Annotated in this window: 58 protein-coding genes (2 of these 58 cut by a window edge); 35 read left to right on the top strand and 23 right to left on the bottom strand. The window is 57.9% G+C overall.

Annotated elements, in window-relative coordinates:
• On the top strand, nt 1-854 hold the 3' portion of the coding sequence (locus ADG881_RS09805) for an AraC family transcriptional regulator (RefSeq protein WP_007149412.1). The gene continues 223 nt to the left of window position 1, outside the view; 854 of the gene's 1,077 nt are visible here — the last part of the coding sequence; its start codon lies beyond the left edge, outside the window; its stop codon occupies nt 852-854.
• 48 nt (nt 855-902) lie between these two features.
• Here the strand turns inward: ADG881_RS09805 and ADG881_RS09800 are convergent, their stop codons facing one another.
• Nucleotides 903-2,123, bottom strand: a complete 1,221-nt coding sequence (locus tag ADG881_RS09800) for an NAD(P)/FAD-dependent oxidoreductase (protein ID WP_007149955.1) — start codon at nt 2,121-2,123, stop codon at nt 903-905.
• A 134-nt stretch (nt 2,124-2,257) separates the two neighbouring features.
• Complete coding sequence (locus ADG881_RS09795; RefSeq protein WP_007149840.1) at nt 2,258-3,034, bottom strand: ferredoxin--NADP reductase; 777 nt, start codon at nt 3,032-3,034, stop codon at nt 2,258-2,260.
• A 160-nt stretch (nt 3,035-3,194) separates the two neighbouring features.
• On the opposite strand from ADG881_RS09795, the gene ADG881_RS09790 reads away from it, so the two are divergent.
• Both ADG881_RS09790 and ADG881_RS09785 read left to right on the top strand, forming a co-directional pair.
• Nucleotides 3,195-4,079: a LysR family transcriptional regulator gene (locus ADG881_RS09790; protein ID WP_007149136.1), complete on the top strand. Its 885-nt coding sequence runs from the start codon at nt 3,195-3,197 to the stop codon at nt 4,077-4,079.
• Nucleotides 4,058-4,591 (top strand): M23 family metallopeptidase, encoded by a 534-nt coding sequence (locus tag ADG881_RS09785; RefSeq protein WP_007151405.1) that lies wholly within the window; start codon nt 4,058-4,060, stop codon nt 4,589-4,591. Before ADG881_RS09790 ends, ADG881_RS09785 begins: the two co-directional genes overlap by 22 nt.
• A gap of 1 nt (nt 4,592) precedes the next feature.
• Here ADG881_RS09785 and ADG881_RS09780 read toward each other — a convergent pair whose 3' ends face one another.
• Nucleotides 4,593-6,296, bottom strand: coding sequence for an alkyl sulfatase dimerization domain-containing protein (locus tag ADG881_RS09780; RefSeq protein ID WP_007148996.1), 1,704 nt, complete (start codon nt 6,294-6,296; stop codon nt 4,593-4,595).
• A gap of 89 nt (nt 6,297-6,385) precedes the next feature.
• Between ADG881_RS09780 and ADG881_RS09775 the strand changes: the two genes are divergently transcribed.
• Together ADG881_RS09775 and cobS are read left to right on the top strand one after the other, a co-directional pair.
• Nucleotides 6,386-7,396, top strand: a complete 1,011-nt coding sequence (locus ADG881_RS09775; RefSeq protein ID WP_007150943.1) for an AraC family transcriptional regulator — start codon at nt 6,386-6,388, stop codon at nt 7,394-7,396.
• Nucleotides 7,397-8,176, top strand: coding sequence for an adenosylcobinamide-GDP ribazoletransferase (gene cobS / locus ADG881_RS09770; protein WP_039926548.1), 780 nt, complete (start codon nt 7,397-7,399; stop codon nt 8,174-8,176).
• A 110-nt stretch (nt 8,177-8,286) separates the two neighbouring features.
• On the opposite strand, the gene ADG881_RS09765 is transcribed toward cobS, so the two are convergent.
• Entirely contained in the window at nt 8,287-9,099 is an 813-nt protein-coding gene (locus ADG881_RS09765) for a DUF3298 and DUF4163 domain-containing protein (protein ID WP_007149894.1), read from the bottom strand.
• A 236-nt stretch (nt 9,100-9,335) separates the two neighbouring features.
• Between ADG881_RS09765 and ADG881_RS09760 the strand changes: the two genes are divergently transcribed.
• The 3 genes from ADG881_RS09760 to ADG881_RS09750 all read left to right on the top strand — a co-directional run bounded on the left by ADG881_RS09760 (nt 9,336) and on the right by ADG881_RS09750 (nt 10,870).
• The gene (locus ADG881_RS09760; protein ID WP_007148427.1) at nt 9,336-9,782 is read left to right on the top strand and encodes a YtoQ family protein; all 447 of its coding nucleotides are present in this window, start codon (nt 9,336-9,338) and stop codon (nt 9,780-9,782) included.
• A 141-nt stretch (nt 9,783-9,923) separates the two neighbouring features.
• Complete coding sequence (locus ADG881_RS09755) at nt 9,924-10,388, top strand: hypothetical protein (protein WP_039926546.1); 465 nt, start codon at nt 9,924-9,926, stop codon at nt 10,386-10,388.
• A gap of 119 nt (nt 10,389-10,507) precedes the next feature.
• On the top strand, nt 10,508-10,870 hold the full coding sequence (locus tag ADG881_RS09750) for an STAS/SEC14 domain-containing protein (protein ID WP_007148733.1): 363 nt from the start codon (nt 10,508-10,510) through the stop codon (nt 10,868-10,870).
• 85 nt (nt 10,871-10,955) lie between these two features.
• Here ADG881_RS09750 and ADG881_RS09745 read toward each other — a convergent pair whose 3' ends face one another.
• On the bottom strand, nt 10,956-11,204 hold the full coding sequence (locus ADG881_RS09745; RefSeq protein ID WP_039926544.1) for a hypothetical protein: 249 nt from the start codon (nt 11,202-11,204) through the stop codon (nt 10,956-10,958).
• A gap of 119 nt (nt 11,205-11,323) precedes the next feature.
• Entirely contained in the window at nt 11,324-12,196 is an 873-nt protein-coding gene (locus ADG881_RS09740; protein ID WP_039926542.1) for a hypothetical protein, read from the bottom strand.
• A gap of 332 nt (nt 12,197-12,528) precedes the next feature.
• On the opposite strand from ADG881_RS09740, the gene ADG881_RS09735 reads away from it, so the two are divergent.
• On the top strand, nt 12,529-13,581 hold the full coding sequence (locus tag ADG881_RS09735) for a hypothetical protein (RefSeq protein WP_007151019.1): 1,053 nt from the start codon (nt 12,529-12,531) through the stop codon (nt 13,579-13,581).
• A 63-nt stretch (nt 13,582-13,644) separates the two neighbouring features.
• Nucleotides 13,645-14,427 (top strand): ABC transporter substrate-binding protein, encoded by a 783-nt coding sequence (locus tag ADG881_RS09730; RefSeq protein WP_007151061.1) that lies wholly within the window; start codon nt 13,645-13,647, stop codon nt 14,425-14,427.
• Nucleotides 14,428-14,481: 54 nt separating this feature from the next.
• Here ADG881_RS09730 and recG read toward each other — a convergent pair whose 3' ends face one another.
• Entirely contained in the window at nt 14,482-16,593 is a 2,112-nt protein-coding gene (recG, locus tag ADG881_RS09725; RefSeq protein WP_007148934.1) for an ATP-dependent DNA helicase RecG, read from the bottom strand.
• 97 nt (nt 16,594-16,690) lie between these two features.
• The gene (locus ADG881_RS09720) at nt 16,691-17,593 is read right to left on the bottom strand and encodes a hydrogen peroxide-inducible genes activator (RefSeq protein ID WP_007151432.1); all 903 of its coding nucleotides are present in this window, start codon (nt 17,591-17,593) and stop codon (nt 16,691-16,693) included.
• A 173-nt stretch (nt 17,594-17,766) separates the two neighbouring features.
• Between ADG881_RS09720 and ADG881_RS09715 the strand changes: the two genes are divergently transcribed.
• The 4 genes from ADG881_RS09715 to ADG881_RS09700 all read left to right on the top strand — a co-directional run bounded on the left by ADG881_RS09715 (nt 17,767) and on the right by ADG881_RS09700 (nt 21,453).
• A complete protein-coding gene (locus tag ADG881_RS09715; RefSeq protein WP_007150471.1) occupies nt 17,767-18,594 on the top strand; it encodes an NAD-dependent epimerase/dehydratase family protein in 828 nt (275 codons plus the stop codon).
• Nucleotides 18,595-18,950: 356 nt separating this feature from the next.
• On the top strand, nt 18,951-19,442 hold the full coding sequence (gene purE / locus ADG881_RS09710; protein ID WP_007150426.1) for a 5-(carboxyamino)imidazole ribonucleotide mutase: 492 nt from the start codon (nt 18,951-18,953) through the stop codon (nt 19,440-19,442).
• A gap of 45 nt (nt 19,443-19,487) precedes the next feature.
• Nucleotides 19,488-20,594, top strand: a complete 1,107-nt coding sequence (locus ADG881_RS09705; protein ID WP_007151533.1) for a 5-(carboxyamino)imidazole ribonucleotide synthase — start codon at nt 19,488-19,490, stop codon at nt 20,592-20,594.
• A gap of 283 nt (nt 20,595-20,877) precedes the next feature.
• Complete coding sequence (locus ADG881_RS09700) at nt 20,878-21,453, top strand: TVP38/TMEM64 family protein (RefSeq protein ID WP_007150950.1); 576 nt, start codon at nt 20,878-20,880, stop codon at nt 21,451-21,453.
• Between the two features lie 132 nt (nt 21,454-21,585).
• Here the strand turns inward: ADG881_RS09700 and ADG881_RS09695 are convergent, their stop codons facing one another.
• Both ADG881_RS09695 and ADG881_RS09690 read right to left on the bottom strand, forming a co-directional pair.
• Nucleotides 21,586-21,822 (bottom strand): DUF2789 domain-containing protein, encoded by a 237-nt coding sequence (locus ADG881_RS09695; protein WP_007151378.1) that lies wholly within the window; start codon nt 21,820-21,822, stop codon nt 21,586-21,588.
• A gap of 188 nt (nt 21,823-22,010) precedes the next feature.
• On the bottom strand, nt 22,011-22,397 hold the full coding sequence (locus tag ADG881_RS09690) for a RidA family protein (protein ID WP_007149408.1): 387 nt from the start codon (nt 22,395-22,397) through the stop codon (nt 22,011-22,013).
• A 258-nt stretch (nt 22,398-22,655) separates the two neighbouring features.
• On the opposite strand from ADG881_RS09690, the gene ADG881_RS09685 reads away from it, so the two are divergent.
• The gene (locus tag ADG881_RS09685) at nt 22,656-25,130 is read left to right on the top strand and encodes a hypothetical protein (RefSeq protein WP_007151446.1); all 2,475 of its coding nucleotides are present in this window, start codon (nt 22,656-22,658) and stop codon (nt 25,128-25,130) included.
• 10 nt (nt 25,131-25,140) lie between these two features.
• Nucleotides 25,141-27,717 (top strand): hypothetical protein, encoded by a 2,577-nt coding sequence (locus ADG881_RS09680; protein ID WP_007149444.1) that lies wholly within the window; start codon nt 25,141-25,143, stop codon nt 27,715-27,717.
• Between the two features lie 83 nt (nt 27,718-27,800).
• Here ADG881_RS09680 and spoT read toward each other — a convergent pair whose 3' ends face one another.
• The 3 genes from spoT to gmk all read right to left on the bottom strand — a co-directional run bounded on the left by spoT (nt 27,801) and on the right by gmk (nt 31,295).
• Nucleotides 27,801-29,912, bottom strand: coding sequence for a bifunctional GTP diphosphokinase/guanosine-3',5'-bis pyrophosphate 3'-pyrophosphohydrolase (spoT, locus tag ADG881_RS09675; RefSeq protein ID WP_007151387.1), 2,112 nt, complete (start codon nt 29,910-29,912; stop codon nt 27,801-27,803).
• Nucleotides 29,913-30,257: 345 nt separating this feature from the next.
• Nucleotides 30,258-30,521 carry a DNA-directed RNA polymerase subunit omega gene (gene rpoZ / locus ADG881_RS09670; RefSeq protein WP_007149241.1) on the bottom strand — a complete coding sequence of 88 codons (264 nt, stop codon included), beginning with the start codon at nt 30,519-30,521 and terminating at the stop codon, nt 30,258-30,260.
• Nucleotides 30,522-30,671: 150 nt separating this feature from the next.
• Nucleotides 30,672-31,295, bottom strand: a complete 624-nt coding sequence (gene gmk / locus ADG881_RS09665) for a guanylate kinase (RefSeq protein ID WP_007150023.1) — start codon at nt 31,293-31,295, stop codon at nt 30,672-30,674.
• A 100-nt stretch (nt 31,296-31,395) separates the two neighbouring features.
• Between gmk and doeB the strand changes: the two genes are divergently transcribed.
• The 7 genes from doeB to ADG881_RS09630 all read left to right on the top strand — a co-directional run bounded on the left by doeB (nt 31,396) and on the right by ADG881_RS09630 (nt 39,725).
• On the top strand, nt 31,396-32,385 hold the full coding sequence (gene doeB / locus ADG881_RS09660; RefSeq protein WP_007148679.1) for a N(2)-acetyl-L-2,4-diaminobutanoate deacetylase DoeB: 990 nt from the start codon (nt 31,396-31,398) through the stop codon (nt 32,383-32,385).
• Between the two features lie 43 nt (nt 32,386-32,428).
• Entirely contained in the window at nt 32,429-34,114 is a 1,686-nt protein-coding gene (ilvD, locus tag ADG881_RS09655) for a dihydroxy-acid dehydratase (protein ID WP_007151516.1), read from the top strand.
• Between the two features lie 666 nt (nt 34,115-34,780).
• A complete protein-coding gene (locus ADG881_RS09650; RefSeq protein WP_039926539.1) occupies nt 34,781-36,001 on the top strand; it encodes a branched-chain amino acid ABC transporter substrate-binding protein in 1,221 nt (406 codons plus the stop codon).
• An 82-nt stretch (nt 36,002-36,083) separates the two neighbouring features.
• Nucleotides 36,084-37,025 (top strand): branched-chain amino acid ABC transporter permease, encoded by a 942-nt coding sequence (locus tag ADG881_RS09645; RefSeq protein WP_007150349.1) that lies wholly within the window; start codon nt 36,084-36,086, stop codon nt 37,023-37,025.
• Nucleotides 37,022-38,284 (top strand): branched-chain amino acid ABC transporter permease, encoded by a 1,263-nt coding sequence (locus tag ADG881_RS09640; protein WP_039926537.1) that lies wholly within the window; start codon nt 37,022-37,024, stop codon nt 38,282-38,284. Before ADG881_RS09645 ends, ADG881_RS09640 begins: the two co-directional genes overlap by 4 nt.
• Complete coding sequence (locus tag ADG881_RS09635) at nt 38,284-39,030, top strand: ABC transporter ATP-binding protein (RefSeq protein WP_007150040.1); 747 nt, start codon at nt 38,284-38,286, stop codon at nt 39,028-39,030. The genes ADG881_RS09640 and ADG881_RS09635 overlap by 1 nt, the downstream gene beginning before the upstream one ends.
• Nucleotides 39,030-39,725 carry an ABC transporter ATP-binding protein gene (locus ADG881_RS09630; protein ID WP_007150817.1) on the top strand — a complete coding sequence of 232 codons (696 nt, stop codon included), beginning with the start codon at nt 39,030-39,032 and terminating at the stop codon, nt 39,723-39,725. Before ADG881_RS09635 ends, ADG881_RS09630 begins: the two co-directional genes overlap by 1 nt.
• Nucleotides 39,726-39,759: 34 nt before the next feature.
• Here ADG881_RS09630 and ADG881_RS17555 read toward each other — a convergent pair whose 3' ends face one another.
• Nucleotides 39,760-39,915, bottom strand: a complete 156-nt coding sequence (locus ADG881_RS17555) for a hypothetical protein (RefSeq protein WP_156790382.1) — start codon at nt 39,913-39,915, stop codon at nt 39,760-39,762.
• A 206-nt stretch (nt 39,916-40,121) separates the two neighbouring features.
• Here ADG881_RS17555 and ADG881_RS09625 point away from each other — a divergent pair, with 206 nt between their 5' ends.
• From ADG881_RS09625 to ADG881_RS09610, 5 genes are all read left to right on the top strand, one after another.
• The gene (locus tag ADG881_RS09625; RefSeq protein ID WP_255343010.1) at nt 40,122-40,331 is read left to right on the top strand and encodes a type II toxin-antitoxin system RelE/ParE family toxin; all 210 of its coding nucleotides are present in this window, start codon (nt 40,122-40,124) and stop codon (nt 40,329-40,331) included.
• Nucleotides 40,306-40,434, top strand: a complete 129-nt coding sequence (locus ADG881_RS17875) for a type II toxin-antitoxin system RelE/ParE family toxin (protein WP_369699530.1) — start codon at nt 40,306-40,308, stop codon at nt 40,432-40,434. The genes ADG881_RS09625 and ADG881_RS17875 overlap by 26 nt, the downstream gene beginning before the upstream one ends.
• Before the next feature lie 56 nt (nt 40,435-40,490).
• Nucleotides 40,491-40,796 (top strand): DNA-binding transcriptional regulator, encoded by a 306-nt coding sequence (locus ADG881_RS09620; RefSeq protein ID WP_039926534.1) that lies wholly within the window; start codon nt 40,491-40,493, stop codon nt 40,794-40,796.
• Nucleotides 40,797-41,051: 255 nt separating this feature from the next.
• Nucleotides 41,052-41,342: a helix-turn-helix domain-containing protein gene (locus ADG881_RS09615; RefSeq protein WP_007148800.1), complete on the top strand. Its 291-nt coding sequence runs from the start codon at nt 41,052-41,054 to the stop codon at nt 41,340-41,342.
• Complete coding sequence (locus ADG881_RS09610; RefSeq protein ID WP_007149450.1) at nt 41,332-42,615, top strand: type II toxin-antitoxin system HipA family toxin; 1,284 nt, start codon at nt 41,332-41,334, stop codon at nt 42,613-42,615. Before ADG881_RS09615 ends, ADG881_RS09610 begins: the two co-directional genes overlap by 11 nt.
• Nucleotides 42,616-42,622: 7 nt before the next feature.
• Here the strand turns inward: ADG881_RS09610 and ADG881_RS09605 are convergent, their stop codons facing one another.
• Entirely contained in the window at nt 42,623-43,321 is a 699-nt protein-coding gene (locus ADG881_RS09605; protein ID WP_039926532.1) for a hypothetical protein, read from the bottom strand.
• Nucleotides 43,322-43,471: 150 nt separating this feature from the next.
• Between ADG881_RS09605 and ADG881_RS09600 the strand changes: the two genes are divergently transcribed.
• From ADG881_RS09600 to ADG881_RS09570, 6 genes are all read left to right on the top strand, one after another.
• Complete coding sequence (locus ADG881_RS09600) at nt 43,472-44,857, top strand: hypothetical protein (protein WP_007150050.1); 1,386 nt, start codon at nt 43,472-43,474, stop codon at nt 44,855-44,857.
• A gap of 310 nt (nt 44,858-45,167) precedes the next feature.
• A complete protein-coding gene (locus ADG881_RS09595; RefSeq protein WP_039926530.1) occupies nt 45,168-45,854 on the top strand; it encodes an inovirus Gp2 family protein in 687 nt (228 codons plus the stop codon).
• A 73-nt stretch (nt 45,855-45,927) separates the two neighbouring features.
• Nucleotides 45,928-47,075 (top strand): IS3 family transposase gene (locus ADG881_RS09585; protein ID WP_156790381.1). Its coding sequence is split into 2 segments (ribosomal slippage): nt 45,928-46,165 and nt 46,165-47,075, totalling 1,149 coding nucleotides; the frame shifts between segments, so codons are not numbered across the junction.
• A 71-nt stretch (nt 47,076-47,146) separates the two neighbouring features.
• Nucleotides 47,147-47,335 (top strand): AlpA family transcriptional regulator, encoded by a 189-nt coding sequence (locus tag ADG881_RS09580; protein ID WP_035249891.1) that lies wholly within the window; start codon nt 47,147-47,149, stop codon nt 47,333-47,335.
• Between the two features lie 63 nt (nt 47,336-47,398).
• Nucleotides 47,399-47,725, top strand: coding sequence for a type II toxin-antitoxin system PrlF family antitoxin (locus ADG881_RS09575; protein ID WP_039926526.1), 327 nt, complete (start codon nt 47,399-47,401; stop codon nt 47,723-47,725).
• Nucleotides 47,722-48,252 carry a type II toxin-antitoxin system YhaV family toxin gene (locus tag ADG881_RS09570; RefSeq protein ID WP_050760138.1) on the top strand — a complete coding sequence of 177 codons (531 nt, stop codon included), beginning with the start codon at nt 47,722-47,724 and terminating at the stop codon, nt 48,250-48,252. The genes ADG881_RS09575 and ADG881_RS09570 overlap by 4 nt, the downstream gene beginning before the upstream one ends.
• Before the next feature lie 130 nt (nt 48,253-48,382).
• On the opposite strand, the gene ADG881_RS09565 is transcribed toward ADG881_RS09570, so the two are convergent.
• The 3 genes from ADG881_RS09565 to ADG881_RS09555 form a co-directional block, all read right to left on the bottom strand.
• Nucleotides 48,383-48,739, bottom strand: coding sequence for a hypothetical protein (locus ADG881_RS09565; RefSeq protein ID WP_007149370.1), 357 nt, complete (start codon nt 48,737-48,739; stop codon nt 48,383-48,385).
• Nucleotides 48,740-48,823: 84 nt separating this feature from the next.
• A complete protein-coding gene (locus ADG881_RS09560; protein ID WP_007151302.1) occupies nt 48,824-49,612 on the bottom strand; it encodes a hypothetical protein in 789 nt (262 codons plus the stop codon).
• Nucleotides 49,613-49,651: 39 nt separating this feature from the next.
• Nucleotides 49,652-50,212 carry a DUF4339 domain-containing protein gene (locus ADG881_RS09555; RefSeq protein WP_007149964.1) on the bottom strand — a complete coding sequence of 187 codons (561 nt, stop codon included), beginning with the start codon at nt 50,210-50,212 and terminating at the stop codon, nt 49,652-49,654.
• 172 nt (nt 50,213-50,384) lie between these two features.
• Here ADG881_RS09555 and ADG881_RS09550 point away from each other — a divergent pair, with 172 nt between their 5' ends.
• Nucleotides 50,385-50,792, top strand: a complete 408-nt coding sequence (locus ADG881_RS09550; protein ID WP_232211716.1) for a helix-turn-helix domain-containing protein — start codon at nt 50,385-50,387, stop codon at nt 50,790-50,792.
• Here the strand turns inward: ADG881_RS09550 and ADG881_RS09545 are convergent.
• The 5 genes from ADG881_RS09545 to radC all read right to left on the bottom strand — a co-directional run.
• The gene (locus ADG881_RS09545) at nt 50,789-51,670 is read right to left on the bottom strand and encodes a hypothetical protein (protein ID WP_007149093.1); all 882 of its coding nucleotides are present in this window, start codon (nt 51,668-51,670) and stop codon (nt 50,789-50,791) included. The genes ADG881_RS09550 and ADG881_RS09545 overlap by 4 nt on opposite strands.
• 97 nt (nt 51,671-51,767) lie before the next feature.
• Nucleotides 51,768-52,775 carry a YqaJ viral recombinase family protein gene (locus tag ADG881_RS09540; protein ID WP_007150566.1) on the bottom strand — a complete coding sequence of 336 codons (1,008 nt, stop codon included), beginning with the start codon at nt 52,773-52,775 and terminating at the stop codon, nt 51,768-51,770.
• Nucleotides 52,772-53,272, bottom strand: coding sequence for a hypothetical protein (locus tag ADG881_RS09535; protein ID WP_232211715.1), 501 nt, complete (start codon nt 53,270-53,272; stop codon nt 52,772-52,774). The genes ADG881_RS09540 and ADG881_RS09535 overlap by 4 nt, the downstream gene beginning before the upstream one ends.
• 84 nt (nt 53,273-53,356) lie before the next feature.
• Nucleotides 53,357-54,325 carry a DUF932 domain-containing protein gene (locus ADG881_RS09530; protein WP_039926522.1) on the bottom strand — a complete coding sequence of 323 codons (969 nt, stop codon included), beginning with the start codon at nt 54,323-54,325 and terminating at the stop codon, nt 53,357-53,359.
• 101 nt (nt 54,326-54,426) lie between these two features.
• Nucleotides 54,427-54,671 carry the 3' end of a DNA repair protein RadC gene (radC, locus tag ADG881_RS09525; protein WP_007150554.1) on the bottom strand. 250 nt of this gene lie beyond the right edge of the window, so 245 of the gene's 495 nt are visible here — the last part of the coding sequence; its start codon lies beyond the right edge, outside the window; the stop codon is at nt 54,427-54,429.

Below are 54,671 nucleotides of genomic sequence, written 5' to 3'. Positions count from 1 at the left end.
CGGCCGCTGCCGCGCTGACCGGTGACGCGGCCATTGGCCTGGAGGTGGGGCAGCGGATGCCGCTCACGGCCCATGGCAGCCTGGGCTATGTGCTCATGTGTGCGGGCAGTGCCCGCGAGGCCATTGGGCTGCTGGAGCGGTTCTGGCACCTGCGGGGCCGCAGTGTCGTTCTCAGCGTAAAGGAGGAGCGCGGCGGGCTGTTCTTCGAGTTGGTGCCGGAAGTGGTGTTGCCCGCTGCGGTACGCGATGTGCTGCTCAGTTCCATGCTGGGCAGCATGGCCAGTGGCATGCAGTTTATTCTCCCTGACCTGTCCCTGGTGCCGGAAATCTGGCTGCAGGGCGAGCCGCCAGCCGCTGGCCGGGCCATGGATGACGGGGCGGTGCCTGTGCGTTATCGCCAGGCACGTGCAGGTATCTGGGCGCCGGAGGCGGTGCAGTGGCTGGATAGCCCGCTGCCTACCGCCAATCCGGAAGCGTTGAGTCAGGCCCTGGCCCAGTGTGAGCGGGAAAGTGCCTTGATGGCCCCCGGTGATACCTTGCTGCGTCAGGTGCGTGAGCTGCTGGTGCTGGGTGCGCACGGCTATCCGGCACCGGAGCAGCTGGCTGAGCGCCTGCATCTGACGCCCCGCACGTTGCGGCGCCGCTTGCAGGAGCGGGGGCAGGGGTTCCAGTCGTTGCTGGAAGAAGCCCGCCACCGGGACAGTCGCCACCTGCTGGCCAGTTCCGATATGGAAATTCAGCGTATCAGCGAGCTGCTGGGGTTTGCTGACCCGGCCAATTTTACCCGCGCGTTCAAGGGCTGGATGGGCATGACGCCCAGCCAGTGGCGTCATCAGCAGGCGGGCCAGGATTGAGTCGGCCCCCGCCATTGCCGGGCGTTTCGGGAAAGCGGTGAGGGGACGTTAACGCAGCAGCCCGGTTTTCAGGCCGGCGATGGTTCTTGCCATTTGCAGCCGCATCCAGGGCAGGTGGTTCAGCAGTGGAAACAGCAGGTCGCGGCCGGTCGCGACGACACGACTGTGCGACTGAAAGGCCGGTGTCAGCCAGCGACTCATGCGTTGGTAAAAGCGAATCTGCGGGCCGCGATGCTGGTGATAATGCGCCCAGACCTGATGCCAGTTATCCGATTGCTGCATGGCGTCGCCCAGAGCCCAGGCGTCCAGCAAGGCCATGTTCGCGCCCTGGCCCAGTTGTGGGCTCATGGCATGGGCGGCGTCGCCAATAACGCCCAGTCGGTTGTCTCCCCATTTCGACATGATCACATCGCGGTAGGTGGCGGGGGTTAGCTGCTGCGCCTGGGTCAGCGGTGTCAGCACCTCGTCCAGTTGCGGCCAGAAGGTATGCAGTGCGCCGCGCCATTTTTCAAAAGGCGAGGCGGCAAAGTCCGGTTGTTGCCAATGGGCGATCTCGGTGACCGGCAGGCTCCAGAAAAAGCTGGCTAGCGGTGTCTCCGGCTGGTCGGGCCGGCTGCCGGTGGGAAGAATGCCGGCCATGGCGCTGGCCCGGTGATAGCGCTGTTGCAGCAGAGGCACATCAAACGGGGCGGTCATGGGCAGCATGGCCCACATGGCGCCCCAGGGGTACAGGCGATCGTAGCGCGTCCAGGCCGCCGGTCGCAGCTGGCTGTGGCTGCCATTGGCAATCAGCACGGCATCGAAGGTGAGGGTTTGTGTGCCTGTTCGGTTTTCATGTTTTTGTTCGAGCGTGACCGTTGCCTGCTGGGGCTGGCTGTCCACGGCGATGACTGTACTGGCCATGCGCCGTTGATGCGGCAGGGTCTGCAGGTGGCTATCCAGCACGTGGCACAGGCTGGCGCGGTGGATGCCCAGGCCGTGGGCCTGTTCGCCAAGGGGGCGATAGTGGCTGTTCATGATGGCGCGACCGGAATAGGTATGTCCCACCAGGGCATCGATATGCGCGCCGTAACGGTACATGGCCTGATAGAGGCCCATGCGGTGGAGGACGCTGAGTCCGGCGGGCTGTAACAGCAACCCGGCACCCACCGGTTCCAGGGCGGGGGCGCGTTCTATCAGCGTGATGGCGTGGCCCTGTTGGGCCAACAACGCGGCAGTGGCGAGCCCGGCGGTCCCGGCCCCGATGATGGCAATGGATTGTGGTTGCACGGCTGGAACATTCCCTTCCACGAAAAGGCTAGTGGAGAGTAGCAGACTGGGGCGTAGAGAGCTGGCCGGAGATAAAAAACGGGCCGCGAAAGCGGCCCGTAACGTGTTGCATCTGGCGTGAAGCCTGTTGGCGTCTACTTTTCCACAAACGCCCGCTCAATCACGTACTCACCGAGTACCCCGCCGCGGGTTTCCTTGAAACCCCAGTTGTCGAGGATCTCGGTGGTGTCCTTGAGCATGGCCGGGCTGCCGCAGAGCATGAAGCGGTCGTTTTCCAGGCTCGGGGTGGGCAAGCCCAGGTCCGAGAAGATCTTGCCGCTGGTCATCAGGTCGGTGAGGCGTCCTTCGTTGCGGAACGGCTCACGGGTCACCGTGGGATAGTAGAGCAGTTTGCCACTGACGAACTCACCGAAGAACTCGTTGTTGGGCAGCTCATTCTCGATAGTGTCCTGGTAGGCCAGCTCGGACACATGACGGACCCCGTGGGTGAGAATGACGCGGTCGTACTGTTCGTACACTTCCGGGTCCTTGATGATGCTCATGAACGGGGCCAGGCCAGTGCCGGTGGACAGCAGCCACAGGTTCTTGCCCGGCAGCAGGTGGTCGGCCACCAGGGTGCCGGTGGGCTTGCGGCTCACGTAGATCTTGTCGCCCGGCTGGATGTTCTGCAGCTGGGAGGTCAGCGGGCCGTCCTGCACCTTGATGCTGAAGAACTCCAGTTCTTCTTCATAGTTGGCGCTGGCAATGGAATAGGCGCGCAGCAACGGGCGGCCGTTGTCCTGCTCCAGGCCAATCATGGTGAAATGTCCGTTCTTGAAACGAAAACCCGGGTCCCGGCTGGTCGTAAAGCTGAACAGGGTGTCGTTCCAGTGGCGAACGCTTTTGACGGTTTCGGTATTCAAATTAGACATAGTTAAATCAGCGCTTATTCCAAAATTCCAGATGGTGGAAATTTAACCGAATGGCATTTATCGGTAAAATGGGTTATTCCGATAGTTGATATCGAGAAAGCCGATATTAAATACTGCACACAGTTAATAATGATTCTCATTTAATCATGGATAGGTGCTCATGCGCTACACCCTCAGGCAACTGGAAGTCTTTCTCGCCATTGCCCACTTTGAAAATGTGAGCCATGCGGCCAATCACCTGAGCATGTCCCAGTCGGCGGCATCCGGGGCGTTGAAGGAGCTGGAAGGGCTTTACGACGTGAAGTTCTTTGAGCGGGCCGGCAAGCGGCTGAAGCTCAATGAGCTGGGCCGGCAGTTCTGGCCGCGGGCGGAAGCGCTGCTGGCCCAGGCCCGGGAGCTGGAAGCGGACCTGCAGTCCCACCGGGATCTGGGGCGACTCAATGTGGGCGCCACCCTGACCATCGGCAATTACCTGGCGGTGGCGATCATGGCGGATTATATGGCCCAGCAGCCGGGTGCGCGGGTGCATCTGGAGGTGGCTAACACCCGCTCCATTGTGGATCGGGTGCTCACCTTTGAGCTGGATCTGGGCTTGATTGAGGGCGAGCTGAACCATCCGGACCTGGAGTTGTTGCCCTGGCGCGAGGATGAGCTGGTGGTGTTCTGCAGCCCGGAGCATGCGCTGGCAAGTAAGGAAGCGCTGACTGACGACGATTTGCGGGCGGCGCACTGGATTGTTCGTGAGTCGGGTTCCGGTACCCGGCAGACCTTCGAGCGGGCCCTGCACGGGCTGGTGCCCGAGCTGGACCTGGCCCTGGAGCTGGAGCATACCGAGGCGATCAAGCGGGCGGTGGAAACCGGCCTGGGGATTAGCTGCCTGTCGCGGGTGTGTTTACAGGAGGCCTTCAAACGAGGCTCGCTGGTGGAGCTGGCGGTGCCGCACCGGGATTTCAGTCGGGAATTCTATTTTGTGCTGCATCGTCAGAAGTACCGCAGCCCTGGCATTGAGAGGTGGCTGGAATTATGTCGCGAATCCGTACTGTAATTCGTCGCGGCCTTTGGCTGCTGCTGTTTGTGCTGGTGGCAGGCTTGCTGCTGCCGGAGGCCCGGCAGGTGCCGGTGCAGGGCGCAGACCGTAATGACTGGCACCCGCAGACTTTCTGGTATCACCCCTGGGGCAAGTCCGGGGTCCACAAGGGCGTGGATATCTTTGCTGATGCGGGTACGCCGGTGATCGCCAGCAGTGGCGGGCTGGTGCTGTATCGCGGGGAGCTGTCGCGGGGCGGCAAGGTGGTGCTGATGTTGGGGCCGAAATGGCGGTTGCACTATTACGCCCATTTGCAGGGCATCGCCGACAGTGGCATTTGGCTGGGGGCGGGCGCCCCGGCGGGCACCGTGGGGGACAGTGGCAATGCGGCGGGCAAGCCGCCGCATCTGCACTATTCTCTGGTGAGTCTGTTGCCGATGTTCTGGCGGGCTGACGAGGCGCCGCAGGGCTGGAAGAAGATGTTCTTCCTCGACCCCACCACGCATTTTGTTATCAGGCCGGGGGCCTGATTCAGTCAATTTTCTCGAAGTAGCCCAGCACTTTCATGGCGGACAGGGTGCTGCCGTCGATGTCCAGGTCGTCACCGGCTAGGGCGGTGGCCGGGTTCTGGATGCCGGCGGCAATGGCCTTCCAAGTGGCCTCGGTGGTGTCCAGCGTGGCAACCACGTCGTCATCGATGCCGTCGTGTACCTTGGCGACCCCACGACGGATACGCAGGGTGAACTGCTTGTTGCTGTCGCGGAAGGCGTAGCCCAGGGCGATATTCTCTTCCAGCGTTTCTTCGGCCTTGAGCAAGGCGGGCATGGCGTGCAGGAAGTTTTCGATGGGCAGGGTGGCGAGGAAGTCATCGCTCATCTGCGTGCGGAAGCCGGGTTTGAGCCCGTCCTGTACTTCCCGGGCCACGGTGAAGTAGTAGTTGCGAGCGTTGGGATTGGCTTCTTTCTCGCCCAGCTTGCGAAGCGCATCCGCGCGCAGGGTTTTTACGGCGTCGTTGTCCGGCATCAGGATCTCCAAATGGTCACTGAGATCCAACGCCCATTGGGCATCGTTATCATTCAGCGCTTTTTGTGCGCTCTCAAGCAGGGCGTCGTTGCCGCCGGCCAGGGTGGCCATGCGCCGGGCTTCTTCCGGTTCGGCCAGCGGTTGCAGTTCGCTGGGGTTGCCGCTGAACCAGCCCAGGTAGCCATCGAACACGGAGCGTACGGACCAGCTGACCTTGCCGTAGAATTCCTGCAACCAGGGGTTGCTGGCCAGGTGTTCGGGCAGCTGCACTTTCTCGACGATCTGGTCCGGCGTCAGGCCCAGGTTCATGTAGCGCAGTGTCTGGTCGTGTACAAAGTTGATGGCGTCGCTGTAGTCGGTGAGTAGCTCCGCCACCTTGTCCTGGCCGTGCACCGGACGGGTGTGGCTGGGCACCAGATGCTCGGCGCCCAGGGCACGGATCTGGTCCAGGCTGTTGGCCCACTGTTTCACGTCGCGGTAGTAGGTGCCGCGAATGGTGTAGAGATTGGGGAAGGTCTGGTAAATGTTGTCACCGGTGAGCACGGTCTGTTTTTCCGGCAGCCACACGAATAGTTGATCCTCGGTTTCGCCGGGCGCATGGACCAGCTCGATCTGGATGCCGGCGATGTTGACCGACATGCGGTCATCGAAAGTGTGGGTGGGCGGCAGGGCATAAAGTTCGCTTTCCGGGGTGATGCCCAGATGGGGGCCGATACCATCATTGATATGCTCGCCATGGGGCAGATGATTGCCGAACATGCGCATGGAGCGGGCGGTGATGATGGGGCGAATCTGATTGACCACCCGGTTGATGTAATAGCTGGTGCTTTCGTGGGCGTAGACGGGAATGTCCTTGCCCTCGGCAAAGCCGGCGGCGCCAAACACGTGGTCGGTGTGGTTGTGGGTATAGATGATCGCTTTCACCGGTTTGTCGGTGATTTTGCGAAATTCTGCCAGCACGGTGCGCGCCTCGTCAGCGCTTTCCATGGTGTCGACGATGATGATGCCGTCATCACCTTCCAGCATAATGGAATTGGCGAGCCCGTAGCCGATCGCTACATAGACACCATCGGTGACTTTCTCCACCCCCTTATGGAACAGTTCGCTGTGCGCCTTAAGCGCATCCGGAGCCAGCTGGGTGGTACTCTTGACGGGTTGCTCTTCCCCGCATGCCGCCAACAAGGCGGCCAATAAAACAAACAGGTAGCGCATGGTGTTCTCTTTTCTTGTGGATGATCCTGGCAGGCTAGTACTGGCTCGACCGTTGGCAAAGGTTGCTGCTGGCCAGAGTGCGGTGCTTCGTGGCCACTGAGCGCATGGCATCCACCACGGTGGCGGCGTGGCCGTTGGCGGTACTGGAAACCCTTAACGGTTACGGGGTGGATGGGCCGGCTCTGTTGACGCAGGCCGGGCTGGACCTGGCCGTATTGCGAGCCAACCCCGGTGGGCGGGTACCCACCGATGCCATGACCCGACTGTGGACCCTGGCCATCGCGAAGAGCGACGACCCGGCCATGGGGCTACGGGTGGGCAAGACGTCCCTGCCCATGCATCTGCGGGTGATGGGCTTGTTGATCCAGACGGCACCAACCCTGGGCCACATTCTGGATGTGGCGGTGCGCTATCAGCGATTGATTTCCACCGGGGTGATGGTGCGGTTGCAGCAGCGCCCGGATGCGGTGGGCCTGGAGATCTGTTACCTGCCGGATGTGGCCTTACACCCGGCGTCTATTGATGCCTTCGTGGCCGCCCATGTGAGCAATCTGCGGCGCCTGTCGCCAGAAGGGGGCGTGCAGCAGGTGATGTTGCAGCGTTCCGCTCCTGTGCAGGCCGAGCCCTGGCGCCAGATACTGGACTGCCCGGTGACATTCGATCAGCCCGGCAATATCGTCTGGCACCACCGTGACCGGCTGGATACGCCGTTGTTGCTCGGTGATGCCGGGTTGTGGCGCCAGCATGACGCGCTGGCACGCCAGGAGCTGGAAGCGCTGGATGCCACGCCCCCGCTGATCCAGACCCTGCAGGGGATACTGCGCGCCCAGGGGGATGTCTTGCCGGGGCTGGGTGAGCTGGCCGCTGCCGTGGCCATGAGTGAGCGCTCCCTGCGCCGGCGATTGTCCGAGCTGGATAGCGGTTACCGGCAGCTGGTGGATGCCTGGCGGGCAGAGCGCGCCGGCCAGCTGGTCCGCAGTGGCGACAGTCTGGCAGAAGTGGCGCACCGGCTGGGCTTTTCCGATGCCAGCAATTTCAGCAAGGCGTTTCGTCGCTGGTACGGGATGAGCCCCGACAGTTATCGACAGCAGGATGGATAAATGACGCAGCCGGCAAACAATCACCGCCCGCATCAGGTTTCTGTGCAGAGTGAATGGCAGGCGTTCTGGCTGGCGGTGGGATTTCTGACCCGCGTGCCCATGCTGGTGCGTATTGATTACAGCCAGACACTGATGAACCGTTCCAGTGTGTATTTTCCGCTGGTGGGGTTGCTGTTGGGTGTGCTGTACGCGGGGCTGTTCGTGGTACTGGATGGCTACTGGAATACCGGTATCAGTGTGGCACTGGTGCTGGCATTCCACCTGTGGATCACCGGGGCTTTCCACGAAGACGGGCTGGCAGACAGTGTGGATGCGCTGGGTGGCGGCTATACCGTGGCACGCCGGCTGGAAATCATGAAGGACAGCCGTATCGGCACCTATGGGGCGGTGGCGTTGATCATGGCGCTGGGTTTGAAGGGATTGTTGCTGGCGGACGCGAATCCCGTTTGGCTGGCTCTGTTGTTGAGCCCGGTGATCAGCCGTTTAACGCCGCTGTGGTTGATGCGGTTTCTGCCCTACGTGACCGACCCGGACACCAGTAAAAGCAAACCCGTAGCGGAAGGCTTCAGCGCACAACGCCTGGCTGTCGCTACCGCGATGACGGTGACAGTGGCGGCCCTGGCGGGGGCGTTGGTGCCTGCACTGTTATCTGTTGCGCTGGTGGCGTTGCTGTGGGGTGGGTATCTGTGGCGGCAGTTGCGGGGTTATACCGGCGATGCGTTGGGCGCCAGCGTGATTCTGGCGGAGCTGGTGTTCCTGTTAGCGTTGGTGGCTGCGTAGGAGGGGGAGACGAAACCGTTGCGAGTGACGAGAAGCGAGTTTCGAAAGGCAAAACATGAGCGCCTGGCTGTTTTGCTCTTCGCTCTTCGAAACTCGCTACTCGTAACTTGTCACCGCTGTGGCAAATATTGCCCGCGCACAATGCCTTCCAGCTCCGCATAGGGAATTGTCAGGGTGGGCTGGCCCATGGCGTAGGGCGCGATGTGGTACACGTTATATTGCAGCACCATCCCCTTGTCATTGAAGAAGATGTTATCGGTCTTGTCGAACGGCCAGCTGTCACGGAAAGTCTGGTCCAGGTTTTCCTCATCCAGCCAGGCGGTGTGTTGTTCGCGGGCTTTTTCCCAGAAGCCAGACTGTTGGCCGGGCACCAGCAGGTCGCCCAGTTTCACGCTTTGCTGTTTGGTCAGATCCCAGTGAAAGTACTGCACGCTGGGCAGGCCGTGGGCGCCGCCGGTGTATTCATAGGTTTCCATGGACAGGGTCACCAGGTCGCCGCGTCGGCCCTGTTTTTTCACCGTGGCATTGAGCTCCCAGCCCTGCTCCGAGGCCATGGCCATGTCGGACGCATCCTGCAGAAATGCATCGGCCAGCCCTTCGATGGTGCCATCGTGGGTCGCGTTGCCTTCATCCTGAATCAGCATGGCGGCCAGCTGTTGGGTGATGGCGTCGTTCAGCTCCGGCTGGTTCTCAAAGGTAAGCCATTGCAGGTCCACTTTTGGGCAGCCGTCAGTGTCACACTGCTCATCGGTTTTATTCAGGGTATGGACGATTCGCACCAGGGTTTCCGGGGCGGCACCGGTTTGTGCAGCGTCGCTCTTGTCGGTGGTGGCCGGTTTGTCAGCGGGCTTTGCCGGCGCGTCCGGGTCGTCGCAGCCTGCCAGCAGCGCGGTGGCGAGCAGGAGAAAAAGTGTCATACGCATGGCATACCCTTCCTGAAATCAATGAGAACGACTGGGGGCATTTAACGGCAGCCGCCGCCCCGGTTCAAGGTGTAATGGGATCACCTGGCTGCAGCGTTCTGCACAGTGGTTACTTTCTTGCTTGCCGGTTCCGTTGATTTAGCGTCAGGCATCAAGCGTGTGGCGTTCTGCAAGGTGGCTTTTGCAATCCGGCGGGCCTATCCTGCCGTTTTTCAGAATCAATCGGGAGAATCACCATGAGTTTCTGGACCGTTTACCTTTCCGGGGAAATTCACACCGACTGGCGCGAGCGTATCGTTGAGGGTTGCGCCGAGAAAGAGCTGGATATCGAATTCAGCAGCCCGGTGACGGACCACGAGGCCAGCGACAAGGTGGGGGTCAATATTCTCGGCGCGGAAGAGAAGCGTTTCTGGGAAGACCGCCTGGGAGCGGGTATCAATGGTATTCGTACCCGCAAGCTGATTGACGAGGCGGACCTTGTAGTGGTGCGGTTTGGCCCCAAGTATAAGCAATGGAATGCGGCATTTGATGCCGGCTACACGGCGGCTTTGGGCACACCGATGATCATTTTGCACGATGAAGAGCATGATCATCCGTTGAAAGAGGTGGATGCCGCCGCCGATGCGGTAGCGCGCACCCCGGAGCAGGTGGTGGAGATGCTGGCGTATATTCTCAACGCATGAATTCCCCGGTAAAACGGGGCATTCTGGCCTCGTTTTACGGCTTTTTGCATCATCGGGGGAGCGTTTTGCCGTCTGACTTGTCACATTCCAGTACAGGCATTGCCAGATTTGGCACAAAAGGCAAAACAAGGAGTTGTCCCGATGACACACCGATTATTGGCCGCCGCCACCCTGATGCTGGTCACCACCGCCACGGCGTGGGCTGAGACCGAAGGCGTTCCCAACGTGAAAACACCGGAACCGGAAAAAGTGGAAACCCAGATGGAAGAGACTCTGGACGATATCCAGAATTATTCCGTGGAACAGAAGAACCAGGCCATGCGCGTGGCGCGCCACGCCATCGATGACCTGAATCAGCAGATCACCCTGCTACAAGGCGACATCAACAGCCAGTGGCGCGATCTGTCCCAGGATGCTCGCCTGCAGAAGCAGGAGGCGCTGACCGCTCTGAAAGAACAGCAGGCCCAGCTGGAAACCCGCTATCAGGCCCTGCAGAATGCGAGTGAGGACAATTGGGATGCGGCCAAGGTAAAATTCCAGCAAAGCTGGGAGGCCGCCAAGCAGGGCTGGCAAAGCCTGACGGCGCCCGCGCCGGAACAGGAATAGCGCCCGCTACTCATTGCGGCAGACACAATTTGCGGCAGACACAATGACGTGTCTGAGCGTGCGCCGTGCGAATCGACGCCGACGCACAGGGCAGGCACGACAGGGACGGGAGACGGACCATGCTGACGTTGATTCCTTTTGATGACGACCGGGTTGTGGGTGCACGTATCTCCGGCAAGATCACCCGCGAAGAATTCGATTCTGTGACCACGGCGCTGGAAGCCGCCCTGCAAAAGCATGAAACGGTACGTTTCTATGCAGAGATGGAAACCTTTGGCGGGGTGTCCATGGATGTGTTGTTTCAGGATCTGAAATTCGGCCTTGCCCACTGGAAGCATTTCGACCGCGAAGCCGTGGTCACCGATAAGGACTGGATGCGCCGCCTGTCGGTACTGGCGGACAAGCTGCTGCCGTCCATTGATGTGAAGGTGTTCCCCAGCGATGACGTGGATGCCGCCAAGGCCTGGATCTGCGAGCCCTGATCGCCACTTCGTGACGCCTTGACCCCAGCGTTATCCCTGCTCGGGTTCTTGTTCCAGCGTCAGGTTCTTTACGTCTGGTGTTCGGTCAGGCGTGAAACCCCTTCTCGACGATTGAACAGGCACGGTGTTGGGTCGAGGAGGGGCCGGGCCCCTCGCCGCCGATAGTCTGTGCATCGTCTTCGCTGTCATCTTGCCAATCATCGTATTCGTTCAACGCCTGGCGGGTTGCCATGCGTGGACGCAGGGTGTTGCGGGCTTCCTGGTGGGCGCCGCCTTTTCGCATCAGCGGGTCCATGGCTGCCCAGTTGTGCATGGGCTTGGGGCCTTTGGCCATCGATCTTCCTTATGGTGAATCACTGTTCGCCCTCGTGGGCGGCGGCGATATTACGCCGGATTTTTCCGGTGTCCAGTGATTGATGCGCTTTGCCTCTTGTTCTGATGTTCGCGGGCGGTTTACAGCGACCAGGACAGGAAAAGGTTGGCGCCGCTGAGTCGATTGTCGTAGCGGAAGGTGTATTGCGGCGCCGTTTCCGTGACATTCAGATTGCTGGTGGCAAGGCCCACGCCGACCCCCAGATTGCGCCATACGTTGTATTCCATGCCCACCTGCATTTCAGAGAACAGGCCCTTCCAGTCGTCGTACTCCAGGTAAAAGCCTTCGGCTTTCAGGAACCAGTACAGCTTCGGGTTGACCCGATAGTTAAGCCCGAATCCCACGGTGGGTAGAGGAACGGTGTGGGCGGCGTCGCGGGTTTCCTGGGCAGAAACGGTGCCGCCCGGGTCTGTCTTTACATCCAGATCGATATCGAACCTGGAGACGTGCAGCCCGCCCCCGGCCATCAGCTCGACTTTGTCATTGTGATAAAACGAATAGAAGTAGCTGGCTTTCATGATCTCGTAACCGAGGGAACTGGATACCGTGCTGCCAGCGGCTACGGTGGTGGTATTGCCGCCCTGGTCCACCCAGTCGATGTCTTTCTGCAGGACCTTGGACGCGTCCGATTCCACCTGGAACCAGGAGGCAACAATCTGGGAGCGAGGGGTAAATCGGTAATGGCCTTCCAGTCGCAAAACCGTTTCTTCCAGATCCAGGCCAAGCGTATCGCCCGGGCGGATGGCCGCGCCGGCCCCCACATTGCGTTCCACCAGTGACAGGGTGGTATCGGCACGGAACACGCTGTAGCCACCCGCAGAGAGGTACCATTTTTCGTTCATGGCATGTTTGTCATCAGCGTGGGCGGCGGTGACCGGCAGCAGGAGCAAGCCTGCAATGGCGGTCCCAATGGCTGCGCGGTAGTGGGGGTGATGGCGAAAGGTTGCAGTCATAACGTTTTTCATCCCTGAAAATGTATCAATGCGGCGTGTGGCCACCTTTTTCTTTATCGTGCAGAAATGTGCGCCTTTATTCCAGCATCCGCGGATGACAAATCCGCGTCGCAGAGTCGCTCATGGCCACGACTGTGGCGGTTTTCCTTAAAACCGGGCAGTCTAGGCTGTGATCGCTCACGGCAAGGTACAAAGACAAAATAATAGTGTGTGCCGGTGAGGGCGCGATAGGGGGTCGGGACTGACCCGGTTATTGTGGGAATTTTTCTGCACTACATGATTAAGGGGGGTATGTGTTGACGTTACCGTTGGGGGTACGGATCAGGATCGGCGTGTCCGCGATTATCTGCTTCGTTGTGGGGGGGGCTTTCCTGCTTGGTTTGCCCGTGTTGTTCAGCATTTCCCTGTGGGTGTTACTGGCCGTTGCCGCCTTGGCATTGTTGCTGGGCTTGCTGCTGAACGGAACGCTGCGTTTGCTGTTCGGCAAAAAAAAGAATCGCAGCCTGCTGAAATCCGTGGGCGTTTTTTTCTGTTTGTTGACCATTGCCACGGCGTTGCCGATTTATTATCTGGCGTACAAGGTGCAGGCCGACCCGCCACTATTGCCCCAGGCGACGCTGACGAATGGTCAAAAAACCGTGGTTTTTCAGGGCATGATCCATGTGGGCATGGAGAGTTTCTATAAATCGGTGGTCTATGATCTGGAAGAAGCGCTCAGTGACGGCTACCGGTTGTACTACGAAGGTGTGCAACCTTCACCCGGGGAAGGCGATGCCTGGTTCGCCGAACAGCTTGCCGGTGGCGGTGACCTGGCAGAGAACTACAAGGTCCTGGCGGATGCTTGCGGGGTGAAGTTCCAGATCGATTACTTTGGCCTGATGGAGCGGGATGCGCAGCAGCATCCAGAGCGTCACGTGGCGGCAGATGTCACCAGCCTGGAAATGAAACAGGAATACGATCGTTTGATGGCCACGGACCCGGCTTTCGCCGAGCAGGTGCGTGACCGGGAGGCTCCCGTTTCCACGGATACCAGTGATCCAGTTGCCGCCCTGCTGGATTGGCATGCTTCTGCCACCGATGAACAGAAAAAACTGATCGGTATTTTGTGTCGCGGTGCCTTTGCCATTGCGCTGGGCGATCAGAGCGAGCATGAGCCCCGGCCGCTGGATAAAGTCATTCTTGCTTTCCGCAACCGGAAGCTGGCACAGCGGATTATCGCTGATGACAGCCAGCGCATTTACATCACCTACGGTGCGGCCCATTTGCCCGGTGTACTGGCTGCCCTGCAAGCCGCAGATCCGGACTGGCAGATCACTACGGTGAAATGGATGCGGGGCATGGCGACCCCGGAACACCTTGAAGGTGCCTTGCCTTCCATGCCTTAGTGGGAAAGAAAGGCCGCACTGGTGCGAAGATTGATTCCATAAAGACAACAGGATGCACAAAGAATGATGAAACGAATGGGATGGATTCTGGTGCTGGCGGTGGGCCTGCTGGCCGGCTGCAGCAGTAATGGTCATGGTGAGCTGGAAGGCGAAGCCTTGCGGGTTGGTGTCATGCCCGATTATCCGCCGCTGGTGTTTCGTGAAGAAGGCAAGGTGGTGGGGCTGGAGCGGGATTTTGCCGAGCAGTTATCACAGGACCTGGAGCGCCCCTTTTCTCTGCATGAATACACGCAATTGAGTGACTTGTTTGCGGCGCTGAAAAATAACGAAATCGATATCATCATGTCCGGCATATCCATAACGCCTGCCCGCCAGAAGGCGTTTGCATTCAGTTTGCCGTATACCACGATCGGCCAGATGGCGATGATCCGTCTCGACGATGCTGCCCGGCTGGCCACGCCCGGCGCCTTGTTTACCGGGCAGTACCGGGTGGGTTACAAAAATGGCACCACCGGTGAGGCGTTCGTGAAAGAGACCATGGATGCGCAGACCCGGGGATTCAACAGCAATACTGAAGCGACCCAGGCCCTGGTTAACGGTGACATTGATGCGTTCATTCACGATGCGCCCACGGTCTGGAACCTGGCTAACAAGCGAGAGTACCCGGTGAAGTTGCTGGGCCTGTACAAGCCCCTTACCAAGGAACAGCTGGCGTGGGTAATGCGCAAGAATGACAGCGAACTGAAACAGCAAGTGGATACGGTGCTGAAGAGTTGGGTAAATAACGGTTTTCTGATGCAGACAAAAACCCAATGGATTCCGGTGAAAATTCTTTCCGGGCAATGATTTTTTGTAGGTCGGGTTAGTCGCGTAGCGACGTAACTCGACTAAATTCTTTATTCAGATATCTGCGAAATTCTCCCCACCTTTCAACCAACGACGCAGCAGCGGCTCAACCCACTGCGGGCAGTCGTGCATCAGTTTGTTGGCCACGTCTTTGGCCGGTTCCATCAGGGCTTCATCGCGGACCAGGTCGGCGATACGAAACGCCAGGTCCCCGGTCTGGCGAGTGCCGAGCCATTCCCCGGGGCCGCGTAGTTTCAAATCCTCTTCGGCAATAATAAAACCGTCGGTGGTGTCGCGCATTACCGCCAGCCGCCGTTTGCCGGTGAGCGACAGCGGGTTCTTGTACAGCAGCAGACAATAACTTTGCTCGCCGCCTCGCCCCACTCGTCCGCGCAGCTGGTGTAATTGTGCCAGGCCCAGTCGCTCAGCATTTTCCATCACCATCAGGGTGGCGTTGGGGACATCCACACCCACTTCGATCACCGTAGTGGCGATCAGCAGTTGTGCGTCGCCCCGGGAAAAGCGGGCCATTCGTTCGGCTTTCTCTTTTGCTTTCATGCGGCCGTGGACCAGCTCTATGCACAGGTCCGGCAAGGCGATCTGCAATTCCTCGAAGGTCGCTTCCGCCGCCTGGGCCTGCAGTTCTTCGGATTCCTCGATGAGCGTGCAGACCCAGTACGCCTGGGTGTTTTTCCTGCCGCTGTCAGGGCGGCAGGCATCGTTGATCCGTTCGATCACCTGGGGGCGGCGGCTTTCCGGTAGCACCAAGGTATCGATGGGCTTGCGTCCCGGCGGCATTTCGTCGATCACCGAGGTATCCAGGTCGCCGTACACGCTCATGGCCAGGGTGCGGGGAATGGGAGTGGCGGTGAGTGTTAGCTGGTGGGGCACCTGGCTGCCGTTGACGGTATCAAAGCGGCCTTTTTCACGCAGGGCCAAACGTTGCTGCACCCCGAAACGGTGTTGCTCATCAATGATGGTGAGTCCGAGCCGGTGGAATTGCACCGCCTCCTGGAACAAGGCGTGGGTGCCGACGACAATCCGGGCGCTGCCATTAGCCAGTGCGGCATTGGTTTCCCGGCGGGCTTTGACGCCCAGGCTGCCCGCCAGCCAGTGCACCTCGATGCCTAGCGGCGCCAGCCAGTGGCGAAAATTGTCCCGGTGCTGTTCGGCCAGCAGTTCGGTGGGCGCCATCAGGGCCACCTGGTAACCGGACTCCATGGCGGCGAGGGCCGCCGCCGCTGCCACCAGCGTCTTGCCTGATCCCACGTCCCCCTGCACCAACCGCAGCATGGGGTGAGGCTTGGCCATGTCGCCCATGAGCTCGCCGATGACGCGTTGCTGTGCCCCGGTCAGGGCGAAGGGCAGACTGGCCTGGAGCTTTTCAAACAGCGTCCGGCCGCTCAATCGCGGGGCATGGAAGGCTTTTTGTCCGGCCCGTTTTTGCAGCATGCCTAACTGGTGGGCGACCATCTCTTCCATGACCAGCCGTTTCACCGCCGGGTGCTTGCCTTCCAGCAGCAGGTTCACCGGGTCATCCGGGTTCGGGTTATGCAGCTTGCTTAGCGCCTGGGTCAGGCTGGGTAATCCGCTTTGATCCAGCAATTGCGCGGGGATTAATTCCTGGGGCGGGTGTGCATGCAAGTAATGTAGAGCCTGGCCAGTAAGGTTGCGCAGGGTCTTCTGGCTGACGCCATCGGTGGTGGGGTATACCGGGGTCAGGGCTTTTTCCAGTGGCGGCAGGCCGCTGTCGGCATAATCCAGCTGGTATTCCGGGTGGTAGAACTCCAGGCCGGCGGAGCCGGGGCGGGGCTCGCCGTAGACGCGAATGGTCCTGCCGCGCTCCAGATTGTTTTTCTGCGCGGCGGTGAAATGGTAGAAACGCAGCGTCACCATGCCGGTGCCGTCCGCCACTTTGCACAGCAGTGAGCGGCGGCGGCCAAAAATCACATCGGCGGCCATCACCTGCCCTTCGATGACGACACCGGTTTCCGGGCGCAAGCTGCCGATGGGGGAAATGCGGGTGCGGTCTTCGTAGCGAAAGGGCAGGTGGAAAAGCAGATCTTCCAGATTATGCAGGCCCAGCTTGGCCAGTTTCGCGGCCGCCGCCGGCCCCACGCCTTTAAGGCGGCTAAGGGGCAGGCTGGAGAGAGAATCACTGGCCATGGATCAAGCGGTTCCCGACAGCGAGCGGCGAGGAGCGCGTTGCGCAATGCAAAACCGGGCAGGGTCTTCGAAACTCGTCACTCGCATCTCGAAACTGTTACCCCGACAGTCCTTCCTTGGGCACAGCTTGGCGCAGCACTTCGATGGCCTTGGGCCGAGGGAAGCTATCGCGCCAGACCAGGGCGATGGTCCGGGAAGGAACCGGCTCTTCAAACGGACGCACCGCAAAGGTGTCCTTGTCGTAGCCATGCTGGTGGAGAGCCGAATTGGGCAGCACGGTAATGCCCAGCCCGCCGGCGACCATATGGCGCAGGGTTTCCAGGGAGCCGCCTTCGATCTGTACCAGGTTGCGCTGGTGCTGGGAGTCGATGGCTGGACACAGCTCCAGCACCTGGTCACGGAAACAGTGGCCTTCACCGAGTAGCAGCAGGGTTTCGTCGAGCAGTTGTTCCGGGGCGATTTTTTTCTGCGCCGTCCAGGCATGGTCGCCGGGCAGCAGGACAGAGAAGGATTCCTCGTACATGCGCGCCCGCACCAGGCCGCCACCGGAAAAAGGCAGTGCCACGATAATGGCATCCAGCTCGCCGTGTTCCAGCTTGCGGCGCAGCACATGGGTGTAATTTTCTTCGATAAACAGCGGCATTTCCGGGGCGGCTTCGCGCACCCGGGGCACCATGGTCGGGAACAGATAGGGCGCGACGGTAAAGATCGCTCCGACCCGCAGCGGTGAGCCGAGCTGGTCGCGTTGGCTCATGGCCATCTGCGAGAGCAGATCTGCCTGTTCCAGCACACGCTGGGCCTGGGCGACAATGGGCTCGGCCTGGGGCGTCACCACCACTTCACGGGGGCGCCGCTCGAACAGGGGCATACCCAGCTGCTCTTCCAGCTTTTTAATGGCGGCGCTGAGGGTGGGCTGGCTGACGTTGCAGGCCTGGGCCGCGTGGCCAAAGTGGCGCTCGCGGGCCAGGGCGACTAGATAGCGAAGTTCTGTTAGTGTCATGGCGTCGATACGTTAAACCGATGGTTTCTGCATTGTGCACCTCTGCAAAGAGGGATGCCAGAGGGGGTATTAGTTAATAATGAATAGTTAAGGAACCTCTGAATAACTCGCGGGTGTGGTGCTGGCGGGGTTCCGTGGTTAATTATTCATTATTAACTATCAATTGATTTTCTATGTCTCATATTCTGATTGCCGGGCTGGGGGATTTGGGCGCCGGCCTGGCCGAACAGTTAATCGCTAACGGCCACCGCATCAGTGCCATCCGTCGCGGCGCGCAGGCGCCAGCCGGAGTGGAGCTGTACAGCCAGGATCTCACCGAGGGTGCAGCCATGCTGCCTCCGGACCCGGTGGATTTGCTGGTTATTATTATGACGCCCTCCGAGTACAGCGAAGAAGGCTATTTGCAGGCCTATGTGCGGGCGCCGCTGACGCTGCTGGAAGCGTTGGGACGCCAGCAACCGCTGCCTCCGGTGGTCTTCGTATCCAGCAGTGCGGTGTTCGGCGATGTGGACGGAGTGGTGGATGAACTGACGCCGCCGCGGCCGAGCCGATATAACGGCAAGGTGTTGCTGGCGGCAGAAGAGGAAATCAGCACCCGCAGCCTCAGTACCGTGGTGCGTTTCACCGGCATCTATGGGCCGGGCCGCTATCGACAGATCGACAAGGCGGCCAGGCTGGCCCGGGGTGAAGAAAGCCTGCCGACGCCTCAATGGACCAACCGCATTCATCGCGACGATTGCGTGGGCCTGCTGCACAGCGTGGTGCTGGGCTGGCTGGAGGGCCGGGACATGCCGCCGCTGGTGATCGGCACCGATGCAGTGGGTGGCCGCAATCTGGATGTGCTGAAATGGCTGGCGGATCAGCAGGGCCTGACGCTGGCCGTACCGGATGCACCGGCCGCCGGCAAACAGGTGCGCAGCCTGTATATCCAGCAAGGGCACTACACCTTGCGCTATCCGGGTTACCCGGAGGGTTATGCACAGGTGCTGGCGGATAGATGAGCGACAAGCCTCAAGCTACAATCTCCTACGGCTGGGGGCGTAGAGAATGTGTTTAACGCGCTGGCTTCACCGAAAGCTGGACGCGGGCATGGCGCTGAATGGTCTACGGCCATTTTTCGCGTTGTAGCTTGCCGCTTGCAGCTTGTAGCTGCTCTGCAAAGCGCATTCCCGGCCAAATCACGCTAAAATCGCCCATCTGTCGGCCGGGAACGTCATCATTGGTTGTTTTTTCGCCGATAGACTTGCCTCCGGCGCTGGCATTAGTAAAGTGTGCGCCTCAAATTTTTCTGTGTCGGTGCCGGGGGTGATCCCGATGCGCCGCAAAAGCCCGTGATGGGCGCGATGGAGTAACGCGAATGAGCACGCCGGTTGCCGTGGTAATGGGCTCCCAGTCTGACTGGGAGACCATGAAAGAAGCCTGTGACGCCTTGACCCAGTTCAATGTGGGTTGGAAGGCCGAAGTGGTATCGGCTCACCGCACCCCTCAGCGCATGTATGACTTTGCCAAAAGCGCCCACGAGAACGGCTACAAGGTGATCATTGCCGGTGCCGGGGGCGCGGCCCACCTGCCGGGCATGATTGCTTCGCTGACACCGCTGCCGGTGCTCGGTGTGCCGGTGAAAAGCCGTACCCTGTCTGGCTGGGACAGCCTGTTGTCCATCGTGCAGATGCCCAAAGGCGTGGCCGTGGGCACCCTGGCCATCGGCGCAGCGGGCGCCTGGAATGCCGGCCTGCTGGCCTCCCAGATGCTGGCGGCGGACAACCCCGAGCTGCTGCAGCAAATCGCCGACTGGAAAGCGTCCCGCGCGGATGAAGTGTTGGCCAATGCCGAGCTGGGGCAGGGCTGATTCCCCGGCGCTGTTCTTTTCCCTGTTTGCTCTGACGGATCTGCTATGAATCGCGTACTTGTTCTTGGTGGTGGCCAGCTTGGCCTGATGATGGCAGAAGCCGCAGCCCGACTGGGGCTGGTGGTGGACCGTTACGATCCGGAACGGGCGCTGCTGTTGCCGGGCACTTCTGACTTGGCTGTGCCGATCAGCTGGGAAGAGTGTCAGGAGCGTTACCCGGTGATTACCGTGGAACGTGAAGCCTTCCCGGGCACCGGGTTTTCCGCGGAGCTGGCCCAGAGCGATCGTTGCGTCGCCCGGGGTGCCCTGCAAGTAATCCCCGACCGCTTCACCCAGAAAGCCATGCTCGACAAGCTGGGCATTCCCACGGCGCCCTGGGTGAGCCTGGACAAGACCGATGACCTGCAGGCCGCAGTAGCGAAGTTCGGCGGTGTGGTAGTGAAGGCGCGAAGCGGCGGCTATGACGGTCGTGGTACCTGGATTGTGGGGGAGGGGGGCGACCTGTCCGCCGTGCCCGCCGCCGAGCTGGCCGGCAAGGCCATCGTCGAGAAGAAAATTCCCTTCCGCCGTGAGCTGTCCATTGTCGGCGCGCGCAGCATCAGCGGCGAAACCCTGTTCTACCCACTCACCCGCAACTGGCACGTGGACGGCATTCTGCGCCTGAGCCTGGCCCCGGCCAATGCCTGTGCCGACCTGCAAAAGCCGGCGGAACAGATGCTCAAGGGCATCATGGAAGAGCTGGACTATGCCGGTGTCATGGCGGTGGAATTCTTTGAAGTCGATGGCCAGTTGATGGTCAACGAAATTGCTCCGCGAGTGCATAACTCCGGGCACTGGACCCATGAAGGGGCGGACTGGTCCCAGTTCGACCTGCACGTTCATGCCCTGGCCGGTGTGCCCCTGCACGCGCTGAATGTGCATGGCCCCTCCGCCATGGTCAACCTGATCGGCACCCCGTTCGAAAGTGCCTGGCTGCAGCACCCGGGCGTGGTGCACTGGTATGGCAAGAGCGTGCGCCCGGGCCGCAAGGTGGGCCACGCCAATCTGGTGGCCGATACCCTGGACGGTTTGCGCCAGGGCCTGGATGCCTGGGCCGATGTGCTGCCGGAAGGCTATCAGGCGGTGCTGGATTCCGAGCTGGATCTGGGGTGATTTTGCGTTGCGAGTTGAATGTTCAAAGTTGAAAAGCGCGGCATTGCCGGGAGCCATCCGAAACAGGCTTTAGCCGCGCCGCAGTACCGGGAAACAATCTAAACTTGAACTCATCGTGGGCACTGGCGGGCATCCCAAGAATCCTGCACTTTTCAACTTTCAACTTTCAACTTTCAACTTTCAACTTTCAACTTTCAACTTGAAACGTCCCCCTTCACGTTTTGCTGGCCGTGCCGGCTTACACTGTCCATAGTGCGAGGCAAGAAAAGGCAAAACGGTTGTGATGATGACACTTTCTCTGGGGCGCTATCGGCGGCTGATCATGCTGGCCATGGTGCTGGCGCTGGTCCTGATTACGGTAGAGCTTACCGGCCTGCGTGAGCAGCTGTCGGTGTCGTTCCTGCGCGCGCAACTGGAAGCCAACCCGATCACCGGTCTCATTGCCTTTGTGGTGGTCTTCGTGATCGGTAACCTGATTCAGCTGCCCGGCTGGATCTTTCTGGCGGCGGCCATCCTGGCGCTGGGAACGGTGATGGGTGGGCTGGCGACTTATATTGCCGCCTGTGTGTCCTGCCTGGTGACCTATGTGCTGGTGCGCGGGCTGGGCGGCAGTGCCCTGCGGGATATCCAGAGCCCCCTCGCCCGCAAGATTCTGGCGCGGCTGGACAGCCACCCGGTACGCAGCGTGGCCTTGTTGCGTCTGTTGTTTCAGACCATGCCGGCGTTGAATTACACGCTGGCGCTCAGCGGGGTGACGTTACGCCACTACATGCTCGGCACGCTGATCGGTTTGCCGGTGCCGCTGCTGCTTTATTGCATCTTCTTCGACCGAATACTGCTGCTGTTACCGATCGGGTAAGGCCGGGCGCATGACCCGCCGCAAGAGCAGGCCTGCAAGGGATTCGCATGTTTGAAGGTAGTTTCCACTTGCAGGCGCGCCCTGCGGCAACCAAGCTTTTCGTCACGCGTCACGCGTAGCCCGAGGTTGTCGTCAATGCCTTAACAGGGCGCTCAGCGTATCCACAGTCTCTGCCCACTCCGCGTCTTCGCGAACCGCCTCGGCGAGAAATCGTGCCTGGGATTCATTCCAGAACGGTGCCTGATGCAGGTGCATGCTGTCGGTGAGTGTGCCGCCATGCTGGTGGATGAAGTCTTCGATATCGGGGTCGCTGCTGGCCAGGCCGAGCTGATCAAACAGGGTGTTGAGGTCGTGGGTCGCGGTATCCATATCGCTCTCCCTTATGTTGCGAAAATAAGTGTTGCGGGATTAACGCAAGCGGACATCTGTCCGCCCACCGTCTGTTCGATGGTGCGCCTTTCAAGTCGTTCTGTCTCCCCTCCTTTCGGAGGGTCGCACCAACAAAAACGCCCGCACAAGGGCGGGCGTGTTGCATGGCGCGTGGTGCGTGCAGCGGATCAGGCAATATCCAGAATACCGTCCATTTCTACGCCGGCGCCCTTGGGCAGCGCCGCCACGCCGATGGCCGCCCGAGCCGGATAAGGCTGGGTGAAATGCCGTGCCATGACCTCGTTGACCAGCGCAAAGTGGCTCAGGTCGGTGAGGAAGATATTCAGCTTTACGATGTCCTGCAGGCTGCCGCCAGCGGCTTCACACACCGCGATCAGATTGGAAAACACCTGCTCGATCTGCGCCTCCATGTCGCCTTCAATCAGCTCCATGGTTTCCGGCACCAGTGGAATCTGGCCGGACAGATACACGGTAGAGCCAGCCTTGATGGCCTGGGAATAGGTGCCAATGGCTTGCGGAGCCTTGTCGGTGCTGATTACGGAATGGTTGGACATGATCGTTCTTCATTGGTTGAGCTGCTGGCGACGTTATTTGGCCGGCAGGGTAATTAAAGGCCGTTATGCTTGCATGGCAGGCGTTGGGACGCAACAAAGGGCGGTCTGATGCCTCATCAATTTGGTGCGGGCGTACAGATAAACCGTCTGTCGGGGGGCAAAGTGCGAACCTCTCCACGTTATCGGTAGTTGCTCGTTCCATGCCATTGGGGAGTTGCTAATGTTAACGGAGTGGATAACGGTAACAAGGAGGTGACCATGACCACGACGCTGAAGCCCTTTTCAGATGCCTACGCGACTCTGACTGTCGCATCTTATGAGCCCCTTTTCCTGCGCTGGATTTCTGGCGGCGCCTTGCTGAACCTCAGTGCCGTAATGGCGAATCGTATGCCCGCCACCGCTCGTCTTTCAGAGCTGGGTGATATGTCGACCGTTGCGGCGTTAAGTCTAAGTAATAACTGGAAGAGGCAAAAGTTACCCAGCAGGCAAATGTTGTCAGCAGCCATTGATAAAGAATTGGCGAAAGAATCCATAGATCCTATGGATATAAGCAATCTGAGTCCGCGTCGCCTCAAGCTGAAGGCGTTTCCTGATGCTGTACAGGTAGGAGATCGAATTCTCCTCAACGGCGTGGATCGGTTGCGTCCCATGAATCTCGATGTGCCTGGAAACGAGGGGGTAACGGACAATAATAATCCCGGTTTGATCAGGCGTGCATTTAGGATGGTGCGTAAACCGGTTGGTAACAGTCGAAAAACACTGCAGCAACGAAAAGCGCCTGCTGTTGTATTCAGTGGCATGGATATTGGTGCGGATGATTCGCTGGATTTCCACCAGGCCAGGCTGGAAATTCTGAAAGGTTTTGACGGTGCAATCGGGCGCTGGCTGGAGGGTCGGAATACCCTGGATGAAGCCATCAAAAAGGATGTGCTTGGCAAAGCGTTTGGCTTTCTTCCTGGGCGAGTAGAAGAAGCATTGTCGCCTATCGGCATCGCCCATTATTACCGCCAGCTATTCTTCAATACGGAAGAAGGGTTTGGGCCGATTGAAGAGTCGTTCACGGTGGCGCCAGCGGAAACTCTGGAAGTTATCACCGAAACGGTTCGCCGTCAGTCCTTCGAGGAAATCAATGAAGTTGGCCTGGTGACTGAATCCGAGCAAGCGCGTGAACAGCGCAATCTGGATGAGGTGTCTGACCGCACCGCGACGATGGTAAGAAATAGCTCTGAAGTGGCGATTTCGGCGAATTTTAGTGGTCAGGTCGGGGTGTACCAGTTTGGCGCGGATGTATCGACGAACTTTAATAGTTCGCGGGAGCGAAATACCGAACGCACCAAGAAACGTCTCAAGGAAACCACCTTTCGTGCTTCGGAGAGAATCCGAAAATCTGTTTCGGTTCGCACCCGTGCCTTTGAAGAAACCACAACAACGAATTCATCGCGGCGATTGATCCAGAACAACGGTGATACACCCGTTAATTACGGCTTGAGACGCGTACTGAGAAAAGTGAGGGTGAAGGTTCAGGACCTGGGGCCAAGGATGGTCTGGCAGTTATATGTCCGTAACCCAGGTGCCGGACTGGCAAGAAGCAAATTTGTTCATTTCCGGGAAGGGCAGGATATTTCCATCCCGGATGTGCCGCCGGGAACACCACCCAAGCCGGAAGGCGGACAGGAAACCGGTACCACATCTGCAACGCTTGAGTGGAGCGATTCCCATGAGACGTGGTATGTGCCGATTGGTGTAGTGGTTCCTGCAGGAAGAAGTATTGATTCTGTTGCTATCGACAGCATTACGGACCTTGAAAGCGGTGGCAAGGAAGATCACGCGCCATCGCCCCGTAATAACATCAGCTGGCAGGAAGGGGAGGATCCGGACAGCGGCTTGTTTGTTGTTGCGGTGGGTGTTTCGCCTGGTGACAGCCATAACGTCAATGTGAGTTATACCTACTCCTGGTTACCATCCAGTCAGGCGATATTGGAGTGGGAGGCAACGAAGGAGCAGTTAAGAGAAGAAATTCGGGAAGAATCGTTACAGAAAAAGTTCGAGCGGGAAAGGACTCTGATCACGGAGAGAAGCAAAATCCCCAAGCGCCCGGCGGCCGATCTACGCCAGGAAGAGCGCTATGAAATCATGAACCGGATGGTCTCGCATCTTTTTGCCAATCCGGCTAACCCGTCAGAACCAACACCTACAGAACTAGAGTATTTTCACCGCTATTTTGACCTCAACGGTATTTTTCTCTACATGCACCCTTCCTGGTGGCGTCCACGTTACGCCGCTTCTGCGACAGGACTGGAGCGGCCACCCTATGAAATTACTGCTGAGAGTGACCCTGCTCCCCTGGGCAGCTCTTTGAAATGGGCGATCCAGCTGGACGGCGACAATCGACGTAATGAATTTCTCAACAGCCCCTGGGTGAGGGTCTGCGTTCCGATCAAGCCTGGTAACGAACGGGATGCGATTCAGTGGCTGGCAGAGCATATCGAAGGTGACAGGGGTTATGACATCGAGAGTGGTCCGCTCAAGGCGGTGCTGGAGTCCGTTGAGTCACGTCGCAATGAAGAAGAGAGAGTGGCGGATGGGCCGGACTATGCTGTCGTTAGTGGCACTCCTGGTGCCCCGGATGAAGCGGCGACGCCGCGGGACATCTATCCCATCGTTGATGAATTTGATGTCACTGTGCCGACGGGTGGCTTTGTTTATGACAAGTTGATTCTCAACAAGGAGTAGGGAGTGCGTTATGGCTCAGCAAATCATTGCTGGGCCCATCGTGCGCGCTACATCCGAAAACGCACTGTGGGTCTGGCTGGCCACGAAAGAACCGCTGGATAATCCCCGCTGCCTGGTTTACCCCCACGAGAAAGCACAAAGGGGGCGCTGGCGCCGTCTCTCAACCCCGCTGGCGCTCTGGTCCGGCTACTATCATGTGCAGGCTGGGCAGAATCTGCATGTTTACCTTATTGCCGCATCGGCAGCGGTAGTTGCGGATGCAACAGAAAGCCCCATACCGCATACGCTGTCGCCATCGATTGCCTTGCCCACGGACAAGCCGCTCGCCTATGACATTCGTTGGCAGGGGGAGGGCGATGGTACAAAGGGGCTCTCTGACCTTGATGGCTATGGTGACTTGCTGCTGAGCCATTTTGATATGCCCACGGTGCTGGTGGGTGATGGCCGCGCCGGGCGTTTTCGCGCGCTTTATGGCAGTTGCCGAAAGGCCCATGGCCATGGCCGCGACGGTATGTTGGCTGCCGAGCAGCAGCTTAACCTCCAGGGTGGAGATGTGCGTAATCGCCCCACCGCCTTGTTGCTGGGCGGGGACCAGATCTATGCCGATGATGTGCCGGATACCATGATTCGGCTTATCCAGGCGTTGGCCGGTCAGTTGGTGACCAATAATGAACAGCTACCGGGTATCAGTAATCCTGCTTCACTGGCCATTGGAGAACGTCAGAGCGTCACCAAGGATGTGGCCGATCTTACCAGCGGTCATGCTGCGAACCATCTGCTGACCTTCGGGGAGTTTGTATCCACCTATGTGCTGGCGTGGAATCCGAATCTTTGGCAGGGGTTGAACGGCGGACTTTCGATGCCTTCGGTATCGCAGGTCCTGAGCCAATTGCATGAACCGCCCTCCTCGCAGGACGAGATACTCTCGCGCATGGAAGAAATTGGGCGTGAGCGGCAGCGGGTGGAAGCGTTCAAGCGTACCGCCCGATCTGCCCGGCGTAGCTTGGCCAATATTCCCACCTACATGATTTTTGATGACCATGAAGTAACGGACGACTGGAATCTCAATCGTACCTGGGAAAACAAGGTGAGGCGGAACGCGACAGGAAAGCGGATTCTGTCCAACGGGCTGGCCGCCTACTGGTTGTTTCAGGCATGGGGGAACGAGCCTGGCCGATTTTCTGAACGTACGATGAGGGAGGCGATTCCCCGCTACCTGCGTGGTAACGGCAATGCCCTGGAGCAAAGTTACCTTAACTTTCATGACTGGGCCTTCCGTACACCGGGTAATCCTTCGGTGGTGTTTGCCAATCTGCGCACCCGTCGCGGCCACACCCGAAATGATCAGCGCATCGCCAGGGGCGAGTCGGGCGAAGCGCGCTGGGAGCGTCGGGATGTGTCCGATGCGCCAAGGCTGATGAACCGGCCTGAACGTAACCATTTTCGCTCATTGCTCGGCCAGTCACAGTCCGCGGGCAATAATTTGCCCGTCATTGTGGTGGTGCCGACGCCGGCTTATGGCCTGGGGTCACTGGAATGGGTTCAGGATGTGGGGGTAGACCAGATTGGCGAATTGCGCCGCTGGCTGGAACAGCAAATCCGTCAACTTTTGCCTCTGGTGCAGGCGCTGGATGAAATGATGCTGCCGTTCGAATGGATGCGCCAATGGCTACAGCAAATGCAGCGCTGGCTGGCGCGCCTGCGAGCCATGGCCAGTGCGCTGTCCAGCATGGCGGGCCTGATGACGCAGCGGTTGCGGGAGGAAGCGCGTCGCCTGGCAATGTATCGTGCCGTGCACCGATACATTGATCAGCTGGAGCAGTGGCGAGTCCAGTTGAGTCGGGATGTGGGCGAAATGCTTGAGGACGCCTCCGGCATCGCCACGCTTCTGGCGCTGGTCAATGATCAGCTAGCCGCGCAGTGGCAAGCGGCCATTGATGCTCTGCAAGCCTGGCTGGGCGTCACTTTCCAGGTGGCATTGCAGCAAGTGGATGAGCTGGCCTTGATTCGTGCGGCGGCGGTGGATAATGAATCCTTTCATGCGGACCCAAACAGTCATCTGGATTTGTTGCAGTCCCTGGCGGCTACGGGGGCCAGTCGGGCCGTTTTGTTGGCTGGAGATGTGCACTATGGTTTTTCGGTAGCGTCGTCGGTGAGTGTAGGCGGGCGGCGTTTGCGTATTGCCCAGTTCACCAGCAGCGCCTCGCGCAACGAGACCAGAGGCACGATGGGGCGACTGCTTGAGCTATTACAACGAAACGTGAGGGGGCAGGGAGGGCCCCATGAACTGCGTTGGTGGCGGAATGGGGCAACCTCTTACCTGGCAGCAGCGGGACAGGCGTTGCCCACTAACATGGGCGGCCCACACATTACCGAGCGGTACGCGCTGATGAACCGCAGGGGGGTGCCATCCTCGGTGCAGCAGGCAATAGCCAATGTCGTCGCCCCGAACCTGATTGAGCCCAGCAGCAATATGGGGTTACTGGAAGTCAGTGGAAGCCGTATCGAAAACCGTTTGCTGGTGCCGACGGCGCAGGGAGGGGTGCGCGTGTCCTTTGCTACCCGTTGGCCTGGGTGGCCAGTCTAGGAGGGAGGGAGCTTTTCAGGCGGGGTTTGCTCAATAGGGGGAGGCAATCCCCCGCGCTGCCGGCTAAAGAAGTGGCGGTTTTCTTAAAGCCGGTGAATACGGACGATGCTATCCAGGGTGCGCAGCTTCTTGATGATGCGTGCCAAGTGGATGCGGTCTTTCACCGTCATGGTCACGTTAAGGATGGTGAGGGTGGGGTCTTTCTCGGCCATGTCGATGGTGTCGATGTTGGAGCCCAGTTCCGACACGCTGTTGGCGAGGGTGGCGAGTACGCCGCGCTTGTTGATCAGCTCGATGCGCAGGGCGGCGGTGAATTCCTGCTCTACCTGTTTGTCCCAGCTTAGCGCGATGCATTTTTCCGGAGCGTTGCGCATTTCCGCCAGCAGGTTCTTGCAGGTATCGCGGTGGACCACGATGCCGCGCCCGGCACTCAGGTGCCCGATGATGGTGTCGCCAGGCAGCGGGCAGCAGCATTTGGCGTAGCTGACCATCAGGCCTTCGCTGCCGCGGATGGCCAGCGGCCGGCGATCGTCTTCGTGCTGGCGCTCGTCGTCATCGCGGGCGCCGGCCAGTTTGCGCGCCACCAGCGGCGCCAGGCGGTTGCCCATGCCGATGTCTTCCAGCAGATCGTCCAGCTCCAGATAGCCGTTACCGGCCAGCTCGCTGACTACCCGCTCAATGGGCAGGTCGTCCAGGCCCATGTCGTAAGAGTGCAGGGCCTTGGCCAGCAGCCGCTCGCCCAGCTCCACCGCGTCTTCGCGGCGTTGGTGTTTGAGGAAGTGGCGAATGTTGGTGCGCGCCTTGCCGGTGACTACGAAGTTCAGCCAGGCCGGGTTCGGGGTGGCGTTGGGGGCGGTGATGATTTTCACCGTCTGGCCGGACTCCAGGGGCGTTGAAAGCGCCGCCAGCTTGCCATCGATGCGCGCCGCCACGCACTTGTTGCCCACCTTGGTGTGCACCGCGTAGGCAAAGTCCACGGCGGTGGCGCCACCGGGCAGTTCCTTGATGTCGCCTTTGGGGGTGAACACATAGGCTTCGTCCGGGAACAGGTCCACCTTCACGTTCTCGATGAACTCCATGGAGTTGCCGGCTTTTTGCTGCAGCTCCAGCAGCCGCTGCATCCAGCTCTGGGTGCGGCTGTGGGTGGGCGAGCCGGGTTCGTCATCGGACTTGTACAGCCAGTGGGCGGCGATGCCGTTGTTGGCCATGGCCTCCATTTCTTCGGTGCGAATCTGCATTTCCAGGGGAATACCGGAGCGGGCCTTCAGCGTGGTATGCAGGGACTGGTAGCCATTGGCCTTGGGAATGGCGATGTAGTCCTTGAAGCGGCCGGGAATGGGGGTGAAATAGTTATGGGTGGCGCCGAGCACGCGGTAGCAGGTGTCGACCCGGTCCACGATGATGCGGAAGCCGAACACATCCATGATGTCGGAGAAGGGTTTGTGTTGCTCCTTCATCTTGGTGTAGATGCTGTAGAGGTGCTTTTCGCGGCCCAGTACCCGGGCTTCGATACCTTCTTCTTCCAGGCAGTGTTCCAGGCTGGTCTTGATGGTGGTGAGGATTTCCTTGCGGTTGCCACGGGCTTTCTTGACGGCCTGGCCAATCAGCTTGGCGCGCATGGGGTAGATGGCGTGAAAGGCCAGATCCTCGTATTCCACCCGCATGTTGTACATGCCCAGCCGGAAGGCGATGGGGGCGTACAGTTCCAGGGTTTCGGTGGCAATGCGGCGACGCTTTTCGGCGCGCATTACATGCAGGGTGCGCATGTTGTGCAGGCGGTCAGCCAGCTTGATGAGGATGACGCGGATGTCCCGGGTCATGGCCAGCATCATCTTGCGCAGGTTTTCCGCCTGCTGCTCCGCTTTCGATTCGAACTTGATCTGGGCGATCTTGGAAACGCCGTCCACCAGCTCGGCCACCTCCTCGCTGAATTCGTTGGCCAGCTGCTCTTTACTGAAGCCGGTGTCCTCGATCACATCGTGCAGCATGGCGGCCATGAGCGAGGCATGGTCCATGTGCATGTCGGTGAGGATGTTGGCCACCGCCAGCGGGTGAGTGATGTACGGATCCCCGGTGCGGCGGTACTGGCCTTCGTGTGCTTGCTCGGCAAAATGGTAAGCGTGTACGACCTGGGCGATCTGATCATCGTCCAGGTAACTGCGTAACCGTTTTTCCAGATTATGGATGGTGGGCAAAAGGCCTCGTCACGCCCTTGGCGAGTAGCAGGTTCGAAGATGACTCTTAGCTTAGATTTGAGGGCAGGATTTGTCTATGACAAGGAGATAGGCACAGACGATTGTTTGGCTGGGAGAAAGCGATGGGGGACAGGCACTGGGTGCCGGCCGCTGACAATCCCGGCGCCTGGAGGGCTGTATAGCTCAACACCATGCTGATGCGCCAATCATGGGGGGCTGTTTCGGGTTTGTAGAATCCGCTGCGCGGCGGCGTGTCTCGCGAATTCGCAAAAAAAAACGGAAAGGCGTGGGCCTCTCCGTTTTTCTGTCCATTTTTCACCTTGCGGTGAAAGCGGGAACCGGCAATTACTCGCCGAAAGACTGGGTCAGCAGGGCCAGCTCGTCCACGTCAGCGCTGCGGTCCGCGATGGGGTTGTCCACGGATTCAGCCGTCACGTGGCCTTCTGCGATTTCACGCAGGGCAACAACGGTGGGTTTGTCGTTTTCCCAGGCTACACGTGGCTCTTTACCGCCGCTCTGCAATTGATGGGCGCGCTTGCCGGCAACCAGTACCAGCTCAAAGCGGTTATCCAGTTTTTCCAGGCAATCTTCTACGGTAACTCGTGCCATGCTGCTCTCCTGACAAGCTGACGGGGCCGGTTCGACATGAACCTGCACCGCCTGATAATTCGCAAGGAGGCGATTTTACGGGCTGAGGGCAGGGCAAGTCCAGTGCCAGCCGCCGAACGGCGGTGCCGGGGCCGGCCCCGACGGCGGCGATCAGCGTGGCGCGAGCAGGTTCTGCAGGGTAGCGGCTTGGCGGGCAGACTGCCGGCTAGTCACCAGCCGGCGAGCCTCGACGATGGCTTCCAGCTCATACAGGGCGCGCTGGAAATCATCGTTGACCACCAGATAGTCGAACTCGCCGTAGTGGCTCATTTCGTCCTGGGCGCCGTCCAGGCGCTGCTGGATCACGGTTTCGTCGTCGGTTTCGCGGCCCCGCAGGCGGTCGGCCAGAATCTCCAGCGAGGGCGGCAGGATGAAGATGCTCACCGCATCCGGCAGCTGTTTGCGAATCTGGGTGGCGCCTTGCCAGTCGATCTCCAGAATTACATCATCGCCGCCGCGCAGGGTCTGGGCGACCCAGTCGGCGCTGGTGCCGTAAAGGTTGCCGAACACTTCAGCATGCTCGAGAAAACGGCCCTGTTCCACCTGACGGACAAAGCTGTCACGGTCGGTGAAATGGTAGTTCACGCCGTCTTCCTCACCGGGGCGCATGGCGCGGGTGGTGTGCGAGACGGAAATGCGGACCCGGGCAAGCTTGTCGACCAGGGCGGCCACCAGGCTGGTCTTGCCGGCGCCGGACGGGGCGGAAATGATGTACAGCGTGCCTTTGTCGGCCATAAAGAGAATGTCCTGTTCGCGATCCCGGTAAAGCGCGCATTATAGGCGTAAAGACCCGGGTGCGTCATATGCACCCTGACCCGGAGACAACGGACTCACTATGCAGGACAGCGCGATCAGCGCCACGGTGGATTTCCACCAGGACGGCGTACAGCACGGTTTCCTCAAACTGCCTTATTCCCACGATCAGTCCGCCTGGGGCAATGTGATGATCCCGGTGACGGTGATCCGCAACGGCGAAGGGCCCACTGCGCTGCTGACCGGGGGCAACCACGGCGATGAATACGAAGGCATCACCGCCCTGCTCAAGCTGGCCAACCGGCTGCAGGCGAGTGATATCTGTGGCCGGGTGATCATTGTGCCGATGATGAATCACCCGGCGGTGCAAAACGGCACGCGCACCTCCCCGCTGGATGGCGGCAACCTGAACCGGGCCTTTCCGGGCAACCCTGCCGGCACCCTCACCGAAAAAATCGCCGATTACTTCACTCGTTATCTGGTGCCGCTGGCCGACGTGGTGCTGGATATGCACTCCGGTGGACGCACGCTGGACCTGTTGCCTTTTGCGGCCACCCATCGCCTTGCCGATGAGGACTTTGGGGCGCGCTGCTTGGCCGGGGCGGAGGCGTTTGGGGCGCCTTACACCCTGTTTATGGCGGAGCTGGAGGAGGCGGCTCTGTTCGACAGCGTGGTAGAAGCCCAGGGCCGGGTGTTCATCAGCACCGAGCTGCGCGGCGGCGGCACGACTACCCCGGATACCGTGGCGCTGGCAGAGCAGGGCGTGGGCAACGTGTTACGCTTTGCCGGCATTCTGCCCGGCGACCCGTTGCCGGTGTCTTCGCAGGCGCTGGAGATCCCCAGCGCAGACTATTACCGTGTCAGCGAGCATCGCGGCTTGCTGGAATTTGCGGTGGCGCTGGGCGACTGGGTGCAGCAGGGCGAGGTGCTTGCCCGCGTGCATAGCCTTGACCGTACCGGCCAGCCACCGGTGGATTATCGGGCGCCGTTTGCAGGCATGTTGATTGGTCGCCGTCACCCGGCCCGGGTAGACATTGGCGACACCTTTGCCGTGCTGGCAGTGAAGCGTTAAGGCGTTCTTCCGCGGCGCCCAAACTGAAAAATCAGGAGAAACTATGAGTGACTCAAAGGACGATCCGCGTCGCCGCCATTCAGCAAAGGTCGTTGATGGCCCCGGTAAATCCGCCAGCCGGGCCATGCTGCGGGCGGTGGGATTTACCGATGAGGATTTCCACAAACCTCAGGTGGGGATCGCGTCCACCTGGAGCCAGGTGACACCCTGCAACAGCCACATTGGTGAGCTGGCCGACAAGGCCTGCGAAGGGGCTGATGCGGCCGGCGGCAAGGGCGTGATTTTTAACACCATCACTATTTCCGATGGCATCGCCAACGGCACCGAAGGGATGAAGTATTCGCTGGTCTCCCGCGAGGTGATTGCCGACTCCATTGAAACCGTGGCGGCCTGTGAAGGGTTTGACGGCCTGGTGACCCTGGGCGGCTGCGACAAGAACATGCCCGGTTGCCTGATGGGCATGGCGCGGCTGAATCGCCCCAGTGTGTTCGTCTACGGCGGCACCATCATGCCCGGCAAGGGGCACACCGATATTGTCTCCGTGTTCGAAGCCATGGGCGCCCATTCCCGGGGCGACATGGATCTGATCGAGCTCAAGCAGATTGAAGAAACCGCCATCCCCGGCCCGGGCTCCTGTGGCGGCATGTACACCGCCAACACCATGGCCTCGGCCATCGAAGCGCTGGGCATGAGCCTGCCCGGCAGCTCGGCACAGAACGCGGTGTCCGAGGAAAAGCGGGAAGATTGCGTGCGGGCCGGCGCCGCTGTATTAAAACTGCTGGAACAGGACATCAAACCGTCCGACATCATGACCCGCGCGGCGTTCGAGAATGCCATCACCGTGGTGATTGCTCTGGGCGGCTCCACCAATGCGGTGCTGCACCTGATCGCCATGGCGCGCACCGTGGGCGTGGCGCTGTCACTGGATGACTTCACCGAAATCGGCAAGCGGGTGCCGGTGCTGGCGGACCTGCGCCCCAGTGGCCACTACATGATGAGCGAACTGGTGGCCATTGGCGGTATTCAGCCGCTGATGAAAATACTGCTGGAGGCCGGATTATTGCAGGGCGATTGCCTGACGGTGACCGGCCGAACGCTGGCGGAAAACCTGGCCGATGTGGCGCCCTATCCCCTGGATCAATCCATCATTGCGCCCCTGTCCGAGCCTCTGAAAGCGGAAAGTCACCTGCGCATTCTCTATGGCAACCTGGCGCCGGACGGCGCGGTAGCAAAAATCACCGGTAAGGAAGGTACTCATTTTTCCGGGCCGGCACGGGTGTTCGGTTCCGAAGAAGAAGCCCAGCAACGGATTAACGACGGCACAGTGGTGTCTGGCGACGTGGTAGTGATTCGCTATGAAGGCCCCCGCGGTGGGCCGGGCATGCGTGAAATGCTCACCCCCACCTCTGCCATCATGGGGCGCGGCCTGGGCAATGAGGTGGCGCTGATCACCGATGGCCGCTTCTCCGGCGGCAGTCATGGTTTTGTGGTCGGCCACGTGACCCCGGAAGCGTTCGATGGCGGCCCGCTGGCGCTACTGGAAGACGGCGACCTGATCACCATTGATGCGCAGGATAACACCCTGGTTGTGGATCTCTCCGATGCGGAGCTGGCACGCCGGCGAGCCAATTGGAAGCAACCGGCACCACGCTATACTCGTGGCGTGTTGGCCAAATACGCACGGCTGGTCGGCTCCGCCAGCGAAGGCGCGCTGACGGATCAGGACTGATCTGTCAGGTGAGATTCTCTTCGTCGGTTTGAGGGCCCCTCAAGCCGACCCCTTCCTTATCGTTGCTGCGTTTTTACTTCCCGTCTTTTGTGTTGGTGAGCGGCATTTTCGATGCCTATTCCCTTTTTTTCCGTCCCCATTCCGCGTACTGAAATATTGATCGTTGTATGAGATGGATCGCGCGACGCAGAAAAGTGTGTGGTTTAGTTACACTAAAAATTTAAACGTTCGTTTTAAATTTTCTACAGAATTGCACTCATAAATAGGGCCGTATTAACCCTGTTCATGGTGCCGTCTTTTTACGCCCTAAAAGGGAAACTAAATAGCCAAATTTGTATATGGCGCGGCTGCGCTATTCTTCTTTCTATCCACAAAAAATCTCAATTTCTTAATAGAATCATCGGGTTATGGGTGGGCTTGGTCGATTTTTCAAAAAATAAAAAATAGTTCGAAATTCCCTGAGTCAGCCGGTAGACAGCAGGAAAATGGCTGATACATACTCGTTGGTATGTGAAAAGAGATGGCGGGATATTTTGTTTCGCCTCCTGGAAAAAAGAAAAGATAAACACCGTTATTGGCAGCAATAACGCATAAAAAAGACAAGCGTGTGCGCATTGCCATGGCGCCATTGGCGTGATGGCAATAACAACAAACAGGGAGAGCAACATGATGAAAACGTTTCTGGCCGCCGTGGTATCAACGCTGCTGCTGGCCACTGCGGCCCAGGCTGCAGAGCCGGTAAAAATTGCATTGATTGATCCACTCAGTGGGCCCATGGCATCAGCGGGTCAGCCTGCCTATGAGCACCTGAAATTTGCCGCTGAGCGAATCAATGCCAACGGCGGCATGAATGGTCACCCGGTCGAAATCGTCGGCCTGGACAACAAGCTAAGCCCCCAGGAAAGCCTGGTTCAGTTGCAGAAAGCCATGGATAACGGCGTGGATTTTATTACCCAGGGCAATGGTTCCTCGGTGGCCTCGGCACTGATCGCCGGTATCGAAAAGCATAACCGCCGCAACCCGGGTGACGAGCGCCTGTTCCTCAACTACGCGGCGGTGGACCCGGTCTTTACTAATGAGCGTTGTTCATTCTGGCATTTTCGTTTCGATGCCAATTCCGACATGAAGATGAACGCGCTGACCGATTATCTGGCCGGCCAGAAAGAGATAAAAAAGGTTTACCTGATTAATCAGGATTACAGCCATGGCCGCTCTGTTTCCGCGCAGGCCCGCAAGATGCTGAAAGAAAAGCGCCCGGACATCGAAGTGGTCGGCAATGACTTTCATCCGCTGGCAAAAGTGAAGGATTTCACGCCGTACATTTCCAAAATACAGGCATCCGGTGCCGACGCGGTGATTACCGGTAACTGGGGCCAGGACATGACGTTGCTGGTGAAAGCAGCAGCAGACTTTGGTCTGGATGCGCCTTTCTTTACCTACTACGGCGCCAGCTCTGGCGTGGCCACCCAGCTGGGTGAAAAAGGCGTGGACCGCCTGTATCAGATCAATGAGTACTACGGCGATTTTGAAGACCCGGAAATGGCGCAGCGCCAAGTCGATTTATACAAAAAAGCCAACTGGGATTTCTACTATCTGCGTTTGAGCAACATGCTGGACATGCTCAAGAAAGCCGCTGACCAGGAGAAAAGCGTAAACCCGGTGGTCATTGCCAAAGCGCTGGAAGGGATGACGCTGACCAGCACCACTGGCGAGCTGGTGATGCGTGCGGAAGATCACCAGATCCAGTTGCCCATGTTTATCTCGGTGATGGATGACGGCATGAAATACGGCGCCGAAGGCACCGAGTTCAATTTCCACAAAGTGGCGCGGATCGAACGTGATGACGTCACGCTGCCTACCACTTGCCGCATGCGTCGTCCGAAATAAACGCCGGACAACGCGCAATGGATTGATCTTGTTGGATTGAGTCGAAGCAGCTGCATTCCGCGGCTGCTTCAGGAGCTTTTGCATGCTCGAAATTATTATTTTTTCCACGCTGAACGGCATTTTGTACGGCTTGTTGCTGTTCATGCTGTCCAGCGGTTTAACGCTGATTTTTTCCATGATGGGCGTGCTCAATTTCGCCCATGCCAGTTTTTATATGCTTGGTGCCTATGTGGCCTACAGCCTGGGGATGGTGGTGGGCTTCTGGCCGGCCCTGTTTCTGGCGCCTCTGGTCGTGGGGCTGTTGGGCGCGTTGGTTGAAAAATACGGCCTGCGCCGCGTCCATGAAAACGGCCACGTGGCCGAATTGTTATTTACCTTTGGCCTGGCCTATGTGATCAACGAGCTGGTGCAGTTGATCTGGGGGCCGGTATCCGTGGCGTACCGTGAGCCGGCTTACCTGCGCGAGCCGCTGTTCACCCTGATGGGTACGGATTATTCGATTTTCCGGGGCGGGGTGATCCTGATTTCCGCGCTGATGCTGGTGGCGCTCTGGTACCTGCTCAAGAAAACCCGCGTCGGCCTGATGGTGCGGGCCTCGTTAACCCACGGGAATATGGTGGGCCATCTGGGCCATAACGTGCCGCGTTTGTTTATGGGTGTGTTCGGGTTTGGTTGTGCCCTGGCCGGCCTGGCCGGGGTGATGGGCGGGCCATTGCTGGCCACCGAACCGGGCATGGCAGAAAGCCTTGGGCCTATCGTCTTTGTGGTGGTGGTTGTGGGCGGCATGGGGTCCCTGTTGGGAGCGTTCTATGCGTCCTTGTTGATCGGCCTGATCCAGACTTTCTTTGTGGCCATGAATGCCTCCGTGGGCGATCTGCTCAACGGCATTGGCATGAACGTGGATCCCTACGGAGAAATCACGGGTATTACTCTGGCCAGCTTGGCGCCAATGACGCCCTTTATTCTGCTGGTACTGATTCTGATTTTCCGCCCACGCGGTTTGATGGGGGAGCTTGAGCCATGAGTGAAGCAACTGCAGTGGCAACATCATCTCCGTCCATGCCCTGGCGTTCGCTGATGCCCTGGGTGATCAGCTTGGCAGTCATGGCGGTGTTACCGTTTTTATTCGAAGGCGGCACCGCCTTCACCCTGATGAATGTGATCGGTATCAATATCGTGTTCGCCATGTCCTACAACATGCTGTTGGGGCAGGGCGGCATGCTGTCGTTTGGGCATGCGGTGTTCTTCGGCATGGGCAGTTATGCGGCCATGCATGCCATGAATGCCATCGATGAAGCGAGCTATACCGGTGAAGGTTTCTGGGCGCATATCCCGGTAGTGAGTATGCCGTTGGTGGGCATGATCGCCGGTGGGCTGGTGGCGCTGGTGATCGGTTGGCCGTTCTGCCGCCGCGCCGGTACCGCCTTTGCCATGATCACGTTGGGCCTAGGGGAATTGGTGGCAGCAGCCGGGCAAATGTTCCCGTCCCTGTTTGGCGGCGAAGCCGGTATTTTTGCCAATCGCATGGTCGGGCCGCAGTGGTTCGGGCTGGAATTGTCCAGTGCCCGGGATGTGTACGGATTTATTGCCTTCTGGACCCTGGTGGCGGTGGCTGCCATGTGGGCCTTTACCCGCACGCCGCTGGGGCGCATGTCTAATGCGGTGCGTGACAACCCGGACCGGATGGCCTTTATCGGTTACCAACCGCGCAATATTCGCTATCTGATCTTTATCGCTTCCGGTTCCTTTGGTGGCCTGGCTGGCGGCATGGCGGCGGTGAACTATGAAATCATTACCCCGGAATCGTTAGGTCTGATTCCTTCCGGCATGGCGCTGTTAATGGCGGCGGTGGGGGGGCTGGGTGTGTTCTATGGCCCGATCGTGGGTGCCATCGTGGTCACCCTGATCAACTCCATGCTGAGCGACTACACCGATGCTTCCATCCTGTATGTGGGGCTGATTTTCCTGAGCATTGTCATGTTCGCCCCGCGCGGTCTGGCCGGTGGCATCGAGCAGGTGCGTGTGGCCTGGCGCGAGGGCCTGCTGACGTCGTGCCTGCCGGGCTGGCTGACGGGTGCAGCGGCAGTGGTGCTGATTGCCACCGGGTTGTCACTGGCTGTGGAGCTGTTGTTCCACTGGCGTCACGGCAGCGACAGCATCAGCCAGTTTTTTGGCATGACATTGAATGAAACCAGTGTGTGGCAGTGGGGCGCCGTGGTGGCGCTGGTGGCCAGTGGCATCACGCTGATGCGTGCCACCCGAACCCTGCGGGAGAGCGAATAATGACAGCGCTATCGATCCAGGCATTACGAAAAAGTTTTGGTTCGGCGGATATTATTCGGGGTGTGGACCTGGAGGTGAGCAGTGGTGAAATCCACGCGATCATTGGCCCGAACGGGGCCGGTAAATCCACCTTCTTTAATCTGCTGTCCGGCGCCTTGCAGCCCTCCAGTGGTGACATGGCGTTGAACGGCACACGCATTAATGGTCTGTCGCCGGACAAGATCCAGCAGCTGGGCCTGTCGCGTTCGTTTCAGGTGAGTAATGTGTTCACCAACTTGTCCGTGTTTGAAAATTTGCGTTGCGCCTGCCTGAAGAACAGCAAGGCCGGATATGTCTTCTGGCGGCCGGCCGCCGGCATCCGTCAGGCCAATCAGCGTGCCGAAGAAGTGCTGACACTGATCGGCCTGCAAGCGTTACGCGAGGTGCCGGCCGGGGCATTGCCCTATGCCAGCCAGCGGGCGCTGGAAATCGGTATGACCATCGCCTGCGATGCCCAGGTGGTGCTGCTGGATGAGCCCACCGCCGGCATGAGCAACACCGAAACCGAACAGGCCGTGGACATGATCCGCAAGGTGGCTGCCGGGCGCACCTTGATGATTGTGGAGCACGACATGGGCGTGGTGTTCGAACTGGCCGACCGGATTTCGGTACTGGTCTATGGCGAAATCATTGCCACGGGCACCCCGGAACAGATTCGCAATGACCCCAGGGTGAAAGAAGCCTATCTGGGTGAGGAGGCAGCCTGATGTTGGACGTACAGGATTTACATGCCTACTACGGTAAAAGCCATATTCTTCAGGGGGTGAATTTTTCCCTGCAGGAAGGCGAAGTGGTGTCATTGCTGGGGCGGAACGGGGTCGGTCGATCCACCACGGTGAAGTCCATCATGGGGGAAGTGCCGCCTACGGGCTCCATCCGTTTTCAGGGTACGGAAATTGCCGGCTGGCCCAATCACCGGATTGCGCGGCTGGGCCTGGGTTATGTGCCGGAAGACCGGGATATTTTCCCCTCTCTTACGGTGCGACAAAACCTGGAGCTGGGCCTGAAGAACCCAAGCAAACCCGGCAAGTGGACCGTGGAAAAAATGCTCGACATGTTCCCCAACCTGGCCCGCCGCGAACACTCACCGGCGGGGGTGCTGTCCGGCGGTGAAAAGCAGATGCTCGCCATGACCCGCACCCTGATGGGCGACCCGTCCCTGATCATGATCGACGAACCCACCGAAGGCCTGGCCCCGCTCATCGTCAAACAGATCGCCGACCTGATCTCGGAAATCGCCAACGCCGGCGTCTCTATCCTGCTGGTGGAGCAGAAACTCTCCATCGCCATGGATATCTCCCACCGTGTCCTGGTCATGGGCCACGGCCAGATCGTCTTCCAGGGCACCCCGGATGAACTGCGCAACGATGACGCCGTGCGCAAGGAGTGGCTGGAGGTGTAGGGCTAGCGGTTAGGCAGCGTTAAAAAAGCCGGCGTCATGCCGGCTTTTTTAGTAGTGAGGCGCCACATGAAAGCGTTACTCGATATTCTGGATCTGTTTGTTGGTTAAAAGTTAAAAATACTTGAAAATCAATTGGTTGTCTGTGTTTTTGCATGGCGGTTTTTGCTTTGCCCACCATGTTGCCCACCACTTTTAAGTCCTTGATTTAGCTTAATGAGCAAATACGCGGGGCCTTTTGTTTTGTGTGTTTCTGGTCGAAATTTAACCGCTTTGGGGTGTGTGAGGAAGGTGGATGGGCCATTTATCTGCCCTGTTGTTGCTACTAGAGTGATGATAGTGGTGTGACAGTGTGTAGCACCAGGTGCTACACTTTGACGAGAAAGGCAAGGGTATGAGATGCGCATATTCAAGAACAGGCCATTCAGTAAGTGGGCATCAAAAGAGGGCTTGAATTACGCTCTGCTGCTTGCGGCGGTTGATGAAATGGAACGTGGCCTGATTGATGCGAATTTGGGTGGCCATGTGCTGAAAAAGCGTGTGGCTGTCGGTGGTCAAGGCAAAAGTGGTGGGATGAGGACGCCTGCTGGCGTACAGGGTTGGCGATAAGGCCTTCTTCGTTTATGGCTTCGCTAAAAGCGCTCGCGCCAATATCATCCGCCGATGGACTGAAGGCCTTGAAATGCTTGGCAAAAGAGCTGCTCAGCTATAGCGATAGGGCACTGGCCAAAGCGATAAAGAGTGGCGCGTTAATTGAGGTGCAGAGTGATGAGTAAGTCAATCCTGGACGCAGTGCATGAATCGGCGAAAGATCTGCACGAAGCGGGGGTGATGAAAGAGGCGACGCTCCGTGAGTTCGATGCGCTCTGTCTGCCGCCTGTGAAAGAGTATACGGCGGTGCAGATCAGAAGGATCCGCACCCGAAATCGCGCCAGCCAAGGCGTATTTGCTGCCTACCTGAATACCAGTGTGTCCACGGTGCAGAAGTGGGAGCAAGGCCAGAAAAAACCGAATGGCCCTTCGCTAAAGCTGCTGAATCTGGTGGCGGAAAAGGGGCTGGAAGTGCTGGCCTGAGTGGCTTGTGGGGGCGCTCTGGTTGCTTGATGCCGAGCGTCCTCCAGCGATAACCGTGTTGTCTTCATAAAAACCAATCAGCGCCTTCGCTGCCTTCATCAGGCGTAATTCCTCTGCAGCTTTCTTATGGCTCCTCAGGTTCTGGACCGCACCAATATGGCGGCCGGGACAGTGTTGGTCTAAAAAAGACATAATAGTGTCTATTTTTTGGATTTGTGCAATAATTGGGCGTCATTGTGTCTGCTTTGGAATGATATGACGCCGTTCCTGATCGACGATACCGATGTCCAGCAAGCCTTTGCCGCTCACCTGCGACGTCTACGCAGGCAGGCCAAGCTATCTCGCGATGCGCTGGCTGCGCGTAGCGGTGTGCCAGCATCCACCATCAAGAAATTCGAGCTCACCGGCCAAATCTCGTTCCGGCAGTTGCTGTTGCTGTGGCAGAGCCTCGATGATCTGCGTCGCCTGTACACGCTAACTCGTCACTCCCCTGACCAAGCCGAGATGCCATCCAGTATCGATGAGGTGTTGAGCGATGACCTTTAAGCCGGTCCGCAAGCTGACGGTAACCCGCACGCTGGCAACGGGGCAGGCGGTGACGGTGGGTGTGCTGGCGCAGAATCGGCAGGGCGTCTTCTTTCAGTACGATGCAGATTATCTGGGGCGATATGGCAACCTCTCGCCCTTTGGCCTAAAGGCAACCACGGAGCTGCAGCTTGCTCCCAAAAGGCCGCACTCCGGCCTGCATGGTCTGTTCGGCGATAGCCTGCCTGATGGTTGGGGGTCGCTATTGCAAGACCGGGTATTCAGACAGCATGGCATTCTCCCTGCCCAGATTACCGCCATGGATCGCCTGGCGTTTGTAGGGGCTTCCGGGATGGGGGCCTTGTCATTCTCTCCGACCTCGGAATACCAGGTTGCTTCAGCCGGCGACATCGACCTAGCGACGCTGGGAATGGAGGCGCAGGCGTTTTTTGACGGTCAGACGGAAGAGGTGCTGGCGGATCTGGTGGCAGCAGGCAGCTCCGGTGGTGCCAGGCCCAAGGCGCAGCTCTACATCTCCCCGGATGAGCCAGATCGCTGCCATACGGTGGCGAGGCCGGGGAATGAGGCCTGGTTGGTCAAATTTACCTCCCGGAATCTGCCCCTCGGGCATGAAGAAGGGCTCTGTGAAGCGGTCTATCTGCGCCTGGCCGGAAAGCTGGGGTTGGAGCCACCTGAGTGGCGGCTGTTTGAGGCACCAGAGCAAAGCGGCGCCCGTGCCTGGCTCGGGGTAAAGCGGTTCGATTGGATAAGCCACCACCAAAAGGCAGGTCGACTCCACATGCACAGTGCCTGTGGCTTGCTGGATGCAGATTTCCGGACGCCTAGCCTGGATTACGAAGATCTGATCAAGGCCAGCCGCCACCTGTGCCGCTCACCAGCGGTCGGCAAACTGCAGTTCCGCAGAGCCATGTTCAACCTGCTTGCCTGTAACCAGGATGACCACAGCAAGAACTGGGCTTTCCTGCAGGATGATGCTGGCGAATGGACGCCAGCCCCTTTCTACGATGTGACCTTTAGCCCTCATCCATACCAGGAGCATGCCACTGCCTATGCCGGTTTCGGCAAGAATCCGCCGCTGAAAGCTATTCAGGCGCTGGCGGCGCGGGCGGGCTACGCCAAATGGGAGCAGGCCCAGCACGATATTGACGAGGCCGTGGATGTTCTCGCTGATTTCTCTGTTGTTGCCAGAGATTTCGGCGTGGATGGCGGTATTGCTAAACTGATCAGTCGACAGCTTGATAAGTCAAGGAAGGTGTATGGGGTAAGTCGCTAGTTTGAGGTCATGCCTGTGCATCTTGGTCTTGTCTGTCGTCGTCAGTCTCAGTTTGTTGCTGGGAGCGTTTTTCGAGCTCTAGACGGATTGATTGTTCAGTTTTCTTGAAGTGTTGAGCTTTTAGGGTCTCATAATCTGGGCCAGGCGTTTCGTTGGAGAACCCCCAGCTTTCTAGCTTTGCTTGTAGTTCGGATAGCATGTTTATCTGTTGGTTGATAATTCGGTCCCTGGATTCCACGGCATTCACAAGACCTTCGATCTGACTTCCTAGGATCGCTTGTGAGTTGTCTGGCTGAAATAGAGTGGCTTTCCTGGTGTGGGCAGTTGCCATGGCCATTCGCTTTCCCTCCCTCTTCCCCCACTCAAAATCTTTGGCTGATTGATTGATCAGAAACTCGAGCATCTCAGGCACGGATTTTCGGTATTCGTTACGCAATTTTGTGAGTTGGTCGTCTGCTTTTTTGCTAAGAAAAAAGTTGTAATTTTTCTCCCCCTTTTGCTTTGATTCTTGTCGCTTTCTGTGGCGGTCGAGGGCTGCCTCGAATAATCGCATTGCCTCTTTATCTAGGCGATTGACCTGTTGTAGTTGCTGAAACGTGCTGTCGTGTGGAGGGACTGATCGAGAGTAGCCTTTCTTCCGTAGGTAGCTCAGAGCCCATTCGTATTCAGCGGTATCGCCTTGATTCAAGAGCTCGACTATTGACATGACTGCCGTGTCCGTAACGTTATAAACTAGTGGATACTAGTTTTAAACTAGTTTTAGATTAATGCAATAGAAAATGTTGAGCTGTAACATCATTGGCGCCGAAGCTACTCTAGTCGCTACAATTTTAGGGTAAAAATATGGGGATTAATTGTGACTAACGAAGATGTTATCTGCTGGGCTCTCAAACTCCGGGATGACCGGGTGTCTGCAATAGACAAGTATTTCCTCATTGCGGTTTGGAGGCGCTACGGGACCAACACCGTCACGGATAAAGTAAAAGATCTAGCACAAAAGATCCAGCTCAATGACCGCTATGTGAGCAGCTCTAGGAATGCTTGGGTTGAGGTAGGTGTGGTTGAGCCCTGTCCTATGCCGGGAGCTGAGAGCAAAAGGGGCAGGAGGCAGAAAAGCTTCAGAATCAATATTGAGAGGCTGGCTGCGCTAGTAGAGGGTAATAAGACTTTTTCACTAAATCAAAATTTGATCAGGGGGCTCTTTTGCCAAAATGAAAGGTTGGGTCGGATTCGGGTGAAAAGGGAAGAGGGGAGCGATGCGCTGACTGTGAACAGCTTGGTCTTGCTCGGGGTGCTTGTGATGTCTGCTGATAAGACAGGGTATGTCAGTGGCTATGGGGAGAAGGCTTTGAGAGAGATGGCGGGACTTGAAAAGTCACAGTTTCGGTATGCGCTCAATCAACTTGCTGAGGTTGGGGTGCTCAGAAACTGGCTACCCGGTATTAGCAGTAAACATCTGTTTGGGAGAAGGCCAGGGGTCTATTGGCTCAATTTAGGGCATTCTTTCTTCGGGGAGGATAGGGTCCATTGTATCTATGTATTCGATCGGTTGGCTTGGAGGCCGCTTGATAGGATATGCGATTTCTATGGCCTTTTTGGAGCAAGAACTTTTAGGAGGCTTGATAAGGAGGAGCTGGCTAAGATTGAGCAAAGAGAGGGCTTGCCGGCTGGATGGAGTGAATATTTCCGGGACCGGCCGTGGTTTAAGACCGCACGACATCTCTCCTGCCTGCTGGGGCGGCATGCATGCCTTTTTCTTGAAAGGAGTGTTGTGGATGAGGATAGCCTTGGTGATGGGGAGGGTGAGCCATTAAGTAAGGATTTGGAACGAGAGCTGGGAACGGAACATTGGTTTAAGCATATGGCCGAAGACAAGAGGGCACTGTTACCTGATGTGGTGGAGTATTTTGTGGATCATGGGGTGAAGAAATGGGCTGATGTGGCCGCTAGCCTCTATAAGGAGGCTCTGAGGGAGGCGGATTTGGAGTGTTTTCTGTGTGAAAACACCAAGTTCAGGATCTATGGCTCGTATCAACTGATCAATGCTGACGTTGGAAGGAAGTGGACTTTGGCGATTTTCCCAGGGGGAGAGGAGCGGCTGGAAGAGAGCATATTCCTTTTTCGGGATCGCCAACGAGGGAAAAAACGTTGGGAGCGGTTAAATCAAGAGAAGGAGATTAAAGGCATCTCTTTGATGCATATGGGGCTGCGAAAAAGAATCGTCAGCGGATTGTCTGAATAGGGAGCGTCTTTCCGGAGGCGAGGTTAGATGTCGGGACTGTGCGTCGGGATTTTCAGATGGGGGAAAGGAGAAGGGCGTTGTCAGGACATCATATATTTCCAGAGCTAAATTCGTCGGTTTTTGCGGACGTATCCCTTGCTGGCTGTGCTACAGCGTGACTTTTTCGAGCGTCTCAGCTGTCGGTTATAGATATATAGGTTTGATCATTGTGGGTTGATTGGTAGTTGATAGCTATAGCGTAGAGGGGGAATCCGAGTAAGAAATTACGTGTGTGCCTGTTCTTGTGTTCAACAACGAATAGGACACAGACATGGCAACACGACATCCCCACAACCCCAACTTGACCCTGGTAGAAGATACGGAATGGAACGGTCTTCCTCTGCTGCCCAAGCACTCTCCCTACATTGAGCAGTATCTCGAGAGAACCCTGGAAACCATGAAGAAGGCGGTGGACAGGTACCGACGAACCACGGCTATCCGCTTCGATCTCAGAATCCCTGTCGACTTCCCTGAACCAGACTCCAGTGTGATATCGAGCTTCTTTGAATCACTACAGGCGAAAATCAACGCCCATCAATTGAGAAAGGCGAGGCAGGGACAGCGGGTGCACTCTTGTGAGCTCAGATATGTCTGGGCGAGAGAGCAAAACAGATCGCGCCATCGTCATTACCATTGTTGCATATTGCTGAACGGAGACGCTTATCGTTATCTGGGGGCATTCAGCCCTAATGGCCACCCGGAAGAAGAGGAAAGGATCGCAGCGGAAAATATGTCGGGAAGAATCCGTAGCGCCTGGTGCAGTGCGCTGAGGCTTCCTTGGGCTGAAGGAAAGGGGCTAGTGCATTTCCCTTCCAATGGGACCTACTACATTGATGCGAACTCAATGACGATACTTGACCGGTACGTGGATCTATTCAGGAGGCTTAGCTATTTCGCCAAGGCCGAGACCAAGCGATATGGAGATGGCTCCAATAGCTTTGGGTGCAGCCGTCGGTAGCGGTCAGGCTTGAATCGCCACCAGTTTGCTAGACACCTTTCAGCCATCCAAAATGGCAACCAGAGAGGTATCTATGAGCAGCAAGCGCTATCCCGAAGAATTCAAGATTGAGGCGGTTCGTCAGGTGACCGATCGTGGTCACAGTGTGGCCCAAGTGGCTTATCGACTCGGCGTCACCACCCACAGTCTGTACGCCTGGATCAGGAAGTTCGGCCCGGATTCCGAGCAGCATCAGGCCAATGCAGATGACCAATCCGAGATCCGCCGACTCCAGAAAGAGCTCAAGCGCGTTACCGAAGAGCGAGACATCCTAAAAAAAGCCGCGGCGTACTTCGCCAGTCAGTCCGATTGAGGTACGCCTTCATTCAGGAGCACAGCGAGCGGTGGCCAATTCGCTCACTGTGTTCTCTGTTGGACGTTCACCCCAGTGGCTTTTACGCCTGGCAGAGACAGCCTCGTTCAGCTCGTGCAATCGAGGACGAGCGCCTGTCCGGTCTGATCAAGCAGTTCTGGCTGGAATCCGGAGCCGTGTATGGCTACCGGAAAATCCATACTGATCTACGCGAGTATGGCGAGCAATGCGGGCCCAATCGAGTCCACCGGCTGATGCGCCACGCGGGAATACGAGCGCAGGTTGGTTATCGTAAGCCACGCCATAGGGCTGGGGAGCTACACAAGGTGACACCGAATATCCTGCAGCGGCAGTTCAATCCGCAAGCGCCGAACGAGAGCTGGGTAACGGATATTACCTATATCCGCACACATGAAGGCTGGTTGTATCTGGCGGTTGTTCTGGATCTGTTCTCAAGACGGGTGATCGGTTGGTCAATGCAATCCAGGATAACCAAGGAGCTAGCGCTGGATGCACTTTTGATGGCTGTCTGGCGTCGCAAGCCTGAGGGCAAAGTGATTGTGCACTCCGACCAAGGCAGCCAATACACCAGCCACGACTGGGACTCGTTTCTGAAGGCGCACGACCTGGAGGGCAGCATGAGTCGGCGCGGTAACTGCCACGACAATGCTGTTGCTGAGAGCTTCTTCCAGCTGTTGAAGAGGGAGAGGATAAAGCGAAAGATCTACAGCAGCCGGGGCGCCGCCCGAGCAGATATTTTTGATTATATCGAGATGTTCTATAACAACCGGCGACACCATGGTTCTAATGAGCAGTTGTCGCCGGTAGAGTATGAAAAGCGTCACCAAGAACGGCTGAGAAGTGTCTAGAGTACTGGTGGCGATTCAGCTGGTTAGTTTTTACAGCCATGCCGCATCTCATGAGATGAAGGAGATTGCTCATGAGAATCATGCGTTTGAAAGAAGTGATGGACACCACCGGCTTGGGGCGGTCCTACATTTACAAGCTGATTGCGGACGGGGTGTTTCCAAAGCCGGTTCCGCTGGGTGCCCGTGCAACGGGGTGGGTCTCTGACGAGGTGGAGTCCTGGATTCTGGAGAGAATTGGGGAAAGGGATCAGGCGGGGTGATGTTTTTGGTAATGCGATTGCATTACTATCTGCCTGTCATCCCCCATCGTGCAGGAGGCGGCCATGGCCACCCTTGAAGTTGAATCCACGCTGACAGATCGGTATCAGACCACCGTGCCGGAAACGGTTCGCCGTGCTCTCAAACTCAACAAGCGAGACAAGGTTCACTATGTCATCCGCCAGAATGGCGAAGTGGTTTTGACCCGCGCGGCCTCCAGTGAAAGCGACGACCCGGCTCTGGGGTCGTTCTTGAATTTCCTGGCGCGTGATATTGCCGAGTATCCGGAGCACATCCTTGCGGTTGAGGATGCGTTAATGCAGCGTATTCAGTCGCTGACGAAGGGTGTTGAGGTTGATCTGGATGCGCCTTTACAGGAAGACGATGAATGAGTGGGAGGCAATCGACCACTCTAACTATCAGTGGGTGGGCGGTTTACGCTCACCCATTATTTATGGAACAGCTTGAAACTCTGGCAAGACAAGTCGAAAGTCACAAAGAAAAAAGTGCCGAGGGGTTCGCCAAAAAAAATGCTACCAAGCGATTGGCTGCGATTGCCAAGTTAGCATTCGAGGTTATCCCGCAGGACCCTGCAAGGCCGGAGTGCCGGCAGGGTGGTACGCTTGGCGCTGATCACAAGCACTGGTTCTGCGCGAAGTTTTCTCAGCAATACCGGTTATTCTTTCGTTATCACGCCTCAAGCAAGGTGATTGTCTATGCTTGGGTAAATGATGAAGGCACTAAGTGGGCGTATGAGAGCACAGATGATGCCTGCCGGGTTTTCCGCAAAATGTTGAAAAGTGGCCGCCCTCCCGATGACTGGGATCAGCTTTTGATCGAAGTAAGACGGGATGAGCAGAGTCAGGAAGCCATGCGTTCCCTAGCCGAGCAAGCCCAACATCAGGACATGGGTTACTGATCTTCTTTGCCGTTGTTTCGAGTTCGCAAATCCTCTTGATGGTGTAGGGTTTTGCCATCCCGAATATGGATAAGAAGAGTTTGTACACCAACCTGAAGTGGGCTGATCGACTAACTGATTCTGTTGAGAATCAGTCCTTTTTGTAAATGACGGTGACTTTGCCGGCAGGTTTGTTCTTACCTATCTCATAATCAGGGTTGAAAGTGGCGAGGTTATGAGCGGCGATGCCAATCACTGAGGCAAAGCCAGTAACCTGGGTAAAGCCAGTCGGGATAGCGAAGCTGGCTAAGGAGGCCGCTCTGTATTCCGTGTACACGCGGCAACGTAGTCCTTTCTTTTCAATAGCGCCCTCGACTTTGTTTACCACGGAGCTGATGTTCTTGACTGCGACAATTTGAAAGGAAGCTTTCTTGGAAATGAGTTCAGAGAGCTTTTCAGTAGTGATGTCTTCGGAGGTGTATTTTTCGATGTCAATATCTTTGCTCATTGAGTTGTCCTTTTGGGAAGAGGTGATAAAACGGGCAGATTCGCCGCCCGTTCAAGTCAGCGACTGGGTTTTATTGAAGTATGATCAAAGCTCCGCTATTTGCTGTAGCGCATCTTCATAAGCAAATAGTGTGTCGAAGTTTTCGTTGTAAATTAGGTAGAGGGCGGACTGTATGTTCTCGTGTGGCGTTTCTTCGATGGTATCTTTGAATATGTTGGTATGATGCATGCTTCCGGAAAGCACCATGAAGCTGCCGTCCTCCATTACCACCCAGTCAATGGTTTCAAAGGCCCTGGCTCCTTTGTATTTCTCAATAGTCTCCTGAGCCAGAGAGAGGGAGTCCTGATTTTCTTTTTCAATCATCGAGATCTGGTTTTTTATGCTCCGGACCCCTCTTTCGTGATTTTCTATATCGGTTATTGATTGCTGTTTCACACGAGGCCAAACCGTGTAGCTGGAGCCGTTTTCTGTTTTCCTTTCAGTCCAAGAATTCCCGTTATCGATATGATTTTGGGCTTTCTTTAATAGTTGTTTTTCTCTCGCTATTTCTGATTCGAGTTCGTTTAACCTTTCCTGCAATGTGATCAGCCTGCTGTCGTTTTTTGCAGCATCGATCATTTCATTTGCTGTATCCCTGTAATTCTTTTCTATGTCCTTGAAATCACAGGTGTAACGAACGACATCTCGGCCCCGTTCGTCCTCAATGACAGACCAGTATGTGCTCTCACAAAGCTTACGGTTATCCAGCGCCTGGCCAACTTTATATTCAGGGAGTAATTCAAGGCGCCCTTCCCGAATGACGTCTATTTCAGAAGAACATCCGGATAGGGCTGCTAGGGAAATGCATGCTAGGGCTACTTTGAGGTTTTTCATGATGGTTCTCTTTTAAAATCGTTCCATGAGGTGATTGGCTTAAGCACCAACCACAATTAATAGGAAACAGACGATCCAGACGATGAAGTACGCCAGGTTCTGCTTCAGGGCTTGGGATCGTTGGTAGAGATAAACGGGCACCAGCCACACCCATCCACCAAATGTGCTGGTGTCAGTGCCGGCTTTCTTGAGTCTCTTTTCATCCAGGAAAGACAGGGCGATATTGAGTATGAGAGTGATGTAAATGAAATGGCCGCTGGCAACGGCTTGCTCGGCACGGTACTCGCTGCTGTGAACCATGTAGGCCACAAAGTATTCCAGGGTGAGGCCGATCAGTGGGGCAAACGCCAGAATCCATACAACGGTGTTGTTGACTTTGGCGCCGGTTAGCGGCGGTGGGGTCGTATCATCAAGGTGCTCTCGAAGCTGGGTATCTTCGATGTTGGTCCAGTCCGCGAACCCCTTCTTCCAGACGGATGATCCGTGGCGCAGTGTGCCGTTGCTGATCAGGGTGATGAGATCGGTTTCAGAAACGCCCCCTTTCCTTTCTCCGTTGAGTTCGTAGGACCAGATCTCGTTCCCCGTGGTGCTGTTTTCCATTGTTCATTCCTTGTAGTGGCTGTCCTTCCATGGTTTTTAGCCAAGCACAGGTCGAGTGCTGTGCCTGGGAAGAGCGGTCTCCCCCTGGCGCTGTGTCCGCTGGTTTGGAAGGTGTGTCTCAGTTTGAGTGTTATGTAATTCAAGACTCGCAAAGTATTGCAATGCTATACCTGTGGGGTCAAGTATTGCGGTACGACAGAAGTATGGCTCTGCCGTAGCGTTGCTCTATCTGATTGATGGAGTGGGCGTGATGAGCTTTCCCGAGCGCCTGAAGGCGGCACGGTTGGCGTTGGGTATGACGCAAGAACAGCTGGGCTTCGAACTAGAGGTGACCAAATCCACGATATCTGCCTGGGAAAATGGCCGTGATTCGCCCGGATTTCGTTTACTGCCGAAGTTGAAGGCGGTCCTCGGTGTATCGCTGGATCATCTGATCTGCGGTGATCAGGTTGAGGGTGCCTCAGAGCTGAAGTCCAAGTATGACGCCCAGGTACGCAATGACGCCGAAGCCCAACTGCTCAAGGGCTACCGGCGCCTGTCCGTTAAACGTCGCCAAGGTCTGCTGGCCATGATTGATTAGCCTGCCTGTTTCCCGGCCAGCTTCTGGCTGAGTCCCTGTACGGGCTGCGGTTGAGCATTGCCCGGTGGGGCAGTGCCTTCCGGCACGAACTCCTCCACGACCTGTAACCCTTCCTCCTCCGAGTATTCGAACTGAGCGTTGAGTAGGCCGGTATGGGCTACCTTGTCCAGCTCTGCCTGGTTGATACCTTGGTTTTCCCTGGCCTTGGCCGTTTCCCTGGCGTGGCTGACGGCGTCCTCCATGGATTGCTCAGCGCGCAGTGTCAGATCCACGTAGTAGATTGGTGCCCGGTGGCTCTGGGTGGTGCTCTTCCCGCGCAGCTTCAGCTCCAGCGGCAGGGTGGCCAGGTTGCCACCACTGATGGCATGGAAGTAGCGAAGCCGAGCCGCCAGGGTGCGGATGCTGTTGTAGCCAGTGGTCCGGAACACGAAGCAGCCCAGTTCATCCTCTTCCCTGATCCGTACATACAGCCGCCCGTAGGGTTTGCACAGATCGTGGGCGCCGAATTCGCATAGGTCGGGTGAGGGGCAAGGCAGTTGCTCCAGGCCCTGGTCGGTGCGGCGTCGGCAGGTCTCCCCGTCGCCACTGCACAGGGGCCGGCCACTCTTGCGCTCGAAGAAGGTGTACTCCGCCCGCAGGTTCAGGTCCGGATCATTGAAGGGCAGGGTGACGGGAATGCTGCGTAGCTTCTTGCCTTGTACCTCCTGGCGTAGGGCCTCATCCAGTGGGTGCGGTAGCCAGCCCTCCCGGGTCTGGATCTGGGTAGTGATGGTGAATTGGTCGTCTTTCTCCGGCAGACGCTTGCCGTTCTTTTCCACCATGCGGCCAATGCTGATACGGCCAATCACGGGTGGAGTAATGGCGAGTCCTTTGATCATGAGAATCTCCTGTTATAAAAAAGCACACAGCCGCCGGGCAGGGCCCGGCGTTTATGCTGTTAGGCGTGGGGTGTTGAGTAAGGTGATGCGAGAACGATCAGGTGTTGGGCTTGACCAGGAACCGGCGGCTGCCGGCCCGATGCTTGGGGAATTGCTGCAGTAGCGCGGGCTGAGCCTTGAGCAGGGCGTCAGTGTCGAGCACCGTACTGTCCTTGCTGCGCTTCCAGCTCACCTGGCCATCTATGAAGTAAGCCCGAGCGGCATCCCCCATGCGTTGCTGGATGCGCTGCTTGAGCCGGGCTTCCCGTTCGGCCAGACGAGCTAAGCGTTCCCGGATATCCAGCATCTCACTGAAGTCGCCGTTGAGTGCGGTGTCTTCAATGAGATCCAGGGTTTCGCCATCATCATGGGGATAGAGTGCCCGCAGGGCCTGATCGGCGGAGTCGGAGCCGTCAGCGTCGGGTGGCGTATCGCTCTCCACCTGATGCCAGAAGGCCCTCTCCAGCTCGATCAGCTGCTTGATGACGGCGTCATCCCGCTCAATGCGATGCACCTGCAACTCCTGCCCGCAGATCAGTACCGCCACGTCCGCTGCCTGCTTGCCGGTGACGGCCAGCTGATGCTGTACCTGACACTGGATGTACTCCGGCACCCCGTCGGCCCAGAGCCGGGCACCATTAAGGCCAGTGGTTTTGCACTCCAGGATCTGCACCTCTGGATTTCCCACTACCGAGTAATCCAGATTGGCCAGCATCCAGGGCTTGTCGGCATCCGGGTGCTGCAAGACCGCATTCACTCGCCGCACCTTGTTGCCGGTGGCTTTGGCATAAGCCTCGGCCACCTTGGGTTCAAGCAGATTGCCCCAGTACAGCGGAGTATGGATGTCGTCCGGGTCGGGGGCCGGTAACAGCCCATCTCGCCCGGTCTTGATCATCCACAGCTCAAGCGGTGACTGATACGGGTTGAGCCCCACCGCCGCAGCGGCATCGCTGGCGCCGATACCTTGCTTGCGAACCTTGAGCCACTGCTCCCGGTTCATGCCCTTGGTGGACACCAGGCGCAGCGCCGGACGGGATGAGGGTTTGATAGCGCGGGGAGTGCTCATGAGTGACCTCCTTCCAGTTGGGTCAGCCGCTCGGTAAAGCGATCATGGAGATTGATCAGCCGATGGGCCTGGGGCGTCTGATCCGACGGGATCTCATGGCTGCCACCCTGGCTGAAGAAGGTGACCACCAGCTCGGTGATCATCTGTTGGATGTCGGCGTTTGGCGGCAAATTGCCGTCATTCTCGAGCAGATAGGTGCCCAGCTGTTCGCCCAGAATGGACACCACCTCGTACTCGAACACCCCAGGAAACCCTTGCGGGCCGTACCAGTAGGGTTGCGCCTGTTTCCAGATATCGGGGATGAAGTCACACAGGGTGCTGATCAGCTCGATACAGCCATTACCCCAGAGCTCCAGAAGCCGGGTGCCGCGCTCCTTGTTCAGCATCATTCCTTCATGGAGAAAGGCGCCCCAGATGGCGGCCAGATGTGGGGAGAGCGGTGGCGCAGAGCATCTGGCTTCCGGGGCTACACTGCTATCGTGATTACGTTCTGTCATGGTCAGGCTCCAAACAATAAAAAGCCCGACCGGCACAGAGCGGGTCGGGCTTTAGTCGAGGGAAAAGAATGGGTAGGGAATCAGTCAGGCCACCAGTTCCAGAGTCTGGCTCAGGGCTCGCTGCTTGATCTGCGCGCCCTTGCCGAACCAGGCGGAATCCAGACGGTTGTCGGTACTGCGGGCGCGGCGTTCGTGGTCCACGAACTCGGTGACTGCATTGAGCAGTCCGTAGGCCGTGCTCTTGGCAGACGGCAACTCCGCGCCGCGACCGGCCCCGTCATACAGAGACATGGCCTTCTTCATGGCCTGCTCGTTGGGCTTCACCAGCATGTCACCAGAGGAGTAGTTCACATCGGTGAAGACCGAGCGCATGACTTTCTCGGCGGTCTTGCGGGTGATGCGCCGCTCGCTGAGAGTTTTCAACCGGTACATGAAGTCATCCCAGGCGGAGACGGAGATCCCCAGCTGTTTCTTGACGGCCTGGGCATCAAAGGTGGTGTTGTGGCGGACCTTCACCGCCTGGCCGGCACCATTCAGGGCTACCGCCAGGGTGTTGTTGCACACCACCCGGATGCTGGTGAACTGGGCAGTGGTAGCCAGGGTGCCGTCACAGGCAGTAGCCAGCAGCACATAGCCGTTGGTCTGGTCATTGCCTGCCAAGGAGCCCGTTTGCCCGGTGCGGGCTAGCGCCCACAGCTTGCGGCCACCTTTAAGGACGCCAGCCGTTTCCAGTTCAAAGCCAGAGCGCTCGGTGAGATCCCGGTAAAACTCCAGGATCTGCCGTGGCTGAACCACCTTGAAGCGGTTACTCACTACCGACAGAGGCGTCTGATTGTCTGAGCGGAACAGGACCTTCTGATCCGGGAAGGATGAGATCTGTCCGAGGGCGCCAGCCTCGCTGCTGATGAAGCGGACAGGGGTTTCGCGGATCTCCCAGTCCATGCCGGCTTCCTGCATCCAGACATTGAGGGGTTGTTGGGCGGCGAGCTGGTTGCCCAGCCCGTGCCAGGGAGTGCGGCCTGCATAGGCCATGCTTTTGACAAGATGTGCCATGGTAAATCTCCAAGAAATAGCAGTGCGCCCGAAGCGGGCGGGTTAACGAATGAGAAGAGGTGTGGAGAGTCAGGGGTAGAGCAAAAGCAGAAGAGGAAAACTCAGAGCCAGCCACGCTGGGCTAGGCTGACCCACTCGGAGCGGGACACTACGAAGTGATCCAAGACCCGCACATCGATCAGGGCTAGGGCGTCCTTGAGCCGGGTGGTGATGGTGCGATCAGCTTGGGAGGGCTCACAGCACCCGGAGGGATGGTTGTGGGCGAAGATCACTGCAGCGGCATTGCAGGCCAGGGCCTGCTGTACCACCACACGGGGATACACCGCCGCGCCATCAATGGTGCCGT

This window comes from Alcanivorax sp. DG881, assembly GCF_000155615.1.
Classification (GTDB): Bacteria; Pseudomonadota; Gammaproteobacteria; order Pseudomonadales; family Alcanivoracaceae; genus Alcanivorax.
The sequence above is the reverse complement of the archived record's forward strand: the minus strand, read 5'-3'. Positions and strand labels throughout refer to the sequence as shown.

Excerpts from the sequence above, each read along its gene's own strand:
- ADG881_RS09630 (WP_007150817.1), top strand. The coding sequence starts at position 39,030 with ATGTTGGACGTACAGGATTTACATGCCTACTACGGTAAAAGCCATATT.
- ADG881_RS09700 (WP_007150950.1), top strand. The coding sequence starts at position 20,878 with ATGATGACACTTTCTCTGGGGCGCTATCGGCGGCTGATCATGCTGGCC.
- ADG881_RS09530 (WP_039926522.1), bottom strand. The coding sequence starts at position 54,325 with ATGGCACATCTTGTCAAAAGCATGGCCTATGCAGGCCGCACTCCCTGG.
- ADG881_RS09785 (WP_007151405.1), top strand. The coding sequence starts at position 4,058 with ATGTCGCGAATCCGTACTGTAATTCGTCGCGGCCTTTGGCTGCTGCTG.
- ADG881_RS09715 (WP_007150471.1), top strand. The coding sequence starts at position 17,767 with ATGTCTCATATTCTGATTGCCGGGCTGGGGGATTTGGGCGCCGGCCTG.
- ADG881_RS09730 (WP_007151061.1), top strand. The coding sequence starts at position 13,645 with ATGATGAAACGAATGGGATGGATTCTGGTGCTGGCGGTGGGCCTGCTG.
- ADG881_RS09540 (WP_007150566.1), bottom strand. The coding sequence starts at position 52,775 with ATGAGCACTCCCCGCGCTATCAAACCCTCATCCCGTCCGGCGCTGCGC.
- ADG881_RS09640 (WP_039926537.1), top strand. The coding sequence starts at position 37,022 with ATGAGTGAAGCAACTGCAGTGGCAACATCATCTCCGTCCATGCCCTGG.
- ADG881_RS09760 (WP_007148427.1), top strand. The coding sequence starts at position 9,336 with ATGAGTTTCTGGACCGTTTACCTTTCCGGGGAAATTCACACCGACTGG.
- ADG881_RS09570 (WP_050760138.1), top strand. The coding sequence starts at position 47,722 with ATGAGTGGGAGGCAATCGACCACTCTAACTATCAGTGGGTGGGCGGTT.
- ADG881_RS09695 (WP_007151378.1), bottom strand. The coding sequence starts at position 21,822 with ATGGATACCGCGACCCACGACCTCAACACCCTGTTTGATCAGCTCGGC.
- rpoZ (WP_007149241.1), bottom strand. The coding sequence starts at position 30,521 with ATGGCACGAGTTACCGTAGAAGATTGCCTGGAAAAACTGGATAACCGC.
- recG (WP_007148934.1), bottom strand. The coding sequence starts at position 16,593 with ATGGCCAGTGATTCTCTCTCCAGCCTGCCCCTTAGCCGCCTTAAAGGC.
- ADG881_RS09795 (WP_007149840.1), bottom strand. The coding sequence starts at position 3,034 with ATGTCTAATTTGAATACCGAAACCGTCAAAAGCGTTCGCCACTGGAAC.
- ADG881_RS09645 (WP_007150349.1), top strand. The coding sequence starts at position 36,084 with ATGCTCGAAATTATTATTTTTTCCACGCTGAACGGCATTTTGTACGGC.
- ilvD (WP_007151516.1), top strand. The coding sequence starts at position 32,429 with ATGAGTGACTCAAAGGACGATCCGCGTCGCCGCCATTCAGCAAAGGTC.
- purE (WP_007150426.1), top strand. The coding sequence starts at position 18,951 with ATGAGCACGCCGGTTGCCGTGGTAATGGGCTCCCAGTCTGACTGGGAG.
- cobS (WP_039926548.1), top strand. The coding sequence starts at position 7,397 with ATGACGCAGCCGGCAAACAATCACCGCCCGCATCAGGTTTCTGTGCAG.
- ADG881_RS09780 (WP_007148996.1), bottom strand. The coding sequence starts at position 6,296 with ATGCGCTACCTGTTTGTTTTATTGGCCGCCTTGTTGGCGGCATGCGGG.
- ADG881_RS09685 (WP_007151446.1), top strand. The coding sequence starts at position 22,656 with ATGACCACGACGCTGAAGCCCTTTTCAGATGCCTACGCGACTCTGACT.
- ADG881_RS09560 (WP_007151302.1), bottom strand. The coding sequence starts at position 49,612 with ATGAAAAACCTCAAAGTAGCCCTAGCATGCATTTCCCTAGCAGCCCTA.
- ADG881_RS09650 (WP_039926539.1), top strand. The coding sequence starts at position 34,781 with ATGATGAAAACGTTTCTGGCCGCCGTGGTATCAACGCTGCTGCTGGCC.
- ADG881_RS09555 (WP_007149964.1), bottom strand. The coding sequence starts at position 50,212 with ATGGAAAACAGCACCACGGGGAACGAGATCTGGTCCTACGAACTCAAC.
- ADG881_RS09705 (WP_007151533.1), top strand. The coding sequence starts at position 19,488 with ATGAATCGCGTACTTGTTCTTGGTGGTGGCCAGCTTGGCCTGATGATG.
- ADG881_RS09535 (WP_232211715.1), bottom strand. The coding sequence starts at position 53,272 with ATGACAGAACGTAATCACGATAGCAGTGTAGCCCCGGAAGCCAGATGC.
- ADG881_RS09610 (WP_007149450.1), top strand. The coding sequence starts at position 41,332 with ATGACCTTTAAGCCGGTCCGCAAGCTGACGGTAACCCGCACGCTGGCA.
- ADG881_RS09680 (WP_007149444.1), top strand. The coding sequence starts at position 25,141 with ATGGCTCAGCAAATCATTGCTGGGCCCATCGTGCGCGCTACATCCGAA.
- ADG881_RS09575 (WP_039926526.1), top strand. The coding sequence starts at position 47,399 with ATGGCCACCCTTGAAGTTGAATCCACGCTGACAGATCGGTATCAGACC.
- ADG881_RS09620 (WP_039926534.1), top strand. The coding sequence starts at position 40,491 with ATGAGTAAGTCAATCCTGGACGCAGTGCATGAATCGGCGAAAGATCTG.
- ADG881_RS09635 (WP_007150040.1), top strand. The coding sequence starts at position 38,284 with ATGACAGCGCTATCGATCCAGGCATTACGAAAAAGTTTTGGTTCGGCG.
- ADG881_RS09740 (WP_039926542.1), bottom strand. The coding sequence starts at position 12,196 with ATGACTGCAACCTTTCGCCATCACCCCCACTACCGCGCAGCCATTGGG.
- ADG881_RS09595 (WP_039926530.1), top strand. The coding sequence starts at position 45,168 with ATGGCAACACGACATCCCCACAACCCCAACTTGACCCTGGTAGAAGAT.
- ADG881_RS09755 (WP_039926546.1), top strand. The coding sequence starts at position 9,924 with ATGACACACCGATTATTGGCCGCCGCCACCCTGATGCTGGTCACCACC.
- doeB (WP_007148679.1), top strand. The coding sequence starts at position 31,396 with ATGCAGGACAGCGCGATCAGCGCCACGGTGGATTTCCACCAGGACGGC.
- ADG881_RS09565 (WP_007149370.1), bottom strand. The coding sequence starts at position 48,739 with ATGAGCAAAGATATTGACATCGAAAAATACACCTCCGAAGACATCACT.
- ADG881_RS09615 (WP_007148800.1), top strand. The coding sequence starts at position 41,052 with ATGACGCCGTTCCTGATCGACGATACCGATGTCCAGCAAGCCTTTGCC.
- ADG881_RS09605 (WP_039926532.1), bottom strand. The coding sequence starts at position 43,321 with ATGTCAATAGTCGAGCTCTTGAATCAAGGCGATACCGCTGAATACGAA.
- ADG881_RS09545 (WP_007149093.1), bottom strand. The coding sequence starts at position 51,670 with ATGATCAAAGGACTCGCCATTACTCCACCCGTGATTGGCCGTATCAGC.
- ADG881_RS09580 (WP_035249891.1), top strand. The coding sequence starts at position 47,147 with ATGAGAATCATGCGTTTGAAAGAAGTGATGGACACCACCGGCTTGGGG.
- ADG881_RS09765 (WP_007149894.1), bottom strand. The coding sequence starts at position 9,099 with ATGCGTATGACACTTTTTCTCCTGCTCGCCACCGCGCTGCTGGCAGGC.
- ADG881_RS09790 (WP_007149136.1), top strand. The coding sequence starts at position 3,195 with ATGCGCTACACCCTCAGGCAACTGGAAGTCTTTCTCGCCATTGCCCAC.
- ADG881_RS09625 (WP_255343010.1), top strand. The coding sequence starts at position 40,122 with ATGCGCATATTCAAGAACAGGCCATTCAGTAAGTGGGCATCAAAAGAG.
- gmk (WP_007150023.1), bottom strand. The coding sequence starts at position 31,295 with ATGGCCGACAAAGGCACGCTGTACATCATTTCCGCCCCGTCCGGCGCC.
- ADG881_RS09690 (WP_007149408.1), bottom strand. The coding sequence starts at position 22,397 with ATGTCCAACCATTCCGTAATCAGCACCGACAAGGCTCCGCAAGCCATT.
- ADG881_RS09745 (WP_039926544.1), bottom strand. The coding sequence starts at position 11,204 with ATGGCCAAAGGCCCCAAGCCCATGCACAACTGGGCAGCCATGGACCCG.
- ADG881_RS09750 (WP_007148733.1), top strand. The coding sequence starts at position 10,508 with ATGCTGACGTTGATTCCTTTTGATGACGACCGGGTTGTGGGTGCACGT.
- ADG881_RS09720 (WP_007151432.1), bottom strand. The coding sequence starts at position 17,593 with ATGACACTAACAGAACTTCGCTATCTAGTCGCCCTGGCCCGCGAGCGC.